Origin of the sequence: Lysinibacillus sp. NPDC097279 (genome assembly GCF_044761745.1) — a bacterium.
In the GTDB taxonomy this organism is placed as follows: Bacteria; Bacillota; Bacilli; order Bacillales_A; family Planococcaceae; genus Lysinibacillus.
Genome location: NZ_JBIWDA010000011.1, coordinates 1 through 56,810 on the forward strand (window position 1 = coordinate 1; position 56,810 = coordinate 56,810).

Below are 56,810 nucleotides of genomic sequence, written 5' to 3' on the forward strand. Positions count from 1 at the left end.
TTCGTCCTGAGCCAGGATCAAACTCTCCATAAAAGAAATTTGATTAGCTCAAATTGTTTTGCTGGCATCAATTTTGATGTCCAAAATTTTGTTTTATTCACTAACAAAGTTAGCTACTAAAAACTATATTGATTACGTTTTGCTTGTTCAGTTTTCAAGGTTCATTTCGTTACCGCTAATTTCAGTAACTTTTATATAATAACATTTTCGATTTTCTTTGTCAACAACTTTTTGAAATATTTTATTTCCTTAAGAAGTGACAACTTTTAAATCTTACCACTTTGAAATGTTGATGTCAACACTTTTTTGTGATGTTATTAATAATTGGTAGTGCTTAATGTTACGTCGTCTTAGCGACAAGTAATAATTTATCACGATTTTATAATCTCTGCAAGTGTTTTTCTATAAAAATATCATTTTATGAAAAAAAGGTCATTAGTAAGCTATTAATAGCTTATTCTAGCTTTCATATTTTTGCATTTATTGTTACTCTACAACATTGTTTTTACTATACCGCTGTTTTTGTAATTTCACAATAAAATAAGGAGACCCTTTTATATAAAGGATCTCCTTATTTTAATTTTATTTAGCAGTGTGGCGCATTGTTGGGAATAATAGTACATCACGAATTGATGGCGAGTTTGTAAGAAGCATAATTAGACGGTCGATACCGATACCTAAACCACCCGTTGGCGGCATACCGTATTCTAAAGCTTCAATAAAGTCATTATCCATTTCGTGTGCTTCGTCATTACCTGCTTCTTTTTCAGCTAATTGCGCCTCAAAGCGTTCGCGTTGATCGATTGGGTCATTTAGTTCTGTAAAGGCATTTGCATGCTCACGACGCACGATAAACAACTCAAAACGATCTGTAAAACGCTCGTCCTCTGGATTTTTCTTCGCTAAAGGAGAGATTTCTACTGGGTGACCAAAAACAAATGTTGGTTGTACAAGAGTTTCTTCTACTTTTTGCTCGAAGAATTCGTTAATAATATGGCCAACTTCATGCGCAGCCTTCACTTCCACTCCGTGCTCTTGAGCAAGTGCTTGTGCTTGTTCTTTCGTCATTGGTTGCCAGAAGTCTACACCTGTAGCTTCTTTAACAGCATCTACCATGTGAACACGTCTCCAACCCACTGCTAGGTTGATCTCATCTTCACCGTATTGTACTAATGTTGTGCCAAGTACTTCTTGTGCTACATGTGCAATTAAGTTCTCTGTTAATGACATGATATCTTTGTAGTCTGCATAAGCTTCGTACAACTCAATCATTGTGAACTCTGGATTGTGACGAGTTGAAATTCCTTCATTACGGAATACACGACCAATTTCATAGACTTTTTCTAGTCCACCAACGATTAAACGTTTTAAGTGCAACTCGATAGCGATACGCATATATAGTTCCATATCTAGTGCATTGTGGTGAGTGATGAATGGACGAGCCGCCGCACCACCTGCAATAGTATGAAGCATTGGTGTTTCCACCTCTAAATAACCTGTGTTATCTAAATAATTGCGAATAGCACGTATAATTTTAGAACGTGTAATAAATGTTTTTTTGCTATCTTCATTTGTCATTAAATCTAAGTAACGTTGACGGTAACGTTGTTCTACATCCTGTAAGCCGTGGAATTTTTCTGGCATTGGACGTAGCGCTTTTGTTAGGAATGTAAATCCTTCAGCCTTAACTGAAAGTTCTCCCACTTGCGTACGGAATACGTTACCACGTACACCTACGATATCGCCTAGGTCAGCTTGCTTAAATAAATCATAAGCTTCTTCACCTACGTGGTCTTGACGAACGTAGATTTGAATTTGGCCACCTAAATCTTGAATATGTGCAAATCCAGCTTTCCCTTTACCGCGCTTTGTCATAATACGACCTGCGATAATAACTTCTTGTAAGTTTTCTTCTAACTGTTCTTTTGTTTGATCTGCGAATTGTTCACGTACTTCTGTAGATAAGTGTGTACGTTCAAATCGACTACCAAATGGATCTTGTCCATTCTCTTGAATAGCAGTCATCTTTTGACGTCTCACCAAAAGCTGATCATTTAACTCTTCTATATTTGACACTTGTTTCACTCCTTATTAAATTGTCCGCGTTTACGTCCATAATATTTCTATTGTACACAATTTTAAAGCTGTATTCATCTGTTTCGGTTTAATTTCCAAAAGAGTTGAAATTATTAATAATTCTAAAAATTAAAGTTAGCTGCATTAGAAATAACTTCTATACCCGCGTGAGTTCTATTCATTCTTGGCAGACAAACATATAAAAAAGAGGCATCTCACGTTAAAATGGAGAGGCCTCTTTTCTATTTATATAACTATTTCTTTATGCTCGGGTGCAAAAATGCCAGACTCCAGTTCTTCATACTCTTGCACTATTCCATTTAAAATCGCACGTAGCTCAACTGCTGTTTCGGTTTGATTAATAGCGCTACGAGCTTTACCGTTACCACGAATGCCTTTTAAATACCACGATGCGTGCTTACGCATCTCGCGTACAGCCACACTCTCACCTTTTAATTGCAGCAAACGTTCAAAGTGCAGTAAGCATACATCCATTTTTTCGCGAACTCCAGGCTCGTCTTTTAGCTCACCTGTTTCTAAATACTGAACTGTACGATAAATCATCCACGGATTACCTAATGCCGCACGTCCTATCATGACCGCATCTACACCTGTTGTATCAAGCATACGTTTTGCATCTTGCGGTGTTTCAACATCACCATTGCCAAGCACAGGAATATTAACATTTTCCTTTACTTGACGAATAATATCCCAGTTTGCTCTACCTTCGTACATTTGCACACGAGTACGGCCATGAACAGCTAGAGCAGAGGCGCCAGCACGTTCTGCAGCCTGCGCGTTTTCCACAGCAAAGATATGTTCATCATCCCAGCCAATACGCATTTTTACGCTGACTGGCTTTTTCACAGCATCTACAACCGCTGCGACCATTTCATAAATTTTGTTAGGATCTAGCAGTAACCGAGCGCCTGCTTCACACTTAATAATTTTATTAACTGGACAGCCCATATTAATATCAATAATATCAGCATTTGTATTTTCATCTACATACTTTGCCGCTTCTACTAATGTCGTTTTATCTCCACCAAAAATTTGCAATGAAAGGGGATTTTCACGTTCATCGATATAAAGCATACCTAACGTTTTTTCGTTTTTATTAACGATTCCTTTATCACTAATCATTTCGGCATAGACAAGCCCCGCTCCGAATTCTTTTACCGTTAATCGGAAAGCAGAGTTACAAATCCCAGCCATTGGTGCTAAGACAACACGGTTGTCCATGACAATATCGCCAATTTGAAACGGCTTCTCAGATGTCTGACTCAACGTCGATTTCCTCCTTCTATGGGCTTTTACCCTACATTCCTAAAGATCTATTGTTAGTGCTTAGACCATGATCGTTAAGCTAAGCACAAATATTAAAGTATTACCGACTTATGCACATTATTTCATAGACGGCATAAATCTCGTATCCGATGAGTCTTTCCATAGCATTACGCCCTCTGCTTGGCAATTTAGCTGTTTCAACGTGTCATGAGCTCGTTGTAATTGCTCACCCACGGGTGTAGGCGTAATTTCTATTAGAGGTACTAACACGAAAGCTCGTTCATACATTCTTGGATGTGGAACAAGCAAACTCTCTGTTTCAATATTCTCGTGATTGTAGAGTAAAATGTCAAGGTCAATGATTCGAGGTCCCCACCGAAACTCTCGCACACGACCTAGCTCATTCTCTACCGACTGACAAATCTTCAGCATTTCCGAAGAAGAGCAGCTCGTTCTAATAGCAACCGCAATATTTAAAAAATCCGCTTGATCAGTGTAACCTACAGCCGCGGTTTCATATATAGAAGATATACGAATAACCTCTACACCTTCTTTTTCCATCAAAAGCTCGATCGCTCGCTGAAGGTTTTCATAGCGCTCACCAATATTGGTACCAATAGATAGATACACATCATTCATCAGAAATCACCTCGAGTAATCTCAACCGAAACTTCTTTATAATAACCATGTATCGGTGGATCTGGTTTAATAAGCTCAACTCGAACACCTTTTACTTTGTCAGGGTAAGCAGAAAGTATACTGTTTGCCATTTTCGATACGAGTGCTTCGATTAACTTAAATGGCTCACCCTCAACAATGTCACGACAGAGTTCATATACTTCCGCATAATTAACAGTGTATGCTAAATCATCTGTTAGTCCCGCTTCTGTCATATCCACCGCCAACGAAACATTCGCACGGAAGCGTTGACCTAGTGTTGTTTCTGCCGCTAAAACACCGTGGTAACCATAAAACTGCATGTCCTTTAAATGAATATAGTCCATTATGCTTCCTCCTCATATATACGTTTGCCGACTAACACATCCGTCATTTGTGAAGCACGGGCCATTTCCTTTACATCATGTACACGAATCATATGGCAGCCTTTTTCTATACCATAAACAACAGTTGCACTTGTACCTTCTATTCGCTCTTCTACAGGAAGCTTCAATACATTGCCGATCATTGATTTACGTGAAGTTGCTAATAATACTGGATAACCCATGTCCACTAAATCAGCAAGATGCTGCATCATTGCAATGTTATGAGACGTTGTTTTAGCAAACCCTATACCTGGATCCAATATAATATGCTTATCTGGCACACCTGCCTTTTTAGCGATGGCAATACTTTCTTCAAGGTCGGCTTTTGCTGTTGCCCAAAAATCATTTCCGTAGTCCATGTTATCGCGATTATGCATTAAAATTATCGGGACATTGAGTTCTGAAGCAACCTGTGCAATTGCAGGTTCTGATTTTGCACCCCAAATATCATTAATAATATGCGCACCCGCTTCAACTGCAGCACGCGCTACGTTCGCTTTATACGTATCAACCGAAATAATTGCTGGTACTTCTGCTATTAACGCCTGAATTACTGGTACAATGCGAGCAATTTCATCTTCATCAGAAATACGCTCATAGCCAGGGCGTGTCGATTCGCCGCCCACATCAATAATTTTCGCCCCATCAGCGATCATTTTTTTAGCTTGTTCTACCGCTGCCTCGACGTTATTGTATTTTCCTCCGTCAGAAAAAGAATCTGGCGTGACATTTAAAATACCCATCACGAAAGTTTCGCTCGTATAATCTAATGTAATCCCGTTAATCGTTAACGGTGTGATATATTTTTCTAGCATTTTGACGCTCCTTCTATTCTTGTTCCACTTCTTTGACAAACGCTTCATGTAAACGCAAATAAATAGGTCCATTATTGCCTAACAACTGTATATCTTCTAATCTACAAATTGGAACAAGCTCTTGCACAGAGTTTGTAATAAAACATTCGCACCCTTGCTCCACATCATTTTTAGTAAAAAGACCTTCTTGTATTTCAATACCTAGTGATTGTGCACGCTCAATCACCCATGCTCGCGTTATCCCAGGTAAAATACCAGCTTCTAAAGAAGGCGTATATAGTATATCATTTTTCACCCAGAAAATATTTGATGTGACACCTTCCGCGACATAACCAGTCTCTGTTAAAAAGAAACCTTCCTGTTCAGCCAATGAGGGCATTTCAAATCTTCCTAAAACGTTATTGCCATAATGATGTGACTTTACACGCAACTCACCTTCAGGGGTATTCCGTCTTGTCTCCAACCATTGTGCTGTTTTTTCTTTGCCACGCGGTGCATCAAGTAATTCTTTACGAAAGATAATAACATTAGGTTGGGTATATTCCCTCGGCTGCAAACCTATACCATGCTCACCAGCAGATACATTTACACGAAAATAACCATCTTGTCCACCCGCTACTGCATTTAATCGTTCACAAACAGCAAGCAATTCCTGTTCTGTATATGGCATTTGAATACGGAATTGTAAGAGTGCCGTTTGCAACCTTTCCATATGGGCATCCCAAAACAGCACGTTCCCGTTATAAGTACGAAACGTCTCAAAAAAACCTAACCCATACAAAAAGCCGTGGTCAAATGGTGAAATTCGTAATTCATCCGCCGCTACGTAGTTTCCATTAATCCAGCACTGCATTTTGCTTCGCTCCTTGTACATACAATTCAATAAAATGTCGCAGAAGCTTTTTCCCCTGTTCGGTCATAATAGATTCTGGATGATACTGCACACCTTCTATTGGATAGTCTCTATGACGAATACCCATAATTTCTCCTTCTTCCGTCCACGCTGTTACATCAAAGCATTCTGGTAATGATTCTTTCTCCACAATAAGAGAATGATAACGCGTTGCTTTAAATGGATTGGGCATACCTGCATGTAGCCCTAGTTCCGCATGTAACACTGGAGACGTTTTACCGTGCATTAAACGCTCAGCACGAATAACATGTCCGCCAAATACTTGGGCAATCGCTTGATGTCCTAGACAGACACCTAAAATAGGGATATTTCCCGCGAAATAACGAATAATGTTTAAACTTTCACCTGCTTCGTTCGGACTACAAGGCCCTGGAGAAATAACAATCATATCAGGCGCAAGTTTTTCAATATCGTCAATCGTTAACGAATCGTTTCTTTTTACTATTAACTCATGTCCAAATTCTCCAAAATACTGCACAAGATTATATGTAAAAGAATCATAGTTATCAATCATTAAAATCATTTTGCTCGCTCCTCCGCCATCGCCTTAGCCTGCCACATCGCTTTTGCTTTATTTAGAGACTCTTGGTATTCTCTTTCTGGGACAGAGTCTATCACAATACCTGCACCAGCTTGTATATGAGCCATGCCATCTTTAACAAATGCCGTTCGTATCACAATATTTAATTCCATATCTCCTGTATAGCCTAGCCAACCAATAGAGCCTGTATATAATCCTCGACGAACAGGTTCCAGTTCTTCTATTATTTCCATCGTACGGATTTTAGGTGCGCCCGTAATCGTTCCGCCTGGGAACATCGCTCGCACAACATCTGCATTGGTCTTTCCTTCAGCTATTTCACCACGAACATTTGACACAATATGCATCACGTGTGAATAGCGTTCAATCACCATAAATTCGTCTACTTCAACAGTTCCGTAAGCTGAAACTCTCCCTAAATCATTACGCTCTAAATCTACAAGCATTACATGCTCAGCTCGCTCTTTCTCGTTATCAATCAATTCATGCGCCAATGCAATGTCTTCCTCTTCCGACTTCCCTCTTGGACGCGTACCTGCTATTGGTCGTGTTGATAACTCATTACCATGGCGCTTTACTAGCAACTCAGGTGATCCTGACACAACAGCGAACTCAGGCGCTTCAATATATGCCATATACGGCGACGGGTTAAATGCACGTAATGCCTCATAAACATCCATCGCGGTAGCATTTAGCGTTTTAGATTGACGTACAGATAAATTCACTTGGAACACGTCACCTTGTGCTATATATGTTTGAATTTTTCTCACTGCCGCTTCAAAATCCGTTCCTGCGAACGATACAAGTAATTCACTTTCATCATTAACCACTTCAACAGCACTTGTCTTTTCAAATTTTCGTAATTGTAAACCTTCCTGTGCCGCCACTTGCCAGGCTTGCGCGCGCTCTTCTAGATTTACATCGCTGTTTGCTAACTTCATAAGCGTCACTGCATTTGTCTTAACATCATGTACTGCCCAACAGTCAAATAAATAAAAATAAAGATCTGGCACCATTAAATCATCTGTTGCCACTATTGGTAGCTCTTCAATTTTTCGAGCGTAATCGTATGACACAAAGCCAATTGCACCCCCCTGAAAAACGGGTAGCTCAGGGTCATAAGCTAATTGATAGGTAGCTACTAATTGTTCTAGTAAATCAAGCGGCTCACCTAATAATATTTCACTACTCCCATTTCTCCATTTTACTAATAGACCACCTTCAATTGATTGGGCTGTTGCAAGAGGTTGCCAAGCCGCAATTGAATAATGCCCTCCACGTCCACTCTCTAAAAAAACATGGGCTTGTTCATGTTCTGTTTGCTTCTTATAACTATAAAAAAACGCGTCTGCGTCCATCTCCATTGTTATGGTAAATAATGTGTTCACGTTACTCTTCCCCTTTGAATCATATGATGTGATTCCATCTTAACTAGAAAAATGAAAAGATGCGAATGTTTTTGCTAACAATTAAATAACTATAACCATTCCTCATATTGCAACAGATTGTATGCACAATGCCAGTACACTTCAGTACCAATTGCATTGGCTCCCTGTCAAAACGCAAAAAGAAAGTTGATGGTAGTGGACGACTGGTGACTCCTGCGCAAGACGCGGCCATTCCAGCGCATTTTCAGGGTTTCGGCTTACATACATGCCCGCAAAAAGTGCACGTATGGCATAAAGCATGTCGCCATCACTATTCTAAAAAGAAAAAACTGCAGGCAAACTCAATTAAATGAGTTTGCCTACAGTTTGCGAGACTCGTAGGAGAGCCTTTTTTATTTTTATTAGTCTTCAAATTGATATAAAGGTGTAGATAGGTAACGCTCACCATTTGAAGGTACGATGGCAAGAACATTTGAGCCTTTGCCTAAACGTTTTGCAGTTTCGATCGCTGCATAAATTGCTGCTCCTGACGAAATACCGCATAGAATACCCTCTTCACGCGCAACTTTACGAGCTACATCGAACGCAATTTCATTTTCTACAGGGAATACTGATGAGTAAACATCTGTATCTAATACTGCAGGCACAAATCCAGCACCAATACCTTGGATTTTATGTGGACCTGGTTGACCACCTGAAAGTACTGGAGAGTCTTTTGGCTCAACAGCAATAATTTCGATTTCTGGGTACTTCTCTTTTAATACGCTACCAGCACCTGTAATTGTACCACCTGTACCAACACCCGCAATAAACGCATCTAATTTTAAGCCATCAAATGCTTCTACGATTTCTGGACCTGTAGTTAAACGGTGTACAACCGCATTAGCTGGGTTTGTGAATTGTTGAGGTAAAAAGTATCCGTGCTCTGCTGATAATTCTTCTGCCTTTGCGATAGCGCCTTTCATACCTGCTGGTCCAGGAGTTAACACTAAATCAGCACCGTATGCACGCAATAGATTGCGGCGCTCTAAACTCATTGTTTCTGGCATTACTAAGATTGCTTTATATCCTTTAGCTGCAGCGATCATTGCTAATCCAATCCCAGTATTACCTGAAGTAGGTTCAATAATAGTGCCACCTGGTTTTAGCGTGCCGTCTTGTTCAGCAGCTTCGATCATTGCTAACGCTAAACGGTCTTTTACAGAGCTTCCTGGGTTAAAATACTCTAATTTAACATAAACAGTACCTTCGTTCTCACCTGTTGCATGATTTAATTTTACAATTGGTGTTTTACCAACTAATTCAGCTACCGAGTTTGCTAATCTACTCATTTATCAATCCACTCCTAATCCCTACTATTTTTATAGGTTTTACTTATTTTGTATTTTATCAATTTTTCAGTTGAATTGTCAATCAATAAAACTTATATTTTCAGAATATTTATTAGAAGCCAGAAAGTATACTACTCCCTGGCTTCCTTTTATTATTTCTTTTCCTCACCATAATACCAAGTTGCCTTAAACTCAGACCAAAATGCTTCAGGTGTTATCGATTGTTGTAGTTGCTCCAACGCAAGCTCTCGTTCGATATGTTCTTTCACATCGTCATATGTAAAGGATTGACCTTCTATTACTTCTTGAACTTGCACAATTCCGTAATGTCCGTTGTCTAACTTAAATGCCTTACTAACCTCATTTGCTGATAAAGCTTTCGCTGCCTTCAAAATAGCTGGGTCAATATTGCCCTGCTTTTCAGTTAGGAAACCGATATCTCCACCTAAGCTTGCTGAAGCACTATCAATTGAAATTTCACGTGCAAGCACAGAAAAATCTGAGCCATTTTTCAGTTCACTTAACGCTTCTTCAGCAGCTTTCTTTGAATCCACCTCAATGAAATTCGTACGATAGCTTGTTTCAGTGTTGTATAGCGTTTTGTTTTCTTCATAGTATTTTTGAATACTATCTTCTTTTATAACTACATCTTTAGTCAGTACTTTATCTAAAATTAGACCTGAGCGAATTTTTTGTTTTAGCTGCTCAGCTGATAAATTTTGCAATGCCGTATCGAATTTATCTTGAGCTGAACGCATTAACGCAAGCTCTAAATTAATTTCTTTATCAGACACTTTTATTTTATATTTATCAGCTGCCTTTTCCATAACCGATTCATTGACTAAATTTTGGAGTGTTTCTTTACCATAGCGTTCTTCCATAGCAATCATCCACTCTTGGCGAGTTATCACATCACCATCAACGGCAGCGACCTGTTCGTCGCTACCGATTTCCTTACCGTTATTCGGAATTAACCAAGCAATTAACCATAAAAGATTTCCTAATAATAATATGGAGAAAACTATTAAAGCCGGTTTTGTTTTTAAACGGCGTTGCAATAAAGGCGTTTGGTTTGTTGAAGATGGTTGTGGTCTACGATTACGCGTTGAGCTCATCAATAAATCCTTCTAGTTCATCTTTTGAGAAATGGTACGTTTCTAAGCAGAAGTGACATTGTGCTTCAGCCTCTCCATCTTCATCAATCATTTCTTGGATTTCTTGTGAACCTAAGCCTAAAATTGCTGCTCCAAATCGCTCTTTTGAACATTGACATTTAAATTCAACCGGCATTGAATCTAAAATTTGGACTTTCCCTTCTCCTAATACAGCTTCTAAAATTTGCTCTGGTGTATAACCTTTTTCAATCATTTTTGAAACAGGTTCAATTGTTGCTAAATGCTGCTCGATTGCATCAATCGTTTCTTCTTCACAGCCTGGCATAAGCTGAAGAATAAAGCCACCCGCTGCAAGAATTGAATTATCTGGATTTACCAATACGCCAAGGCCTACAGATGAAGGCACCTGTTCAGATGTAGCAAAATAGTAAGTAAAGTCTTCTGCAATTTCTCCTGATACAATCGGTGTTTGTCCAGAGAACATATCACGTAAGCCAAGATCTTTTACTATCGTTAATGCACCTTCTGTTCCAACACCAGCTCGTACATCTAATTTGCCTTGCTCGTTTAAATCAAAATGCACATGAGGGTTTGTCACAAATCCACGCACTTCACCACGGGCGTTACTGTCAATCACCATAGGGCCGATTGGACCATTACCTTCCACTTTAATCGTAATTTTTTCTTCACCTTTTAACATTGCGCCCATCATTACACCAGCAGTCATTGAACGACCAAGAGCTGCCGATACAACTGGCCATGTATTATGTCGACGTTGTGCTTCCCCTACTGTTGCTGTTGTACATGCGGCAAAAACACGCACTTGCCCATTAAAACCTAACCCACGAACTAAATAATCTTTCATAAATGAAAAGTCCCTCTTTTCTTATTGGTTGCGTTTATATAATTTATATAAACCCTTTAATGTTAAAAATGGATCGACTACATCAATAGCTTGCGTCTCTCCAGCAATTAAATTTGCTAGCCCACCTGTTGCAATAACAAGCGGCTCTTCCTTACTTTGTGCTTTCATGCGATTAACAATGCCCTCAACTTGTCCAACAAAACCATAAAAAATGCCCGCCTGCATTGCAGAAACGGTAGTTTTTCCAACAATATGTGGAGGACGTAGTATTTCAATACGCGGTAACCTAGCTGCCTGCGTATAAAGTGCCTCAGTTGAAATAGAAATTCCTGGTGCAATAGCGCCACCCATGTAATCGCCTTTTTCATTCAAATAACAATATGTTGTCGCTGTACCAAAATCCACAATAATTAACGGTGCTTTATAAGCATCTAATGCTGCAATTGCGTTTACAATACGATCTGAACCAACTTCGCGAGGATTTTCATATTTAATATTCAATCCTGTTTTCACACCTGGTCCAACTACTAGTGGTTTTTTGCGAAAATACTTTTGACACATAGATTCTAATGAAAACATAATTGGTGGTACAACCGAGGATATAATAATGCCAGTAATTTGTTCAAATGAAATGCCTGCATGATTAAAAAAAGCTAATACTTGCATTGCATATTCGTCTTCTGTTTTGTGAAGATCTGTTACCATTCGCCAATGGAAAGCTAGCTGGTCATTGGTATCATAGACTCCCAATACTATATTTGAATTTCCTGCATCCAAAACTAAAATCATGGACGATGCCTCCATATCAAATTCACCTTTATGCCATATGCTAATTTGCATTATTTGTGCAAACCTACCTACAATGACTAGTCGCCCCTACTTTATATTAAAAAGGCTCAATAATGAACACTAAATAAAGTTTGAACACTTGAGAAAATGATACCACACTTTTAAGACAATGAAACAGCATTCCTACTCACGATAAAAGGAGCTACTCAACATTTTAGCAAGTAGCTCCTTAAACATTATTTAAAATTAAATTTTTCAGGATCTGGGCCGCAACGCAAGCCGTCGTTCATAGCATCTAACTGTGCCATTTCCTCATCTGTTAAAGCAAAATCAAAAACATGTAAGTTCTCTGTCATACGTGCTGGAGTCATTGTTTTTGGTATTGTGACAACATCATGCTGAACATCATATCGCAAAACGATTTGCGCTGGTGTTTTACTGTATTTACTTGCTAACTGTTGAATCAACTCTTCCTCTAACAAAGAACCATTCATTAACGGAGACCATGCTTCCACTTGAATACCGTGCTCTTTACAGAAGTGACGCACTTCTTCTTGCGTTAAATGAGGATGGAACTCAATTTGATTAATAACTGGAATAACCGTCGTTTCTTTTAACAAAAGTTCTAAGTGATGCACATGGAAATTACTTACGCCTATTGAACGAACTCGTCCATCCTGATAGATTTTTTCAAGCGCTTTATATGAATCGATATAATTCGTATCTAAACCTGGCCAATGAATTAAATATAAATCTAAATAATCTAAACCTAATTTTTCTAAACTACTATCATATGCAGCAAGTGTCTCTTCATATGAAAGTCCGTCATTCCAAACTTTAGAAGTGATGAAAAGCTCATCGCGGGAAACTAGCCCTTCTTCAATTGCGGCACGGATTCCTCGCCCGACACTTTCCTCATTACGGTACACTTGCGCAGTATCTATACTACGATAGCCTTTTGCAATAGCTGTTTTAACAGCCTCAGCTAGATCATCTCCATCTGGCACACGGAATACGCCATAACCTACTAAAGGCATTTTTAGACCATTGTTCAATGTTACATTACCCATATCCAACACTCCTATCCATTACGCAAATGCATAATATACTATTTATATCCTAATGCTTCAGGCCAAAAAAAGGCAAAGAAAAAGACTGCTTATGAAATTCATAAGCAGTCTTTAACGTGATTACTCACGCTTTTCGTCGATTCCTTTTGGCGCATCATTTTGTTCCGAACCTTCTTTTGGTAGATCCGCTGTTGTTGGTGTTGGCGCATCACTTAACAATTCTTTTTCAAGAACTGGCTTCCCGACTTTTTCTAATGACGGTTGTGCTTCAGCTTTTGGCGCTTCGTCTTCAACATTTTCCACCGCTTCTGGTTCTGGTAGGACACCATGATCACGTAAATGCTCAATTTCTTGCGCATTTAATGTTTCTTTCTCCATTAATGTATTCGCAATTAAATCAAGTAAATGACGTTTTTCTGTAAGGATTCGTTTAGTACGTTCGTATTGCGTATCGATAATTTTTTGCATTTCTTTATCGATTTCATAAGCAACTGAATCAGAGTAGTTCTGATCTGAATTGAAGTCACGACCAAGGAATACATTACCGCCTTGACTTGACCCAAATTGCATTGCTCCAAGATTTTCACTCATGCCATATTCTGTAACCATAGCACGTGCAATACTTGTTACCTTTTGGAAGTCATTATGAGCTCCAGTCGATACTTCGCCTAACACAATTTCCTCTGCCACACGACCACCAAGTAGTCCTGCGATACGGTCTAAAAGCTCTTGTTTCGTAGTGAAGAAACGTTCTTCCTTCGGCAACATAATTGCATAACCGCCCGCTTGACCGCGTGGGACAATCGTTACTTTATGAACTGTATCCGCTTCATCAAGTTCAAGACCTACTACAACGTGACCAGCTTCATGGAAGGATACAAGCTTTTTCTCTTTTGCTGAGTAAATACGGCTAGCTTTTGCTGGACCTGCGATTACACGGTCAGACGCCTCATCGATATCTGCCATATTAATCGAACGTTTACTTTTACGAGCTGCTACAAGTGCTGCCTCGTTTAATAAGTTTTCTAAATCGGCACCAGAGAAGCCTGGTGTACGTTGTGCTACAGCTGCTAAATCGACTGAATCCGATAAAGGCTTATTGCGTGCATGCACTTTTAGAATTGCTTCACGTCCTTTTACATCAGGATGCCCTACTGTAATTTGACGGTCAAAACGACCTGGACGTAATAACGCTTTATCTAAGATGTCTGGACGGTTTGTTGCAGCGATAATAATAATACCTTCGTTTGCACCGAAGCCATCCATTTCAACTAATAATTGGTTCAATGTTTGCTCACGTTCATCGTGACCACCGCCAAGACCAGCACCACGTTGACGACCAACAGCATCGATTTCATCAATGAAAATGATACATGGAGCATTTTTCTTCGCATTTTCAAATAAATCACGTACACGTGAAGCCCCTACGCCGACAAACATTTCTACGAAGTCAGAACCTGAAATCGAGAAGAATGGTACGCCAGCTTCACCAGCAACTGCACGAGCAAGCAATGTTTTACCTGTACCTGGAGGACCTACAAGTAAGATACCTTTTGGAATACGAGCGCCAATTTCAGTGAATTTACGGTGATCTTTTAAGAAATCTACGACCTCTACAAGCTCAGCCTTCTCTTCATCTGCACCCGCTACATCAGTAAAACGGACTTTTTTCTTTTGGTCATCATAAAGCTTAGCTTTACTTTTACCAAAGCTCATTACTTTATTGCCGCCACCTTGAGATTGACTCATTAGGAAGAAGAATAAGAAGATGATAATGATGAATGGAATAATACCTGTGAAGAACTGTACCCATCCACTCGTTTCTGGTGCTTTCAAGAAATCTATATTGCTATTCTTATCCTTAGCAGCTGCATCGATTCGATCCATCAATGATTGGTTATCGCGGGGAAGGTTTACTGTGAAACTTTCGCCTTTTTCATAACCTTTCATCGTACCTTCAACAATATATACTGATTTATCAGGTTGAATTTTTGCTTCTGTAATTTCATTCTTATCAAGAGCTTCTAAAAACTCTGGGTAAGTAATTTCTTTCGTCGGCGAATTACCACCGTTGAAAGTACCAAATATACCAATGATCACTAGGAAAATCAGTAAATAGAATATGGTATATCGAAATATTCGATTCATCTCCAGCCTCCTCATTACAAACAGAAAAATTATAAGTAAAATCTTAACATATCATGATTTCATCATACAACGAAAAGCCTTACTTAAAAAAAGTTTCGTTAGAATTTTGTCGAAATCTAAACATATTTATTCCTACTAATTACAATCCCAGCGTATTTTCACTTGGTGATTCCTTTTGGGCACAGCCTTTTATGTGTCCAAATTGAATAGTATTTTAACAATTCATCACCTGTGCATCCGCTGGAGGCTTAAAGCTGTTTCCACTCGGAAAACCAAGTGGATATTTAAGCATTAAAACGAATAAACTTCCGGTTTTAAAATACCGATGTATGGTAAGTTGCGGTATTTTTCCGCGTAGTCTAAACCATATCCAACTACAAAGCCATCTGGAACTTTGAAGCCAACATAATCAGCAGCAAGATTTACTTTTCGTCCTGACGGTTTGTCTAAAAGCGTAACAATTTTAATTGATTTTGCTTTACGATACTTAAATAAATCTACTAGGTAGCTAAGCGTTAATCCGCTATCGATGATGTCCTCGATAATTAATACGTCACGCCCTTCCACACTTGTATTTAAATCCTTTAAAATCTTTACTTCCCCAGATGAAACAGTAGCATTACCATAGCTAGAAACGTCCATAAAATCTAGCTCAATGAAAGAATCGAAACGTTTCATCAAGTCTGTCATGAATGGCATCGCACCTTTAAGTACGCCAACAGCCAATGGGAATGAATCTTTATATTCCTCTGTTAATTGGGCACCTAGCACGGCGATTCTTTCTTGCAGTTGTTCTTCTGTAATCATAATTTTTTCGATGTCATTTTGTAACATATCGATTCCTCCTCGTGTTGTTTCAAAAATTTTCAACCTGTATGTAGGTGAAATATTTTACAAAGACCATTAGTCTACGATGAGCACTGTATCATCGCTTGGCTGCGGGGTTGTTGAAAAGTAAATCCCCATACGCACACCAATTACCGCTACGACCTCGTCAGATTGAGAAATCAGTAACGGCCAGCTATTTCGCTCATTTAAAGGAATCTTTTCATCTATAAAAAGGCGAGATAAACGTTTCGGCTTATCCATTCCTTTTAACAGCATTCGGTCTCCTTCCTTACGTGCCCTAATATAGAGTGGAAGTGTAAGTTTATTAGCGTTAAAGTAAAAAAGTTGTGCAGACTCCGTAAGCAAATCAGGTGCCAATTCAGACAGACGAACGACAGATAGACGAATACCATTTATCATTATCGCCTCTCCATTAGCAGTTAAAACAAATCCTTTTTCTGGATAAATCTCACTTTCTAATGAATTGCTTTTTTGAATCGTCAATTTGCCATAACGGCGAACTGCTATAAAACCTTCTGGCAAGTGAATTTCAGCATACCCAGATGTTGTTTCACAAAGCTTTGAAAGCGAAGTTAAAATAGCATAACTTTGTATCGTATTTGAATCTTTGTAAAGATAGTTTAATAGTATTAAAATGAGCCTCCTTTGTAAAGCAGGTGCTACCATTTCAAACGCTTCTATCTCCATACTATACATATTTCCATTGTATATTTTTACTGTTTTTGAAAATATGTCTTGCGCAAGGGTCATTAAGTACGCATCATCCTCTTGCAAATGCTTTGTAAAACGACTCGTCTGCTCAGCTACACGTGGGTTTTCCGCTTCCAATAGTGGTACTACGTGGTGTCTAAAGCGATTTCTTACGTAGGAATCTTTCGTATTGCTCGCGTCTTCACGATAATTCAAGCCTTGCTTCTGTAAATATTCCCTTATTTCAGACTTTGTAACCGTTAAAAACGGACGAATTAATGATTTTCCTTCAAAAAAACGCTGTGAGCGAATACCTTGCATACTATTCATCGTGGCATTTTTCGTCAAGGCCATTAATACTGACTCCAGTTGGTCGTCCGCATGATGTGCAGTTACAAGCTTGGTTGCCATCGTTGTATGTATGATTTCACCAAAATAACGATAACGTTCTCTACGGCAAATTAGCTGCGAGTTGCCATTTTCTGACGCTAAAATTTCTGGAATTGGAATCGCTGTTGAATGCAATGTAATGCCGTATTTATCACAATAACTTTGCACAAAAGCTCGATCCTCTGCTGAAGCCTCACCTCTTAACATATGATCGACATGCACTGCCTCGATTTCAATCCCCCATTGTTCTTTTGTTTTAACAAAGTAATGGAGTAGCGCCATTGAATCTACACCACCCGAAACGGCGATGAGAAGATGATCGTCTTGCTGTAGTAGTTGCTCTTCATCAATAAATTGTTTGACCTTTAATTCAAATGACAAACGCTTCTCCTCCCCTTTTCGTTTTCTTTTATGAAGACTGACTCATGGAATATTGGACTGGTTTAAATACCGCCCATGTTGGTACGACGTGGGTAACTTCTAACATTAACACTGTACAGTCATCTTCTATTTCATAATACGACTGGAAGGACTGCATAATCGTTGTTAATTTATCTTGAATTGTTTTATTTGTGCTTGCTACCTGTTGTGCGAACGCTAAAAACGCTTCTTCCTGTTCATCCCAGTCGGCGACACTTGAAAACAGACCGTCTGAATGCATAAGAATGACATCGCCTGCCTTAAGCTTTCTTTTTTCAGCTTCTACTGCTGAGATCGACAAAAAGCCAACTGGTGCTGCGTTACTTTCTACTTTCAATACCTCTTTACCACGTAAAATATAGGTGGACATGCCTCCCGCCTTCCACGACCATAAGTCACCATGTTGTAAATCCACAAGAGCAAAATCAAGCGTTGCGTACATATCGTCTTGTTGCTTTAATGACATCACGTAATGCAAAGTATGCATAGCCGTCTCAGGATTCATATTGAAATTCAAGCATTCACGCATTAAATGAATCAATTTTCTACTCTCATGCTGTGCTTCTTTACTCTGTCCCATACCATCGGACAATAATATCGCAAATAGCCCTGGATGCAATTGGAACAGTGCGTGTGAGTCACCAGAATACAATGTTGCATCTTTTGACATGCTATATATATCATACTCTACTTCAAAGCTAATAGCTGACCTAAAGCTTACTTGTATGTGACGAAATGGTACATCACACTCGACTACCTTTTCAATTTCGAATGGCTCATCAAAAGTATCATATAAAATTGGTAAAATCATACGCTCCGCCAGTGTCGTGTCCTCTTCCCAGTCGACACGTGCAGGTGCTAATGCACATACGATTTTTCGTGCTCCCGCCTTATTGCTTAGCACATCAAGTTGAAAACATTCTATATGGGCATCTTTTAATCGTTGAACAATATCCTTCTCCACACTAACAAATGAAATTGTTTCTTCTTTCATCTCAGCGATAAGCTGATTAAGATGATTACTCATATCACGTAGTTGTAATGCAATCATTTTTTTACCGTGAAAATACTGGCCATTTATTCGTTCTCTATAAAGCTCCGTATCCAGCTCCTCAAATATTTTCGTTGATTTAACGCATTTATAACGTATTTGTTCTTCCACTCGATGAATAGCAGACTCCTTCCCTACGCCTTTCATATGAAACCAATCCGTCATTAGCTTGTCCATGCCGTTATTTTGTGCTCCCCAGCATCGATCATGACGGAAACAGCTTAAACAAGTATTCATAGGGGAAACTTCTTCCTTCACCGCTACAGGAGCCGTCATAAAGCGTTCAAAGACTAATTCTTTCATGAAATGAACGAAGTGTTGAAAGTGCTCTAGCTTAAATGTAACATGCTCTGTCAACCAATGCTGCCTTGCTAATAAAACTTCTTCTCGTTGTGGAAAAAGCTTATGCCGTACTTTATCTGAATAGCTTTTAGGAATAACTAAAAAAGCAATACTGCCTAAAGCTATGGAAGTGAAATACACACTATCTAAAGGTAATGTTGCATCATAAAATAGAAAAAACACACTTGGCAAGATACTACCAATCGCCACGCCAAATCTCCCTGCACGTGCTGCCATACCTGCACAAAGACCTGTTAAGGTAATGACCGATAGCATGCCTGTAAATGATAGCTTAGCCACTCCGATAAGCGTTCCAAGTATCGCTCCTATAACTGTTGCTAGTGGCACACTTCCTACAAATGCACCGAAGCAAATTAGAGCTTGCAATAAAAAAATCGGCAACGAGAAATAGCTAATGACGACCGCTTGCATCCCCGTTAGCATGGCAGCAAATACAACTAATGCCGAACCTAGCCGCTCATATGTCCAATTACTTGTAAACCACTCATAAGAGTTGATGAAGAGCACTTGCATAAATAACGTCATAATAAGCGCTAAAGCTACCTCACAACCTACATAAAATTGTACAAGCACTGGCGGAAGACCTTGATACATTATGCCCTGCCACAGCACTTGTACGCTTAGTACAGCAAGGGATACGGCAATGCTTTGGGGGAGTCGCCAATATCGGAAACGCATTATACACTCGTACATGCCTATTTGTAATGCTAGAATGAGGACTTGTCCAAAACCTAGGAAATAGCAGCCTATTAAACCGCCAAATAATACGAATTTCGCATACTCTTTATATTTACTGCGAATAATCGCCCAAAAAGGGACAGAGAAAGGTACAGCTGCTTCAAACACAACAGATTGAGCTAAAAAAAAGGCTGTTAAAAAAAATAGGGAACCTATAAACAATTGCCTTTTTCTCGCCCCCGATTTTTGGTCGTCTACATTCACTGTTTCATACCATTCAACACTCGTCATTTCATAATCCCCTTTCTACACTTTTTCGTTATTATAAGAAATTATGTGTGGAAAGATTGTCTGACGATGGCAAAAAAAAATATAAACATTTCGACGAATACATATGCATAAATACGATAATTGTCAGTAACTACTAAAAAAATGGGTAGCTGCGCATATTTGCAGTAAATATTTTTCGCAATATTCCAACATTAACTGTATTTATGGTACTAATGTCAATATTCGCGTACAAATAATTCCTTTCTTTGTCTATTCATTAAGCTAATACACGTTTTTTCAACTTTAGTAGATTTTTATTAAACTTTTTTAATAAAGATGTTGACACTTTGTTTAATGGATTGTATTATTTAACTTGTCCTTTAAAAAGACATGCGGAAGTAGTTCAGTGGTAGAACACCACCTTGCCAAGGTGGGGGTCGCGAGTTCGAACCTCGTCTTCCGCTCCAATAAAGTTTGGCGGCCTAGCTCAGCTGGCTAGAGCGTACGGTTCATACCCGTAAGGTCGGGGGTTCGATCCCCTCGGCCGCCACCATATTTGGCCCCTTGGTCAAGCGGTTAAGACACCGCCCTTTCACGGCGGTAACACGGGTTCGAATCCCGTAGGGGTCATACATATAAAAACGTCTCAGAAGCACTTCTGAGACGTTTTTTCTTGTTTTAAACCTAATACGTCAGCATTTTAGTATGCCTACCTTCTCATCTTATGGCATACTAATTATAAAATGCACGTGTTACTAGGAGGTTCACTTTCTTTGGGTTCATTAACTAAAGCTGCTTTAACATGCGGGAGTGGCTCAATGATCATTCTCGTATCAATACTTATTAACTTACCCTTCGTCATTCAAATTTTCTTACTTTTTGCAGGCCTCATCATAAGCGTATATGGTGTGTACTTACTCGTTAAAATGGTCACTAATCCTGTGGAGAAGACGCCTGAAACACCACCAGAGAAGCCTGTATCAGCTCCGAAAAAGAAAAAAGGGCCCACTTCAACTTTATAGGTATACTCTATCCATTCTCGTACTTTGTAGAGTGTAAACACCCCGTCGATTAGCATTCCATTCGCTCCCTTTGTACAGGTACGGCACTTTTCTGGTGACTGCTAGACAAAGCCATTTGCTGCTTGCGCTAATCTCGCAGAAATGTCGCACCTTCCCAAAGTAAGAGAAATGACATATTTGGCGTCGCGCGTCGCCAATTAAATACTTTAGGTCAATCACACGTAATTTCTACAACATGAAATTACGTTTTTTAATGTCAAAATACGAATGCCCTCAGCAACTGTATACCATTGTTGCTTCCAAATAAAAAAAGATTAGCCTTTGTCATAAACAAAAGCTAATCCCCGTTCTATTTAATACACTTTTTCTACGATTAAAACAGTCAGCAAACTACCCTCTTCTAGCCCCGCGACCACCACGTTTTGACTCTGTAGCACGTTTTAATGTTGCTAGACGTTCATCACTATCTTTTAAGAAACGTGCCATTTTTTGCTCAAAGTTTTCCTTCGGCTGATGGCGTTCGTTACGATCATTAGAACGATTGTCACGACGCGGACGTTGAGGACGCTCTGGTCTCTCAGCTTGAGGCTTTGCTTTACGAATCGAAAGACCAATCTTTCCATCCGCTTCAACATTCATCACTTTTACTTCAACTTCATCTCCAACTTTTAGATGCTCATTGATATCTTTTACATAATTGTCAGCAACTTCACTGATGTGTACTAAGCCTGTTTTGCCGTCTGGCAGCTCAACGAATGCTCCAAAATTTGTGATTCCTGTTACTTTACCTTGTACCTTGCTGCCTACTTCAATTGACATAAAAAAAATGCTCCTCCTTAAAAATTAAGCGACTCTTTTGAGCCATGTAATCAATTTAATCAAACTTTTTACTTCAATAAGTTTCTCTTTTCATTATATATAACTAAAAAAGAGTGTCAACAATACATAGCTTATCAGTCGTCTTTTTTATCTTCCTTATCAGGAATAATGAAAATAATTTCACCTTCCTCAGATAAGAAGTACTCTTTGCGTAATAACTTTGCAATATACTCATCATCTTCTAATTGTTTGATTTTAAGATTTAGTGAATCCTGCTCATCTTTTACCTTTACCAAATGCTGAGTTGCCTCTTGTTTTTTCTGTTCTTTTTCAGCTAACGTCTCCGATTGATGGACTAGAACATTTATGAGGAAGGCGATAATGACGACCGGCACAACCGCAAAAAAGACAATTCGGCGCAATTTTCGTTTACGCGATTGCATTTTACGATTCATAGCTTTATCCGTGTTACGGACATAGTCATTATCAAGCTTGGTGTAGTTTTGTTGTTCATTTTTTGATGAATGACGTTTAGTCATGCCCGCACCTCCGAAATTATTGTTGTCTTTTATTATACTTGATATATCGAAATTTTTTTAATAAAGTGTAGGACAAATACGAATAAATTTTGACAAAAGGTCTTAAGACGAATGCACCAATTTTCATAAATATGTGTAGGATTTGTCGAATAATAGCGATTATTAAACGTACGATAAACCAAAATGGTTTCCATGTTATATTCACTATTATACGCGCAACGAAACGTAAAAAGCTTTGAAAAAAGGTCTGATATAAAAATATACCTGCAATCTGCGCAAGCGGGTCGTATGCCCGCCATGCGCCATCTTTTAGCCAAAACAATAAATAATACGTTAACCCTCCTAGTAGAATCCAAGTCAATAATTCTAAAACCATCATCCACTTTCGGAGGCTTGACCTTTTGGGAGTTGAAAAAACAATGAGCCTTACACTATCAATAATAAATCCAACTGCGATACCGCTCACAACCATGACTAATAGCTGAACGAATTGCTGGCTAACAATCATCCAAACAATTTATGAAGGAAACCTTTCGAGAAGCCACTTTCCTCCTCGTCATACTGCAAGGTTTTTACAGTTCCTTCAAGTGTCAATAACCCTTTGTCAACATCTAAGTGAACGATATGCAGTTCCTCTCCACGAATCAATAAATGCCCTTGGGACGTCTTAATAAAAAACTCTTCCTGATCAAAGCGTTCAATTGATTTTACAGAAGTCATGTCCATTCTTTTACGATTACGAATCGTTAAAATATGTTCTCCAGATGGAATTGTGTAACGATTACTTTCTTGATGTAGCGTCATTTTTTTCCTCCTTTAGTCGTCCTAGCTTCTGTTCACTTTATGCGGACAACCTTAAAAGCATGACAAACTTTATGAAAGTTGCCTTACTTTTATTAGGAAAAATTTATAACGTTACTATCGAGCACACTTAAATTCAGAGACCTCTAAATTAATCTTCGTCATCAATAAATTCAGGCTCAACCTTTTCAAGACGCTCTTCTTTTAAAATTGTGAACATCTTTGCTGCATCTTCTTTTTTAACAGTGTCACGTAATTCTTCTACACGAGCTGTTACAATTTTTTGGCCAAAACGAATAGCTAGCTCGTCACCAGCCTTTACACTACTACTAGCCTTTGCTACTTTGCTATTAATTGTGATACGTCCTTGGTCAGCGACTTCTTTTGCTAACGTACGTCGTTTTATTAATCTTGAAACTTTTAAATATTTATCTAATCGCATTTTATTACTCCTTCTCAAGTTGCTTTGCTTCAAGCCAAAAAGCATCTAATTGTTCTAGTGTATAATCTGAAAATGGCTTACCGCTAGCCTTTACTTTCGCTTCTACATAGCCAAAGCGTCTTGCAAATTTCTCATTTGCATGTAACATGGCCTCTTCGGGTGATAGCTTATAAAAACGAGCTAAATTCACGAGTGTAAATAACACATCTCCAAATTCATCGAGGCGCGTCATATTAGACCCTTTCGCCACTTCATGTCGGAATTCCTGCCACTCTTCTGCAAACTTATCCCATGCACCATCTACATCAGGCCAATCAAAACCAACTTTAGCAGCCCTTTTTTGATAATTGTACGCTGTTTGCAATGCAGATGAAGCACGGTATTCCTCTTTTAATAACGGCTTGTCACTAATACCTTTTTCTTCAGCCTTTATCGCTTCCCAATTAGCAACAACACCGTCTGCATCTTCAACTGACACATCTCCAAATACATGTGGATGACGACGAATCATCTTTTCACTAACGGCAGCCAACACGTCCTCTAACGTGAAATAGCCTTGATCTTCTCCGATTTGCGCATGTAGAAATACTTGTAATAACACATCCCCAAGCTCTTCAATCATTGCAAAATCATCCTCTGCATCTACAGCGGCTAAATATTCATGTGCTTCCTCTAGTAAATATTTCTTTAACGATTCATGCGTTTGCTTTTGATCCCAAGGACAGCCATTTGGTCCACGCAAAGTAGCAATAATTTGACGGAAAGTTGTCCAATCACGTAACGCTTCCTCCTGTGAAGTCACTGGTGGCACATATACTGTTGTTAAATTATTTACTTCAACGCTTTGGTCAAGCTCATATAGCGGAACTGTCACTAGCTTCTCTTGTGAGGAGCCCGCTGCTGTAACGACCGTTACTGGATATTCATCATCATATTTCTCCATTAATGTCAGCTTCACTTCCGACGCACTGAATGTATCATATACTTGCGCAATTAAAATGTGCTGGCGCATATTAATGTCATGCATAGAAAAGCTCGTACCATCCAGAAATTGAAAGCCCTCAATTGGATCAATTTTTAATGCACCAAAAATCGGGTCTAAGAAGCTCTGACCACCTTCTATTACTACATTGACCTGACCTTCTTCCGCCGCTTGAATAAGTAGCTGCACAGTTTGCTCTGCAACTAGCGGATGACCAGGTACAGCATACATTACATCGCCCATTGAAGTGGCCTCGATTAATCTTTGTGCAATTTCTTCATATACTGGCTGGAATGTACCATGCTTCTCATATACAGCGTCAAAGCTTTCAAATTGTAAGCCTTCGTTCGCTAACTCCTCTAGTACAGGGTGATCGACCGTCCGAACAAACAATTTATTTGCCGCTTTTAATTTTTTATAAACACCCATTTGCAGTTGATTGAAATCACCCGCACCAAGGCCAATTATCGTTAATGTATTCAATAACTCCACCTACTTCTTTCTATTTAACCATAGTTGATAAACAGCCATTCTACGACCAAAAGGCAGTAGATACCATTCCTTTTCAGCAAGTACTCGTAGCTTTGCAATGCAAGTAATCATCACAACGGCGCCAATACAAACCGCACTAAAGCCAGCTCCCACTGCGACAAGGCGTTCAGATAAAAAGCCTTGTAACAAAGTAGGGACAAATCGTAGCCACACTATTACGACCACTGTCATACATAATGAGGCAACACTAATTTTTTGATAAAAGCTTGCTGGTGCCAATTGAATACCTGTTATTTTCTTTAAATACAGTACGAGCGCTAATGCTGTCAACAAAAGTCCCACATTATTAGCAACAGCAGCTCCGAGAACACCCAACGGTCCAATTGTAAACACATTTAGCACTACTTTTAATAAAAAGCCTATTAATAAAAATACAGCTGGTATTTTTAATTTTCCATACCCTTGCAATATCGCTGTAAATGTCAAAATAATTGACAATGGTACAATTTGTAGGACATATAGCATGAGTACTTCTGATAGTGCATCTGTTTTAAATAGCATGGCATTAATATAAGGCATAACAAGTATTAGCCCTAGGGAAGCTGCCCAGCCAAACAATACCGATGCTCTATACGTAAGCTGTATAAACGGCATTGCACTTCGGCCATTTTGCTTGTTAGACATATGTGCAACAAGGGGCACAATGGCAAGCGATAACGAGGAAGCAATAACAACCCCTAGCTGTACCAATGGTTGTCCACGATCATAAATACCTTTTGTTTCCTTTGCTATTGTCTCGTCCATCCCACTATCTAATAGTAGTGAAAAAATAGTAAATGAATCGACAAGCTGATAGCCTAGCAATAATAAACTACTCATACTTACACTTAAACTAAGTAATGTTACTTCTTTTAACACAGGCAAGCTTGCAAGTCGTTGTTGTTTTTTGCCAATAAAAGAACCAAAGCGTTTTCTAAAAAGAAACGCAATTAATAATAAGCCAACTACTTCTCCGACGACCGTTCCAATAATAGCCATTTGCCCTGCCCCATAAAGGGATTTTGTTGTTGACATTATGATAAATGTTCCAGCTAAAATGACAGAAACTCTTACCGTTTGCTCCAATACTTGTGCATAAGCAATAGGCTCCATAATTCCTCTCGATTGGAAGCCCCCCTTAAAAACAGCAAGTGCTGGCATTACTAATACAATGAAAGATCCTGTTCGTAGTAATGGTGCAAGGCTGGTATCACCCATCATTGTTGCTAAAACATCTGCTCCAGCAAATAAAATACCAAAAAATATAAAAGATAAAACTGTTAAATAGCGGAAAATAATCCGCATTATACTTCGTCTTTTCTGTGTACGTTCTTCCTCATTTACTATACAATCATTATCTGCAAGCATTTTTGAAATGGCTACAGCAAAACCACTTGACGTCCATACTACAAAGATAGATATGACAGGATACACTTGTTGGTAAATGTAAAATCCCTCGTCACCAACTAGATTTTGAAAAGGTACACGATAAATTGCGCTTAACACTTTCACAATAAGGGCAGCAATGGTTAATAATGCCGCTCCCTTCATGTAACTTTTCATACCAAATCGTTCCGACATAAATTGTCCTCTTTCCTTCATTTAACAATGCCCATAGTATAGCATACCTCAAAAGTATGACGCTCACGTTAACACTGTTTCCGCTTTCGGCACAGTATTATGTATACAAAAAAAGTTATTGTTCACCCTAAAAGAGTCATGACAATAACTTTCGATGTTCATCAATTATTCATTTGTTTAGATAAGAAATTAGCAGCTGTTTCCACTACTTTTACTTCTACTTCGCCTACAAAATGGACTTTAGATAAAACAATGATACAACCAATTGGATCACCATTTACCATGATTGGTGTTGCACAATATGATTTTACTTGCTCATATTGTCCAGGAACAATCTCAATAGTTGTTTCCATTTTCTCAATTTTTGTTGAACGCTCGTCCATAAAACCTTCTGCAAAAGAGGTAATACGGCGATTAATATATTCTTTCTTGCCAATCCCTGCAACAGCGATTACTTCGTCTCGGTCTGTTACAAACGCTGGAGTGCCTAGCGTTTCATACAATGTTTCTACATACTCACGTGCGAATTCTCCTAAATCATTAATTGGAGAATACTTTTTCAAAATGATTTCACCTTCACGGTCCGTATAAATTTCTAACGGGTCACCTTCACGAATACGTAGCGTTCTACGAATTTCCTTTGGTATTACCACACGTCCTAAATCATCTATACGACGAACAATTCCTGTTGCTTTCATGCTAAACTGCCTCGCTTTCGTATTCATTAAAATTTTTCTACAACAATAGTATGGTTTTTCTTAAGACAATCTATGCAAAAAATGAACGAAAAGGATTTTGAATCCAACATTATTTTTTTTAATAAAAATTTGTCTTTTCATACAATAAGGCTGAACTTGCCAATTTGTCAACAAGTTCAGCCTTTTTTCACATATTTTTTTTCGAATTTGCAATAATCTGCATTATTTCTTCTAATATATCAAAATGATGGCATTTATTGCATTTACGCTCATCAATTGTCAATATCAATTGCATACTATCCATTCCGAAGCCAACAGCTCGCTCAAATTTCATCGTTTCCGTTACAATTTTACTGCCATCTATTTTTGCAGAGCCTTCTTCAGAGATCAAAATGGAAATAATCTTTTGCTTTTCTTTAATAGAAGTAACGCCCATTTCTAGTCCCCAAATTTTCATGCGAGCAATACGAAGTAACCGTTCTGTCTCAATCGGTAAATCACCGAAACGGTCTTGTAATTCTTCAACAATCTCTTCGTATTCATCGACCTGGTCCATCGCTTTAATGCGCTTATACATTTGAATTTTTTGATAACCATCTGGAATATACGCATCTGGAATATACGCATCAATATTGAGTAAAATTTCTATCTCTGGCTTCTCCTCTTTTTTCACGCCAGTTTGTCGCTCCGCAATGGCCTCTTCAAGCATTTGTGAATACAAGTCAAAGCCGACAGAATCAATAAAGCCATGTTGCTGAGCACCCAATAAATTACCAGCTCCACGAATAGATAAATCTCGCATTGCGATTTTAAAACCAGATCCGAGCTCCGTAAACTCTTTAATAGCCTGTAGTCGTTGCTCTGCCACATCTGTAAGTACTTTATCACGCTGATACATAAAATAGGCATATGCTACACGGTTTGATCGACCTACGCGACCTCGTAACTGATACAATTGTGCTAAACCCATTCGATCTGCGTCATGAACAATAAGTGTGTTGACATTAGGAATATCAACACCAGTCTCGATAATGGTAGTCGTTACTAGGACATCATAATCCCCTTCAATAAAGGCTAAGATGACAGATTCTAATTGGGATTCAGTCATTTTACCGTGTGCATGTCCGATACGTGCCTCAGGGACAAGCATCTGAATCTCGTCCACCTTCCGTGCCATATCCTCTACTCGATTGTATAAGTAAAATACTTGGCCACCACGTGCCATCTCTCGCTCAATGGCTTCTCGTACAAGTGCGCCACTATGCTCCATTACATAAGTTTGCACTGGGAAACGGTTAGCAGGGGGCGTTTCAATAACCGATAAATCTCGCACACCTACCATAGACATATGCAATGTTCTTGGAATAGGCGTTGCAGTTAAAGTTAATACGTCCACATTCGTCTTCAGTTGTTTAATTTTTTCCTTATGTGTAACACCAAAGCGTTGTTCCTCATCTACAATGAGTAGGCCAAGATCTTGGAATGTTAAATCTTTAGATAATATTCGATGAGTTCCTATTACAATATCAACTTGCCCATCTTTTAATCCCTTTAATGTCGCTGCTTGCTCCTTTTTCGTACGGAAACGAGATAAGAGTCCAACATTAATGGCAAAGTCCTGGAATCGATCACGGATTGTCTCGTAGTGCTGCTGCGCTAAAATCGTCGTAGGCACTAGGAAAGCAACTTGTTTTCCGTCTTGAATGGCTTTAAATGCCGCACGAATGGCTACCTCTGTTTTGCCATACCCCACATCACCACATACAAGTCGATCCATTGGACGTTCACGTTCCATATCACGTTTTACTTCGATAATTGAACGCAGTTGGTCTTCTGTTTCTTCATAAGGGAATGATGTCTCAAAATTTCGCTGATCATCGTTATCAGGCGCAAAAGCATGCCCTTTTTCTGCTTCTCGCTTAGCGTAGAGCTTAATTAAATCATCTGCAATATCTTGAACAGCAGAGGAAACCTTCGCTTTGGCTTTTTTCCACTCCGCTCCACCTAATTTATGTAGCTTCGGCTCTCGATCTTCGGATGCCACATATTTTTGAATTAAATCGATTTGCTCCACAGGCACATATAACTTATCATCTGCGCGATATCGTATATGCAAATAATCTTTATGTGTCCCATTGACTACTAGCGTTTCTACACCGATATATTTCCCTATCCCATGATGGACGTGCACAACATAGTCACCAGGCTTAATTTCTGTATAGCTTTTAATACGTTCTGCATTGGTCATTTTTTGAGGTCGTGATTTTTTCTTCGCTTGCTGTTTAAATAATTCATCCTCTGTTACAACAGCTAAACGCTGCAAAGGCAGTTCAAATCCGCTTGATAATCCACCTTCTATAATATACAGGCCAGCATCAGTCGGCTCCCCAATTGTTGCATGAATGTCATATTCCTCAAGCATTTGCTGTACACGTTTCACACGGCTTTTATCCCTAGCTACGATAAGCACCGCGAATTTACCGAGCTGCCATCGCTCAATTTCACTTTGTAATAATGCCATTTGTCCGTGGAATTGCTGCATCGGCTTGCATGAAAAATTAGTTGTCTTATTGAACGTAATGCCAGCAAACGTACGTGAAAATAATGAGAAATATAGCTTCTGCTGTGTTAGCATTGCTAAAATCTCCTTTAAAGAAAAGGCTGGCTTTACATCATGTACCATTTTCCCTTCTTCAATCAGTGATAAAAACCACTCTTCTTCTTCACGCTCCCACGCATCCATTACTTCTTGAATACGACCAAGCTCGTCAAATAATACGATGCCATCCTGTGCAAAATAATCACCTAAATAAGCCGTTTTATCATATAACAAGGAGCCGTATTTATTAACGAAATCTGGTAGGTTTCCTTGTTGCAACAGTTCAATATCGTATTGAATATGTTGATAAAGAAGCTCTTTCGTCTCCTGTTTTTTCACCTTTTTCAAGCTTGTCGCCAACGCACTTTCTAAGCGCCCTGCTAAAGCTATTCGCTCTTCCTTTGTCAAAATGACTTCTGACGCAGGTAAAATACGAACTTTTTGTAATTTATCTATTGAACGCTGATCATCTGCAGAAAATGTACGAATCGAGTCTACTTCCGTATCAAATAACTCTATTCGAATAGGCGCTTCTAAATATGGAGGATAAATATCTAAAATGCCTCCACGCAAAGCAAATTCACCAGGCGTAGTTACCATTGAATTACGGACGTACCCCATCGCCACAAGCGTTTGGAGCCATTCCTCAATTTGTACTTCCTCGCCTACCGTCGTCTGTAAAAAATAATGTATCCAATGCTCTTTCGGAGGCAACATTTTTCGCAAGCCAGCAATAGGTATAATGTAAATGGCTTTTTCACCTCTCGCTAGACAATCAAGCGTTGCGATACGCTCTGCTCGAAGCTCTGGAGAGGCTACTGATAAGTCTGCAGCAATAAACTCATCTGCTGGATAATAGTGGACATACTCCTCCCCTAATAAACCAACAAGCTCATCCGCCATTTTTTGTGCCTGCAATAAATTTGGCGACACTATATAAATAGGTTTTTGTACATGGTCAAATAACGCATCGACCATAATTGGTCGTGCGCTTCCTGTTAAACCTGTGATGAGCTGAGATGCTGTATTGCCGCTCTGAATCTCCTGTAAAAATGATGTGATATGTTTGTCCTGCGACACAATCTGTCGTAAAACTTCCACAGTCAAAAGCCCCTTTCAGCGCGAAAATTCTAATTATTTAATGTGTTTCATACTACCAATCTAGTACAATATTACACATTTCATTTGTCTAATTATCAAGTTCACCTTTGTGTAATTGTCCTAGCATTAAACTCTCGGTTTAGAATACATGATGTATTGATATTCATCATGTGAATTATCATCACTTTACTATTGACAGTAATGTCATATGCTACTTCAAAAATAAAAACGGAAAAAGCTTTGAACGCACGCAATGTGCGCCAAAGCATCCTTCCATTATTGAATCCATTTATTGAGTGCGTGATAATCTGGATATTGTCTAAGCGAATCCTCACATTGCTCACAAATGCAGTGTACAGTCGTTTGTCCATGTTGATCTTTCTCAACATAATCGTCTGCCTCACCTAATTCAAAAATATGCAACTTTCGAATTGTATCATCTGCATCAAATGGTAGTGTTCCTATTTCTACTTCACAATGCCTACAACGGTAGCGAATTGCCATCTCCAAATCATCCTCCTTTAAGCAACTTACTACTTAAAGTATAGACATTTTGGAAAAGGATTATGCACCGTTAAATTGGCTCATCACATCAAGAAATGGTTTTGAAAGAGACGCTTCTATTGCATTCACACTATTATTAATAGCATCTGCCATAACTATATTGTCTTCTTTAGAAAACTTCGATAGCACATAATCCGCTACCTTCATGCCAGTCGGTGGACGACTCACACCAATGCGAATTCGGTTAAATTCCTGTGTTCCTAAATGTTGAATCAAAGATTTAATGCCATTATGTCCACCCGCACTACCTTTTTGACGCAAACGCAATTTTCCTGTTTCTAAATCTAAATCATCATAGATGACAATTAAATCTTTTACATCAATATCAAAATAGTCCATAAGAGGTCTAACACATTCACCTGATAAGTTCATATATGTTAACGGCTTAACAAGTAGAACCTTTCCTTCAGGACGATGTACTGTTGCATACATGCCATTGAACTTTGAAGTAGCTAATGGCGCATCCCACTTTTTAGCTAATGCATCAATTACATCAAACCCAATATTATGTCTTGTATGCTCATACGGTTTACCTGGATTCCCTAAACCAACGATAATTTTCATAAGTACCTCACTTCTTTCAATCTAATAGTCATTATTTTACCATACTGAGCTATAAGAAAACATTTCGTTCAACCCAGTTATGAACAAATATACGAATGATAAAATTTTATTCCTAGCTTATAAAATTTCATTTTTATTACAATAAAAAAAGCTATCAAGTCCGTCTTTTACGACTTCCTCGATAGCCTTCCCTTTAAGTAAACATTTAACCTTCTGACTCAACGCTTTCTTCAACTTCAGTTTCGTCGTCTGTAGAAGCTGTTGGCGCCATAACAGTTACTAAAATATGATCATCTTCATTCACAATTTCAAAATCCACATGATCGCGAATATCCGCTACCATAATCGTTTCACCAATTGCTAGTTTTGTAATATCAAGCTCTAATGTTTCTGGAATATCAGTAGGTTTTACTTTTATTTTAACTTCTAAGTTAGGCTGCATTAAAATGCCACCTTCACTTACACCAACTGATTCTCCAACAAGTGTTACCGCTACGTCTACTTCTAATTCTTCAGACATATTAATTGCTAAAAAATCAACATGATTCACTTCATCCTTCAGAGTACATTTTTGTACTTCTGATACAACGACATTTACCCTTTCACCATCTAACTCCACCGGAATAACACCATTACGTCCATTTTTTTGAACGAACTGTCTAAATTCTTTCGCTGAAATAGAAATTGGGGTTGAATCTAGTTTGTAGCCATAAATAACTGCAGGAATGGCTCCCCCTTTTCTAAGTTGGGTTAATGTTGAACGATGCCCAGCTTCGCGTTTATTTACACTTAAGACTGTACTCATACTTTACCTTCCCCTTCCAAGAAAATTATTCATGCCTTATCACGGATGCCACATACTAATTACAGAATTCAATATGAAAATTGCTTTCTTCTGTTAAATGTCTATGACAATCACGAAAGGCTTTATAATATTTACATCTTTTTTTCAAGAACGTAAATATTACACCGTAACAATTACTATTATACCCTTTAATTTGCACATTCACACATAACAGCTATGCAAAAAGGACAAATCTACTCATAAATGTAGATTTGTCCTTTTTTTGTCACACAATATGCTGTATCAATTATTTCTTTATTCTATATAAAATTAATCGAATAAAGTACTTACTGATTTATTTTCATATACACGAGAAATTGCATCTGCCATCAATTTAGCTACTGAAAGCTCTGTAATTTTTGGTGATTTTTTCTCTTCAGAAAGTTGAATTGTATTTGTTACGACTAATTCTTTAATTGCAGAATTTTCAATACGCTCGATTGCTGGGCCAGATAGTACTGGGTGTGAGCAGCAAGCATACACTTCTTTTGCACCAGCAGCACGTAATGCGTCAGCGCCAATTGTAATTGTACCTGCAGTATCGATAATATCATCAATCAAGATTGCCACTTTACCATCAACATTACCAACGATATTCATTACTTCTGCAACATTTGGTTTTGGACGACGTTTGTCAATAATTGCAATCGGTGCTTTTAAACGTTCTGCCATTTTACGCGCACGAGTTACTCCACCGTGGTCAGGTGAAACAATTACGATTTCCTCAGAAGGAATACCTTTAGATTTGAAGTAATCAGAAAGTAAAGGTACTGCCATTAAGTGGTCAATTAAAATATCGAAGAAACCTTGGATTTGCGGTGCGTGTAAGTCTAATACGATAACACGTGTTGCCCCAGCCGTTTCAAGTAAGTTTGCCACTAATTTAGCTGTAATTGGCTCACGCGCTTTTGCTTTACGGTCTTGACGAGCATAACCATAATAAGGCATTACAACGTTAACTGTACGAGCAGATGCGCGTTTCACAGCATCTACCATAATTAAAAGCTCCATTAAATGTTCGTTTACAGGTGCAGAAGTCGACTGCACGATAAACACATCACAACCACGAATACTTTCTTCAATACTAATTTGAATCTCTCCATCGCTAAAGTGCTTAACTGAAGATTTCCCTAATTCAACTCCCATTTCTTGCGCAATTTCTTGGGCTAGTGGGTTATTAGAATTGAGTGAAAATATTTTTAATTGTGAGTTTGCATATTGATACGGCATGATGGCCTCCTGTTTATTTGATAATTATTTTGAATTTAATTTGCTTACATAATTCGGTTTGTTTTCTTGTCTTGCACGAGCAATTGCTAGTGCATCCTCAGGAACTTCTTTTGTAATTGTAGATCCTGCTGCAATAAATGAACCTTTTCCAACTTTCACTGGCGCTACCAAGTTAGTATTACATCCTACAAATACATCATCTTCAATAATTGTTTGGAACTTGTTTTTCCCATCATAGTTTACTGTAATTGAACCACAGCCAACATTGACGTTATTGCCTATTTCAGCATCTCCAATATAGCTTAAATGGGATACTTTCGTGTCGTTACCTAGTTTACTTTTCTTCACTTCTACAAAGTTACCGATTTTAACATGGCTACCGATATCAGAAAGTGGACGAATATGTGCAAACGGTCCAATTGCTGTATCTTCCGCGACAGTGCTTTCGCGCACAACTGATGAATGCACAGAAGTACGGTCATCAATACGGCTATCGATAATTTGCGTATTTGGACCAATAATACAGTCTTCACCAATTACAGTTGCTCCTTCAATCATAGAGCCAGGTTGAATCACTGTATCACGACCAATTACTGCATCTGAGCTAATGTACGTAGCATTTGGATTAATGATCGTTACGCCATTACGCATATGACGTTCATTAATACGCGCACGCATTAACTCTTCTGCCTGTGACAATGCCACACGGTCATTCACACCAAGAGTTTCTTCAAAATCATCCGTTACATACGCTTCAACGATATCGCCTTGTTTTTGTAAAATTTCAATGACATCAGGTAAATAATACTCACCCTGTGCATTATCATTTTTTACAAGTTTTAACGTTTCAAATAAAGCTTTGTTATCGAAGCAATATGTCCCAGTATTAATTTCTTTTACTCGTTGCTGCTCTTCGTTTGCATCTTTTTGCTCAACAATTTGCTCCACCTGTCCACCATCGCCACGTAAAATACGACCATAGCCAGTTGGATTTTCAGCAACTGCTGTTAAAATTGTTGCTTTTGCACCTTTTGCTTGATGATGCTCAAATAAAGCTTTCATCGTTTCAGGGCGAATAAGAGGCGTATCACCGCAAACAACTAGTGTTGTTCCTTCTTCACTACCTAAAATTGACTCTGCTTGTTGTACTGCATGTGCTGTACCTAATTGTTCAGCTTGTAAAACATACTCGCTCTTATCTCCAAGTTGTTGTTTTACTTTTTCTGCGCCATGTCCTACAACCGTTACGATGCGATTGACATCTAACGTTTGAATGTGATCCACTACATGTTGTACCATGGGTTTCCCACATACTGGATGGAGCACTTTATATAATTTGGACTTCATACGTGTACCTTGACCTGCAGCCAAAATGACAGCAAAAATATTGCTCATCAGTAAGTCCTCCAATACGCTCATTTTCTCTTATGACTATATAGCAAAATTCATCTATTTTCAAGGCATGTAGAATTGACTAAACGGTGAATTCCTAAATCAAACACACCTTATGCTCGAATGGTATGAGCTATACACTACAATTTGCTGTTTTTCTCTTTTTTGAAAAATAAAAAGAACTCCTCAATAAATAGAAGAGTTCTTTTTATTTTCTCCCGCCAAAAGGATACTTATTTGTAAATAACCTTTAAACGAGCATTTATTTCCATAAAACTATACGCCAATTCCTTCTAGTTCAGCTGCTTGCTCTGACTCTGGCACTTCGCTAGAGTTATGGTAAGCATTTAAAATAATTTCTTGAATTTTGTTACGTGTCGTTGAGTTGATAGGATGTGCAATATCTCTAAATTCGCCATCTGGTGTACGTTTACTCGGCATAGCGACGAATAAGCCTGTATTCCCATCAATAACGCGGATATCATGTACCACAAACTCATTGTCGAGTGTAATGGAAGCAATCGCACGCATGCGACCATCCGTTTGTACATGACGTAATCTTACATCAGTAACTTCCATTTTCTCACCACCTCTCATCATAGATGCCTAAATGAAAATATTATATTTATATTGCCGAATATTTCCCTTTTTACAGTCTACCAAATTTTCTAAAAAATTTGAATACTTCATTTTTAATTCGTACTAATATTTTCTCTAGTTTACGGTAAATTTGACAATTGTTTGTCAAATTTTCAAAAACGATTTTATGACGCTGCCAAATTGCATGGTTCATCCTTTTAAAAAAGCCACTCTTTAAATTTTTATAGACAGTAGCTTAAGACCGTTAAAGCAAATTGATAGAGCTCTTTAAAAGAACTTTCAGACGGTTCCTAAAGCTATTTAGAATTCTACTAACGCTTCCGTTGATGGCGTGAGCGAGGCGGCCTACGCTCCGAATATAACGTAACAATCTTTGCCTCAGCGAGGATTTGTTGCCCGTGTAAGGCAATCGCCCGCAACGACAAAGCCAGCTATATGTATCTATAATAAAAGCCCTTTAAAAGAGCTTCCGTTCTTTTAAAGGGCTACTAATTTTTATTTTACGATTGCGATAACTTCTATTTCTACTTTCACATCTTTTGGTAAACGTGCTACTTCCACTGCTGAACGAGCTGGTTTATGTTCTCCAAAATGACTAGCATAAACATCATTCATTGCAACAAAGTCATTCATATCCTTCATAAAGACTGTTGTTTTGACTACATTGTCTAGTGATGAACCTGCTGCTTCTAACACTGCTTTTAAATTAGCAAATACTTGGTGTGTTTGAGCGACAATATCGCCCTCTACTAATTCGCCTGCTGCTGTTAAAGGAATTTGACCTGAACTATAAAACATCCCATTTACGATCATTCCTTGTGCATATGGTCCAATTGCTGCTGGTGCATTCGTTGTAGATACTACATTCATTTGTCATTTCTCCCTTTTTGTAAAATAATTGCCTTCACTTAATGCAATCGTACGATCTTTTTCATTGACCTCATGAAGCTTTACAAGTGAATAGTAATCATCTACTAAAGTTTCGTCTGCATGCTCTGCCTCAACTAGCACAGCGATGCCTGCTAATTGACAGTCGAACTCTTCTAATAGATTTTTCATGCCGTTCATCGTACCACCGACCTTCATAAAGTCATCGGTAATTAGTACACGCTGTCCACTCTTCATGCTTCTTTTAGATAATACCATTGTCTGAATTCTTCGAGAAGAACCAGATACATAGTTTATGCTGACTGTAGAGCCTTCTGTTACTTTACTATCTCTACGCACGACAACAACTGGAACATTTAAATGTCTTGCAATGGCATGGGCAATAGATATTCCCTTTGTTGCTACTGTCATAATAACATCAATTTGCTGGTCAGCAAATGCAGATGCAAAAACCTTTCCAACTCGATTAATTAAATCTGGATTGCCCAATAAATCCGTCATAAATAAATAGCCACCAGGTAACAAACGATCTGAATGTTCGAGCTCTGCTTTTAAATCCTGTATGACTAAACGAACTTCCTCTTGAGACATTTTAGGAATATACTTCACACCACCTGCAGCTCCTGGCACTGTTATCAATAACCCGATTCCTTTTTCTTCGAAAGTTTCTTTAACAATCGTTAAATCTTCACTAATCGAAGACTTTGCGGATTGATATAATTCTGAAAAATAAGTTAGCGGGATCAGCTGATGTGGATGTTCTAGTAAATAGTACGTCATATCAACTAGTCGTTCACTACGCTTCCATTTCATGCGACCCTCTCCTAAACACGAATATTTATAGGTAAAATTAACACAATTATGCGTTTTTAAGCAAGCGTATTTCGCTCCCCTAGTATGCGCACAGCATATACTTCCTCACAAAAACCTCGTAAGCCATTGTAAATTCGGCTCACACGGGCCTCACTATCCACAAGGCCAAAGACTGTTGGACCGCTCCCACTCATTAAAGTAGCATCAGCTCCAAAACGTTTCATCTGCTCTTTTAACATAATTACTTCTGGATGCAACTTAAATGTTACAGTTTCCAAAACATTACCTAAAGATGCACATAGTAGCTCATAGTTATCCGTTTCAATTGCCTTAATCATTTGCTTTGTATTAGGATGCTCAAGTCCATCAACCTTTAAGCCACCATATACTTCTGCTGTTGACACCCCAATTTTAGGCTTAGCTAACACGACCCAACAGCTTGGCGGTGCAGGTAATTCCTGAATTTTCTCCCCTCGCCCTGTTGCTAGTGCAGTACCTCCGTATACACAAAAAGAAACATCTGAACCGATTTTAGCACCAAGCTCCGCTAGCTCGTCTATTGAAAGCTTTAAATCCCATAGTTCATTTAAACCTTTGAGCGTCGCTGCAGCATCGCTACTGCCTCCTGCAAGCCCTGCTGCAATCGGTATTTCTTTTTCAATTGTAATGGATACACCTTGTCTAATGCCGTATGTATCTTTTATAAGACGCGCTGCTTGATAAGCAAAATTGCGGTGATCATTTGGTACGAAATTATCCGTTGAAATAATTTCAATTACTCCATCTTCACGAGATTCTAAGCTTATGCGATCTGCCAAATCGACAGTCGTCATGACCATCTCCACTTCGTGATAATTATCTGGTCGTTTATAAAGAACATCTAATGTTAAATTAATTTTTGCAGGCGCCTTTACATAAAGCATCTTACTTCCTCCCTCATAACTACACGCATAAACAGCCGTTCATTTTTCGCGCAAGATAATTCATTTTATTTTACCATAATGAGAAAGCAAACTGAAAAAAGAACCGTTTTAAAAACGGTTCTCTCTCGTCAGTTGTTTTGTTGTGTTCAGCATCGGTTCATTCCCTAACTGATTGAAGTAAAAATGTCAGCAAGCTATTTTGTGCGAAGTATACTACTTACGCTCTTGCTCGCTGAGTTCTCTTTCCGCCATTTCAATGGCACGTTTCACCATATTACCAGCATCTCGAGCTTTAATTCCGCCCCATCCTTCTTTTTGCACAACATCATAAAATCCAAGCTCTTTGGCGATCTCTTCTTTTAAACGAGGTGACATGATTCCCTTTCTAGGCATGCAAACTCCTCCTTTAACAACTGACGAAATTAGTATGTGCGATAAAACGAAAAACACTCATGTAGTTTTTAACATACATGAGTGCTTCAAAATATAGAAATAAGTACTAGAAACTATTTCGCGACAGCAGCCTGTGCTTCGTCTAAAAATGTAATCTCTACTGCCTCAGTTAAAATATCTGTGTAGCTATACGATACGCGCTTGCACGTATTGTCTTCTTGATCAAGTTCAACTACAAAAATTGCACGATATGTTTCACGCAATATCCCTGCACACTCGACCGTTTTCTTGCGACCGCCGTTTGCTTTTAACTGCAAACGTTTACCCAAATGACAATCCAACGACTTTTTAATGTCCGCTAAAGTTTTTGGCATTTTCGCTTACACCTCACTAATAACTAGTATAAGGGATACGCCCAAAAATGTCAACAAAATATAATATTTTATCAGCCCTCTATAAATGTTGTCAACTTATTTTTTTTAAAAAAATACGTTTTTTTTTCATTTCGAATGAAAATGTAACATATTTTTTACTTTGCAAAGGTTGGATATAAGGCATCCGCTAACTTTCCAAACTCTTGAATGGAAAGTGTCTCACCTCGACGAGTTGGTTCTATATTTGCCGATTGTAAAGCTTCGATTATTTTTTCTTTGTTCGCCTTACCATTTGGTAGACCTGATTGTAAATTATTTAAAATTGTTTTACGACGCTGTACAAACGAAGCGCGCGTTACGACGAAAAGGAAATCCTCGTCTATAACTTTCACTGGCGGCTCATCATGTTTAATAAGGCGTATAACTGCTGAATCTACGTTTGGTTGTGGCATAAAAACAGTTTTCGGCACGGTCATAGCAATTTCAGCCTTCACATAATACTGAATGGCAATAGATAGAGAGCCATATTCTTTTGTTCCTGGTTTTGCTGTAATACGATCAGCAACCTCTTTTTGCATCATGACAACGAATCCGCGAATTGGTAAACGATCATTTAACAATTTCATCAAAATAGGCGTCGTAACATAATAAGGCAAATTAGCAACAACCATAATATCTTCAATGCCTGGCATTTCTTCTTCAATTACCTTCTCCACATCTGCCTTTAAAATATCAGAATGTACGATAGACACATTATTATATGGACTTAGTGTATCAGCTAGTACTGGTAATAAGCGCTGATCAATTTCAAACGATACGACCTTTTTCGCGCTGCGTGCTAAATGCTCTGTTAATGCACCAATTCCTGGACCTACTTCAATCGCGCCACTATTTTCGGTTAAATTCGCATGACTAACAATATTTCTTAAAATATTAGGATCAATTAAAAAATTTTGGCCTAAACTTTTTTTAAACGAAAAGCCATATTTCTTTAAAATTTCTTGTGTTCGAATCGGTGTTGCAATATCCTTATGCATTATTTTCCTCCTGATCTACCTGTGCGACAGCTGCACCAAATTGCAGTTCTGTTATTTGAAACATTTTCAATCTTTTATGAAGTTGTTTACCATTTGTTGCACCAATATTTAAAATTTCTCCTAGACGATCTCTGCGTCTTTTCGCCGCTGGATGCCCAATTAAGCGAGCAGTCATTAAATCTTCTAGCGTAATATCATCAGCAATAGGCTCCGTACTATTTGGCGTATACACAAGACTCAATGCCTCACGAATATCCTCATCTGCCGCATGCTCAATACCTAAACCTTTACCATTTTTCGCAATCGTTTTGGATTTTGGTAAAAAGGCATGTTTCACACCTTGCACGCGCTGTTCAATAATTGCTCGAATTCGTCGTCCTGGATAATCGGGATCTGTAAACACGATGACACCTCGTTTATCCTGTGCATGCTGAATACGTTTAAGCGTCTCTTCCGAAATAGCCGATCCATTTGTTTCTATAGTATCTGCCTGAACAGCTCGCTTAATTGCGGTTGTATCATCTTTTCCTTCAACGACAATCACTTCTTGTATTTGCAAAAAGGCTCCTCTTTTCTACCATATCTTCAGACCATTTTACAACTGCCCTGTATGATTGTACAGAAATACAAAGCTTATGTGTTGTTTACGTGAAAAAAGCTTTCCTGCCAGTCAATACAGGAAAGCCAATGCTTAGTGAAAACATTTTGTTATATTTTACAATTTTTTTAATTTAATACTTTAATGCGCACTTTCTTGCGTCCCCAATTACGAGCTTGTGCATCTGATTGTACTAGTATGTCGATCTTATTACCCTTAATTGAACCACCAGTATCCCCAGCAATCGCTGTTCCATAGCCTTCAACCCAAACTTTCGAGCCAAGTTTAATAACAGATGGATCTACTGCGATTACTTTTAAGCCTGAATCTGAACGTAAGTTAATGCCAGTAGCTGATGTTCCTGAACAACCTTTACAGTAAGGTGTGTACGCTGTTGCAGTAACATAAAACTCTTTTCCACTAGATGGCTCCGCTGAACCACGAGACACAGTTGTAGTGCTGGCTACTAAATTTTTAGTACCAACAGCCACTACTTGTTTCTTTGGCTCATTTATGACTTTTTCAGATTGTAAATTTTTCGCGACAATTTTGCCGTTTTCTTTAACGACTTCATACGTTCGAGAAATTTTGCCCTTCTCGCCCGTAGTTACTACTTTTTGTTTTCCCTTTAGCAAAGAAGCATCCTGCTTCTTTTCAATTGCGAAATCTAATGAGTCTTCCACTACATCGATAACCTTTTCTACGCGAACTACTGCGATTTTACTCTCTGGAGTGATAACGTCCTCCAGGTTATTCTCGACACGATCGAATTCATTTAGCTGAATTCCCTGTTGTTTTAAAAAGTTAGCGACCGTAGTCGAAGTGGACCAAACTTGTCTATTTTCTAAGCCATCGACAAGCGTCACCTGAAACGCTTTTTGAATATCGATTTTGTTATCTGCTCCTACTTCTGTATCCAAGCTTTGCTTTAATGTATCATGCTCTGATACTTCAATATTTGCTTCCTTCAAAATGTTCTTCACTAGTTTTTCAGTTGTCCAAACTTTTGACTGATTTCCATCAACTGAAATTGTTACTTCTTTTGCCTGTTCCCAAGTAATTGCTAATCCATTAACAATTTTGGCATTCAGAGAGGGTGATATTTTATCATGCGCTGCTACGTCTATATTTTCATTTTGTAATAGTTCTTCTACAGTTTTTGCATGGGTTGCTACTTCATTTGCTTCCCCGTTAGCGCTAAGCGTTACGGTTTTTTTAGTACCTTGGTAAAGTACGAAAGAAATTACTGATACAAACAGGACAATTGAAACAATTCTTATCACTGTTTGCTTACTCCTCAATGATCCTAAGAACAAGTTTTTCATGGAATTATTTGACATGAAAAAAACGCCTCCTTAATACAAAGTTGGATTATACGGACTAGAATTAGCACTGTCAACCCGATTGTATTTCAAAAAAATTTGACCATGCTATATTAGCCAACCGTAAACACTGTATTGGAGGCACTTTAGCTAGTTAAACGTCAATCCCAAAAAATTTTTTTGCATTCGCAGTCGTTACTTGTGCAACTTCTTCAATTGGTTTTTCTTTTAAACGTGCTATTTCCTCTGCAACTAATGGTACCCATGCTGGTTCGTTACGTTTACCGCGATATGGATGTGGCGCTAAATATGGGGCATCTGTTTCAATCATCAAGTGCTCTAAAGGTATCTCCGTCGCCACTTCTTTCGGCATACGGGCATTTTTAAACGTCACTGGTCCACCAAGACTAATCATGAAATTCATCCCAATACATTGGCGGGCAGTTTCTACACTTCCGCTATAACAATGCATTACGCCTCCAACAGAAGCTGCGTTTTCTTCACGCAAAATGTTGACAACATCTGCGGTTGCCTCTCTGTTATGAATAATAATTGGTAAATTTACTTTTTGTGCTAAATGAATTTGCTTGCGAAATAGGGCTTGTTGAACATCTTTTGGAGATTTATCCCAATAGTAGTCTAAACCTGTTTCACCAATTCCAACAATTTTAGGATGTGCTGCCAATTCTTCAATCCAGTGTAAATCCTCTTCTGTACAATCAATGGCATCTACTGGATGCCAACCAATAACACCATAAATAAAATCATATTGCTCTACTAATTCCATTGTTTTTTCAATCGTTTTACGATCAAATCCTACAACTACCATAGTTTCAACTTTTGCTTCAAGAGCTCGATCTATGACTTCTTGTAAGTCTTCTTGATACTGCTCCGCATTCAAATGTACATGTGTATCGATAAACATTGTCATTCTCCTAACATTGATTTTATTAAAAATTATTATTTCATATTTTGCATCTGTATTACAAATTTGTTACAAACAATTTAGTATTGTGACAATACACTTATATATATTCGCCATAACTATTACCATATACCTAAAATTCGTCAATTTATGCATTGCATAAATTATCTCAAAATAATGAAATAGCCATTTTAAGGCTAAATTTACAATGGCCCGCTGAATATTTTCTACTCAGCAGGCCATTCTTAGTTTTTTATTTTACCTTTGCACCATTTTCCAATTTTGGATCAACAGTTGCAAGCTTTAAAATTCCATCTTTTTCACCTGCTAAAATCATTCCTTGTGATAATTCACCGCGTAACTTAACAGGTTTTAGGTTCGCAACTACGATTACTTTTTGTCCGACTAATTCTTCTGCAGAATAGTACTTAGCAATTCCCGAAACTACTTGTCGTTGCTCGTAACCAAGGTCTACCTGAAGCTTTAATAATTTATCCGCCTTCGGTACTTGCTCACATGCTGTAACCGTTGCCACACGCAAGTCAACTTTCATAAAATCATCAATTGAAATTTCCGGAATTTCTGGAACTTCCACAGCTTTTGATTCTACGCTTGCTTCTTCTTCCTGAGAAGTTTTAACTGAGCCACGCATTTCCTCACGAATATAAGTAATTTCAATTTCGCTATCTAAACGAGGGAAAATCGGTGTTCCTTTTTCTACCACTTTAATGTTTACTGGAATAGTATTGCCGAATGTTTCAATTGTTTCCCATGTTAAGAATTTGTCATCTAGACCTAATTGGTTGATAATACGTGTCGGAGTAGATGTCATAAATGGTTGTAACATGACAGCAATATGATGTAAGCTTTCTGCCAAATTTCGCATAACAGAACCTAATTTTGGTTTATCCGCATCGTCTTTTGCAAGAACCCAAGGTTGTGTTTCATCAATGTATTTATTTGTGCGTGAAACAAGCGTCCATAGGTCGGCTAATACGACACTAAATTGCATTTTTTCCATACTTTCTTCATATTTAATACGTACTGCTTCTGCATGCACTTTCAATGCCTCGTCAAATTCAGTAGATTGAAGATTTTCTGTAGGGATATTACCATCAAAATATTTGTTAATCATGGAAATCGTACGGTTTAATAAATTGCCTAAATCATTTGCTAAGTCAAAATTTGTTCGCTCAACAAACGACTCTGGAGAAAATACACCATCAGAGCCAAATGGAAGCTCTCTTAATAGGAAGTAACGCGTTGCATCTAATCCATAACGCTCGATAAGCATTTCTGGATACACAACATTTCCTTTTGATTTAGACATTTTACCGTCCTTCATCATAATAAATCCGTGTGCAAAAACTTTTTTAGGTAATGGTAAATCAAGAGCCATTAAGAATATTGGCCAATAGATTGTATGGAAACGTACAATATCTTTTCCAACTACATGCACATCCGCTGGCCAATATCTGTTAAATAACGTTTCATCATCCGATAAGTATCCTAAAGAAGTAATATAATTTGTTAACGCATCTACCCAAACATAAATTACGTGTTTTGGGTCTCCAGGTACTTTAATACCCCAGTCGAATGAAGTACGCGATACCGATAAGTCTTCCAGCCCTGGTTTAATAAAGTTGTTAATCATTTCGTTTTTACGTGATTCTGGTTCAATGAAATCAGGGTTCTCTTCATAATAAGCTAATAGGCGATCAGCGTATTTCTTCATATTAAAGAAGTAAGATTCCTCTTTCACTTTGTGTACAGCCCGTCCACAGTCTGGACACTTCCCATCTTCTAGTTGCGTCTCTGTAAAGAATGACTCACAAGGCGTGCAGTACCAGCCTTCATACTCACCTTTATAAATATCGCCGTTATCTAAAAACTTTTGGAAAATCTTTTCGACAGTTTTTGTATGACGTTCCTCTGTTGTTTGAATGAAATCATCATATGAAATGTCCATTAATGTCCAAAGTTTTTTTGCTGCCTCGGCAATCTCATTTACATATTCTTGAGGATGCTTGCCAGCTTCTGCTGCTTTTTCTTGAATTTTTTGTCCATGCTCATCCATTCCTGTTAAGAAACGCACATCATATCCACGTAAACGTTTATAACGTGCTATCGTATCGGACGCCACTGTCGTGTACGCCGTACCAATATGAAATTTTCCACTTGGATAATAAATCGGGGTTGTTATATAGAATGTTTTGTTTTGTTCGCTCACGAGAACTGCCTCCAATGTTTCACAGTATAATATCTATTCTATCGAAGTACGAAATTCGTTTCAATGAAAGTTTATTGAATGCGAAAATTGTCGAATATTATACTAATCCATTTAATGTATTTTATAAGAAGCTTTTTTACTATAAAATAAAATCTATAATAAAAACCTTTTAAAAAATTGAATATAACTGTTTTCTTCTCAAAAATTTTTACAAATAAGAGATTATTACTGTATTAATTAATTGACGTTTATGGCATTACTTGGTATGATAACTATCAGACAAAGAAATAATGTCGAAATTTGACGAAATACAATATAACTTTTACTTTTAGGAGGAAAAATAATTATGAAATCAACAGGAATTGTTCGTAAAGTCGATGAATTAGGTCGTGTGGTAATTCCAATCGAACTTCGCCGTACATTAGGTATCGCTGAAAAAGACGCTTTAGAAATCTACGTAGATGACGACAAAATCATCCTTAAAAAATATATGCCTAATATGACATGTGCTGTTACTGGTGAAGTATCTGATGATAACTTCCGTCTAGTTGGAGGAAAATTAATTTTAAGTCCTGAAGGCGCAGAAATGTTAATGAAAGAAATCCAATCTAGCTTAAAAAAATAATTTCTTTCTAGCACCTAAATCGAAAACAGCGATTTAGGTGTTTTTATTATTTGATAAAAATTTCTTCTTATCACGAAAAGTAATATATATGATTCCCTTATAATGTCCATGTCAGACATCTTTTATTAAGATTACTCTTTTTTACAATTATTATCAATTTTAAATCTTTTATTTTAACAAAGAAAATGACAACATTTTGTAAAATTTTGTATTAATCAATCAAAAAAGGTTGCCTCTTTTGAGACAACCCCGCTGTTATTGACACTTACTCACTATGATAAGCATTATAAATATCTCGTTTGGCTACTTGTCGAAGTTTTGCTACTTCTTTAATAGCTTCTTTAGAAGTTACACCTGTTTCAGCAATGATATAATCGACATGTTCTACCTCGCTCATATCTTTCCAATATGCCTCTTCTTGATTGTCTTGTTCTGCATGTTGATTTCCTTCTAAAACAATGCAAAATTCCCCTCGAATTTCTTCGGTCTGTGCCCATTCAACCGCTTCTGTTATCGTGCCACGAAGAAATTCTTCAAATTTCTTTGTGAGCTCACGCGCTAGCACAATACGTCGATTGCCAAGAACTAATTCCATATCCTTTAACGTTTCCTTTAAGCGGTGTGGCGCCTCATAAAATAAGATTGTTTCTTGTCGATTTTTTAATTGCTCTAATTGTTGGCGTCTCTCTTTTTTTCCACGGTTTAAAAAGCCATAGAAGAAAAATGGCTGAGGCGTTAAACCTGATGCAATTAAAGCAGATATTGCCGCATTGGCACCTGGTATTGGCACTACTGCAATTCCTTCCTCGATTGCCTTCACGACAATATCTGCCCCAGGATCCGAAATACAAGGTAGACCCGCATCACTAACTAATGCCACCGTTTTCCCTTCTCGTAAAAAGGCTAATAGCTTTTCTCCCCCAGCTTCGATATTATGTTCGTGGTAACTAACAAGTGGTGTATCAATTTCAAAATAGTTACAAAGTTTTTTTGTATTACGTGTATCTTCAGCAGCAATCACATCCGCTTCTTTTAATATACGCAGTGCACGCACACTCATGTCCTCTAAATTCCCAATTGGTGTTGCCACAAGATATAAGTATCCTTGCTGATTGTGCACCGTACTTTTTTGTGATTTCACGATTGATCCCTCCCCATATATTTTGTTTTTTGCGTCCGTGTTAACTGCTTAAAAGCATATTCTGCGCGCATCGCTTCTTGTTTTGTGTCGAAAGCTTCGACATAGATACATGTCACAGGTCCTCTTGCCTTAGTATATTTAGCACCTTTACCTGCATTATGTGCGGCAACACGCTTGTCTACATTATTTGTATAGCCTGCATAGTACGACTTGTCTGCACATTCTAATACATAGAAGAAATGACTATTGGTTTTTTCCATAGAGCATTTCTCTCACTTCTGCTGTATATTCATTGTTTTCGTCATAAACATAAAGCGGCGGTAATATTTTTAAATCAGGTTTACCATCCTTTATTCCTTCTATTAATAAGGTATTGGCTTCTTTCCCCGCTTTCGGATAAATCAGTTGCATTCGTTTTGGTTCCAATCGATTTGCCCGCATCGCAGTGACAATATCTAATAAGCGGCCTGGCCGATGAACAAATGCTGCCTTGCCACCTTGTTTTAATAATTTACTTGCAGACTGTACCGCTTCATCAAGTGTTAAATGTAGCTCATGTCGCGCAATCGCGTGATGTTCACTTATATTTTTATCACTCGCTTCATGAGCTAAAAAATACGGCGGGTTACATGTTACCACATCATATTTTTCAATTCCTAATTGAGTTGGAATTTCCTTTACATCACCAAGAACTATTTGAATTTGTTCTTCTAAGTTATTATAACGAATACTTCGCTCAGCCATATCAAATAGACGTGGTTGTATTTCTACACCTGTAATTTGTCCTTTCGTTCTGGCACTTAAAAATAATGGTATGACACCGTTACCAGAACATAAATCAACAATTTTTCCTTTATAATAAGGTACATTGACAAATTTCGAAAGCAACACCGCATCTAATGAAAAAGAAAAGACAGATGGGCTTTGAATAATACGTAGATCCTCTGCCAGCAAATAGTCTAGCCTTTCATCATCCTTTAACCAATTTTCCACGAACCTTCCTCCTACTATACAAAACAAAAGACTGACACCACCGAAGCGGGAATCAGCCTTCTATTACACATTTTGCTTATTTAAAAATGATAGACAAAACAGACAGTCTTCACCTTTACGTGAACTCCCAAAATGAACATGACAAACGTGGAAGCCCTCCTGGTATAGGCGTGCTAAGTTATCATATCCCTCGCCAATATCTAATGGAATCTCTTTCTTCTCATCTGCAGCCTGTACGGTGTTCTCTTTAGAAAGTAGTTCTTCTAGACGTGTACGAAGGTGATGATTTTCTGTTTCGAGTGCCTTATGTTCTTCCATCATTAACGCTACAAATTGCTTCAATGCACCAAATTGCTCCTGCATTGCTTCGAGCTGTTGTTCGAACTCCATAACGGTATCTAAGAAATTACGGTCCTTCACCCAAGCCACCTCGTTAAATTCTCTATCTTATATAAGATTTTTTTCGCATGCTAGCAGTTCTTCTAGTGTATACTCAGCTGTTCGTTCCTGCTCTTGTAAATATACTTGAATAAGTCTTTCCAGCACATTTAAACCTACAACTTTTCCGCGGCCATCTGGTGTCATTGTCATTTCACCAACATCTGGCATGCCTTCTTTTGCTTCTTCATATTCATCGTTTTCATACTTTAAACAGCACATTAAACGACCACATAACCCTGATATTTTTGATGGGTTTAAAGATAAATTCTGATCTTTTGCCATTTTAATAGATACTGGGTCAAAATCACCTAAAAATGTTGAACAGCATAGCATTCGACCACATGGACCGATACCACCTAATAATTTTGCTTCATCTCGAACACCTATTTGGCGTAGCTCGATACGCGTTCTAAAAACAGAGGCTAAATCTTTTACTAAATCCCTAAAATCGACCCGACCTTCTGCTGTAAAATAAAAAATTATTTTATTACGATCAAATGTATATTCAACATCAACAAGTTTCATCTCTAGTTTGTGTTCTATGATTTTGGCACTTGCTAGCTCAAATGCCCGCTTTGACTCAATTGCATTTTCTTCAACTTGAATCCGATCTCGTTCATCTGCTGGTCGTAGTACTTGCTTAAGTGGCAATACGACATCATTTTCCCCTACTACTTTTTGAGGGACAACTACTTTACCGTATTCTACACCACGAGCTGTTTCTACAATGACATATTGACTGTCTTCTAGTAGAAATGATGCTGGATCGAAATAATATATTTTACCCGCTTTTTTAAAGCGAATTCCTACTACATTATACAAATGTATATCCCTCCTGCAGATTAAGCATTAGCTGCTCCATCATTAACGTCCTATTCATGTTACGCTGTAAAGATGCGCGCGCCTGTAAAATGGCTTCCATTTGACTAGATAGGCGTTCGAAAGTCGAATGTAACGCAGCTTCTTTGAAAGGCTGTAACATGTCTGGATAAGTACAAGCTGCTTCGGGATTAGCTTTTATTGACACTATATCACGGTAAGCAAATAGTAGTAAATCCAATGCTTGCTCCATTTCGCTTTTTTCCTTAAATAGTGGCAACCATTCCTCATGCACAACAATCATAGCTTCATGTACATTTTGGCGAATTGCCTCTACTAATTTTAACACTGTTTTTCGAGCCTGTGCAAACTGCTCATCTTTTGCTAAAAAAATAGCTGTTTCGAGCTCGTTCGTCATCATGCTAACAGTAGAAGCCATAGAGTGGGAAATTTCATTTTCTTGCAAATGCTTTAACAACACTTGTCTTGGCATTTTTTGAAACTTAACATGCTGACAGCGCGAGCGAATCGTTGGTAATATCGATTGCATCTGTTCTGTTAACAAAATAGCCGTAACTTCCCCTTCTGGTTCCTCTAAAAACTTCAAGATCATATTAGCAGATGCAATATTAAGGCGGTCTGCATGATGGAGTACGTAAATTTTCCGTCCTTGCTCTACACCCATCATCTTCATCTCTGCAATAAGATCCCGTATTTGATCAATTTTAATAAATTGACCTTCAGGATAAATTTGATGAATATTCGGATGATTTCCCGAATCCACCCGTCTGCAATTTCGACATGTTTCACATGGAACATTTTTAAGTGGTTGTTCACATAGCATTAATTTTACAAAAAAATGCATAATATCCACTTTGCCTGTCCCTTTTTCGCCATCAAAAATGTATGCATGGGCTAATCTATTTTTATCAAATATCGTTTGAAGCTGCTTCATTACGACTGGCTGTAGTGTGAAAAGCTCTTCAACATTCTTCGCCATTTTTTATTAAATTCCTTCCTATATCAATAAAGCCTTTTAGACTTGTACAAGTAAATGTATTTCAGTAGAGATACATTCCTAATTTTACTATTTAAAATCCTACTGAACCAATTTGAAAAAAGCCCGCGCCTACAAGTGAACAAGACACGGGTTTTACATATATAAATTAATTAATAGACCTTTTATCTCTCCAATTTTATCGAGAAGGTCAATCGCTTCTTTTTCTTCATCTAAAATATCTTGTGCTAGTTCCACAAGGCGACTATCAATTGTTTCAATAATCTTTAATCGTCTTCCTTCACCAAAGCGATTCCATGTATGTGATTGCTTTAATTCCATTCCATGCTCTACAGTTTCCTGTAAAAATCGCTTGACGAGCATTTTAAAACGAGCAAGTTCTCGCAAATTACGGGATCTTGCAACACGGTCACCAGCAGTAGAAATATCCCCCAACAATCGTGTTAATTGTTCGGTTTGCAATTTTGAACCTTGCTTTACGACCATATCACCAAATCGGTTGTTTTGATTAGTATTTTGCAGAGGCTCTTTACGATTAGTATTTAACCCGACACGGATATCTTGATTGATCTTCAAGCTTCTTTCGCCCCCAATTGCTTTCTTCTCAAATTCATCTTCGTAAGTGAATTTGTACTGCCATGATTATGTTAAATTTTTATTCAATACCGTTAAAAATGGTGAAATTGTTCAATCGGTAAAACAAATACAGTAGCGCCTCCTACCTCTACCTCCACTGGATATGGTATATAGGAATCAGCATTACCACCTAATGGTGAAACAGGTGCAACTAACTGTTCACGCGCACGACAATTATCACGGATAATATCTAAAACTTTGGGTATGAGAGAGTCTTCTGTTCCAATTAAGAACGTCGTATTACCAGAGCGTAAAAAACCCCCTGTACTCGCTAATTTTGTTGCGCGAAACTGATTTTTCGTTAAAGCATTTGATAAGCGGCTACTATCCTGATCCTGTACCACAGCTACGACTAACTTCATTCGCACTCACCCCTTTTATATAATTGGCCTTGATAGAATTTATTCAAAAACAGCAACATCTACCATCGTTACTAACTACATTTTATACAAAAGCACAAAATTAATTAGGCTTTCGAATGACTACCTCGAAGTAAAGATTGCGCTAAAAAAAGTTCACTTCTTTATTTTATCACGTTTTGCGTAACCAATGATAAATTGCATTCTTCTTAGCACCTATAAGGAAAGTTGTTCTTCTATTCGATGCAGTTCATCTGTCACCGTATGTTACCATTATATCACAATATGGTGGTTGACTTCATGTTTTTACTGTATTGCTTCATTCAATATTGCCCATACATCTTCAACTACACGCTCAATACTTTGGTCTGCATTGATGACATTTATACGTTCTGGATAACGTTTTACTAATTGTAAATATCCTTCACGCACCTTTTGGTGAAAAGCCAGACTTTCCACATCAAGGCGGTTTACTTCGCGGTCTCCATGTGCATGAATACGGGCTAAACCAACCTCTGGAGAAATATCAAATAAGATTGTTAAATCAGGTAGTTTTTTTCCTATAGCAAACTCATTAATGGATAGTACTTCATCTACACCAATGCCACGTGCATATCCTTGGTAAGCTAAAGATGAATCGATAAATCGATCACAAATCACCATTTTTCCAGCATCTAAAGCAGGTCGTACTTTTTCAAAATAATGCTGGCTTCTAGCTGCGGCATATAACAATGCTTCTGTTCGCTCATCCATTGCTGTATGCTCAGGATTTAAAATGATTGTACGGATTTTTTCAGCGATCTCAATGCCGCCAGGTTCTCTTGTTGCTAATATATCTATATTTTCTTGTGCTAACCGTTCAGCAATTTTCTTAATAACGGTTGTTTTGCCAGCACCTTCTGGACCTTCGAATGTAATAAATAAATTGCGCTTCATGCTGTTATTGCCTCCAACTATTTAATGACCTCAATCATTTTTTCTTCTAATCGGTGATTTCCTTGGAAGGTTGCACCTGTTGCAAGTAATTCCTCTAGTTGACTTAGTTTAGCCACTGTAATTTTTTCACCTGGCACAAGTAATGGTATGCCAGGGGGATATGGAATAATCATACTTGCAGCCGTACGTCCCATTGTTCGCATATATGGTAGCCATTCTTTTTCCATACTCCCTATTTCATCGAACGAATACACTGGTTCAGTAATAGCGACAAAATTGTAAGCAGTTTGTGAAACAGCTTGTATATCTGCTTTTTCAGTGTTTAATAATGCTGTTACAGCTTCTTTAATGCGAACACGTATATCTGCAAACGGGTAACTATACCCTTGTTTTAAAAGTGGTAACACAAATAATACTTGATGTGCATCTGCAAGCTCTGCATAAACATGCTTAGCTTCTAATGCTTCTTGTAATTGAAAGCCACTATAACCGTTAACTCGAAGCAATACTTTTATAGGATCATCTACTTCAATAACTTCAAGTGAGCCAATCGCACGTAATGCTTCAACCCATTGATTTTTTTTCTCTATTATATATGCACCATCACTCTCCATATATGTCTGTATATAATAGCGTGCATCATCTAAAGAAGCTAACAATACATACGATGGACTACTGGATTGTAACATGCGTAAATAGTGATGGATGCGATCTACATCCACTAATTGTGAGTTTACATGCATAAATGAAGCCATTGTCATAGCGGGCAACGTTTTGTGAGCTGACTGTACAACAACATCAGCACCAAAGGTTAAAGCAGATGGCTGAAATAAAGCACAGGCACTAAAATGAGCGCCATGAGCCTCATCTACCAAAACGGGTATTTTTTTTTCATGACAATAAGCGACTTGCTGTGACATTTCTTTCGAAGTCATACCGTAATATGTAGGGTATGTTAAGACAACTGCCTTTGCCTCTGGATAACAATCGACTGCCTGTTTTAAATCATGATAAGAGACATGTGTTGCTGTTAATGTTCGATCATCCCACAGTGGAGAAATATATACCGCCTTTGCTCCAACAAGCTCGATTGCGTGAAAAATAGACTTATGCGCATTGCGTTGTACAATAATTGTCTCGCCTCTTTTACATGTAGCATAAATCATAGCTAAATTTCCTACCGTAGAGCCACCTACTAAAAAAAAGCTTTTTCTCGCGCCATATGTATCAGCTAGTAAACTTTCTGCCTCTAAAATCATCTCTTCAGGATAATGTAAGTCATCTAGCCCTGTTAATTCTGTCACATCGTAACGCATGACATCTTTAAAAGCTTGTGGAAGTTGTGACAATTCACCATGTTTATGCCCTGGTACATGGAAGGATATATTTTGTTGTTGTCGAAAACGCTCTAAACCTTCTACAATTGGCTTTTTCTTTTGCAAAACAAGACACCCTTTTCCGTTTATTATCCTTTAATTATACGGGATTATTACAGGATAAAAAAGCTATCCTACTAAATAGGATAGCTTAAGATTTAAAGGGTAGAAAATTACAGCAAATAGCCTACATACTAATACACGAAGAATGTTTACTGTATTGGCATAAAGGCCACTTGCCAAATACCGTTTTCATTCCTTACCATTTGATAGCCCATGTCACTTTCATTTTGTGTAAAAAGGATGACTCCTCCATGATCAGGTAGTTCTTTAAAAGTCCCATTCTCCATTGCTTTCGCCATTTCAAATGCCCACGACCTATTACTTTCTGCTTCTACTTGTGTATGCTGACGCATATGCTCTGCTTCGCTCCACTTCGAATAGTTTTCCCGAGTTGTATACAGTCGATACACCGTTTGTTCATCAGCTAAAAATTTCGCGTATAACTGAACACGGGCTATCGTCAATGGATCTATATCGTGGAATATTTCCATATTATTTTGTTCTCTAAAAGCATCGTATAATGACCTTTCCGTTTTCGTCCATTCATTCGCCATCTCCCCTGCTTCATAACCTAGCACTTTCCCAATAATTTGAGCATCTGTGATTTTCGACAGCATACCGTGTCCCCAATTATCTGCTGCTACAAAATATTCGTCTGCATTAATGGTCAATTCATCCATATTCCAGAAAAAATATTTACGAATTTCATTTTCATCAAAAGTCGCACCATCTTCTTTCAGCTTGTCGATATATACTTCAAACACATCGAAGCCCATTTGTGTGGCAAAACCATAGTATATATCTAGGGGTATTGTATTTACTATGATCGTTCCATCATGAATGGCAACCTTTTCTCCAGGCAATCCTACAATACGTGCTATCGTCTTTGTTCCATCCTCGGCATTTACATAAACAACATCGCCACTATTTAGTTTTTCAATATTTGGCTCAATTACAATCGGATAAGAAGTATATTCGTTGTTACCCCGATCCATTGCATTACCTGTATACTGGACCTTATATTGTTGTCCCGACATATTACCTAGCACAGGGACCCTATCATCAATGTCCGTGTACGACCATTCTATGGAATTCATACGTTGCATTGATCCATCCATATATTCGTAAACAACACGAGCTCCTGGTTGCTTGCTAAAAGCAAACCAAAACATCCCCTCATTGGCTACCTCCAGTAGCTTTGCTTTCTGTTGTCCAACTATAACTTTCTTTAAACTATTGCTTTGTACAGCACCACAATATAAATTAGACGACTGTCTATAATGGACAATTACATCTTCTGTATCAAATCCATTCGTACAATTGTCTTGGAAAACCCATTCGCTATTTTGATAAATTAAATATGTAGCATGGACTAGCAAACCCGAATCCGTCTGTACTTTGTAAATAATAAAGGCATCTTCCTTTTGCAACACGTTCATTTCTTCATAAAGAATTTCATCTGCACCACTTTTTTGCAACCATAATGCCAGTGACTCTTCTTTGGATATATTTGATTCAAACGACACAATCACGGCGAGCAAAACTATAAGAACTATTGAGCCACATATTATAAGAGGATACTGCCACGAACGTTTACGACTAGTATTTTTTCTAGCTGTTATTTCTTGCATAATTCGTGCCTCATTGGCCTCCGAAAATCTAGATTCTTCACTAAATAACTTATCAAATTCATGCTTTATTTTATTCATGACGTAACACCTCCCATTCAACTTCAGCTAGCCTCAGTTTTAGCATTTCCCGCGCGCGTCGCAATCTCGTTTTAATTGTATTCTCAGAAAGATTAAGTAACTCTCCAATCGCCGCAGTGGTCAGTTCTTCATAATAAAACAATATAATTACTTCACGGTACTTTACAGATAATTGTAGAACATTTTTAGCGATATCCAGCTTCTCTAAACGTTGTAACATCTCGCTATCTATCGATGGCTTTTCAGCATGGATTTGTTTTAACAAGTAGTTCGAAATTAATTGTCTTCTACTTTTCCAGCTACGCAAATAATCATGACATCGATTGATTGTTATTTTAGCCAAATATGTTTTTAACGTAGCACGTTCCTCAAATTGGTGTTGCGTTTCAAAAAACTTGATAAAGACGTCCTGTACAATATCTTCAGCCGTAACCCAATCCTTAACATATAAATACGATAATCTCAGCATATAGTCACCATATGTATGCATAATTTCCTTCATATTTTGTGCTTCGTACTGCTCCATAAAATCCCCCCTTCTCTTATGTTTGAATTATTAATATATAATTTTTACTCAATAGACGGATGCAAATTAGGTATAGTTTCATTTTCTTTTATATGTATTCTTCATGAATGGATTATTATTTTAGTAGAAATAAAAAAAGACCGAAGATTTCTCTTCGATCTTTTAAATGTGCCTAGCGACGTCCTACTCTCACAGGGGGAAGCCCCCAACTACCATCGGCGCTAAAGAGCTTAACTTCCGTGTTCGGTATGGGAACGGGTGTGA

General features: G+C 38.1%; 56 protein-coding genes, 3 tRNA genes and 1 rRNA gene. 4 read left to right on the forward strand and 56 right to left on the reverse strand.

The window, feature by feature from the left end; all coding sequences use genetic code 11:
- Nucleotides 1–582: 582 nt before the first annotated feature.
- From lysS to ACIQ1H_RS22185, 17 genes are all read right to left on the reverse strand, one after another.
- Nucleotides 583–2,085, reverse strand: coding sequence for a lysine--tRNA ligase (gene lysS / locus ACIQ1H_RS22105; protein WP_402892080.1), 1,503 nt, complete (start codon nucleotides 2,083–2,085; stop codon nucleotides 583–585).
- A 237-nt stretch (nucleotides 2,086–2,322) separates the two neighbouring features.
- The gene (gene dusB / locus ACIQ1H_RS22110) at nucleotides 2,323–3,363 is read right to left on the reverse strand and encodes a tRNA dihydrouridine synthase DusB (protein ID WP_228134279.1); all 1,041 of its coding nucleotides are present in this window, start codon (nucleotides 3,361–3,363) and stop codon (nucleotides 2,323–2,325) included.
- A gap of 117 nt (nucleotides 3,364–3,480) precedes the next feature.
- Nucleotides 3,481–4,002: a 2-amino-4-hydroxy-6-hydroxymethyldihydropteridine diphosphokinase gene (folK, locus tag ACIQ1H_RS22115; protein WP_402892084.1), complete on the reverse strand. Its 522-nt coding sequence runs from the start codon at nucleotides 4,000–4,002 to the stop codon at nucleotides 3,481–3,483.
- On the reverse strand, nucleotides 4,002–4,367 hold the full coding sequence (gene folB, locus ACIQ1H_RS22120; RefSeq protein WP_228134277.1) for a dihydroneopterin aldolase: 366 nt from the start codon (nucleotides 4,365–4,367) through the stop codon (nucleotides 4,002–4,004). Before folB ends, folK begins: the two co-directional genes overlap by 1 nt.
- Nucleotides 4,367–5,221: a dihydropteroate synthase gene (gene folP, locus ACIQ1H_RS22125; RefSeq protein ID WP_402892087.1), complete on the reverse strand. Its 855-nt coding sequence runs from the start codon at nucleotides 5,219–5,221 to the stop codon at nucleotides 4,367–4,369. Before folP ends, folB begins: the two co-directional genes overlap by 1 nt.
- A gap of 13 nt (nucleotides 5,222–5,234) precedes the next feature.
- Nucleotides 5,235–6,074, reverse strand: a complete 840-nt coding sequence (pabC, locus tag ACIQ1H_RS22130) for an aminodeoxychorismate lyase (RefSeq protein ID WP_402892089.1) — start codon at nucleotides 6,072–6,074, stop codon at nucleotides 5,235–5,237.
- The gene (pabA, locus tag ACIQ1H_RS22135; protein WP_402892091.1) at nucleotides 6,058–6,657 is read right to left on the reverse strand and encodes an aminodeoxychorismate/anthranilate synthase component II; all 600 of its coding nucleotides are present in this window, start codon (nucleotides 6,655–6,657) and stop codon (nucleotides 6,058–6,060) included. Before pabA ends, pabC begins: the two co-directional genes overlap by 17 nt.
- A complete protein-coding gene (locus tag ACIQ1H_RS22140) occupies nucleotides 6,654–8,033 on the reverse strand; it encodes an anthranilate synthase component I family protein (protein ID WP_402892173.1) in 1,380 nt (459 codons plus the stop codon). The genes pabA and ACIQ1H_RS22140 overlap by 4 nt, the downstream gene beginning before the upstream one ends.
- Nucleotides 8,034–8,464: 431 nt before the next feature.
- Nucleotides 8,465–9,394 (reverse strand): cysteine synthase A, encoded by a 930-nt coding sequence (cysK, locus tag ACIQ1H_RS22145; protein ID WP_337980132.1) that lies wholly within the window; start codon nucleotides 9,392–9,394, stop codon nucleotides 8,465–8,467.
- Nucleotides 9,395–9,546: 152 nt separating this feature from the next.
- Entirely contained in the window at nucleotides 9,547–10,509 is a 963-nt protein-coding gene (locus ACIQ1H_RS22150; RefSeq protein WP_402892093.1) for a peptidyl-prolyl cis-trans isomerase, read from the reverse strand.
- Nucleotides 10,493–11,374 (reverse strand): Hsp33 family molecular chaperone HslO, encoded by an 882-nt coding sequence (hslO, locus tag ACIQ1H_RS22155; protein ID WP_402892096.1) that lies wholly within the window; start codon nucleotides 11,372–11,374, stop codon nucleotides 10,493–10,495. The genes ACIQ1H_RS22150 and hslO overlap by 17 nt, the downstream gene beginning before the upstream one ends.
- A 21-nt stretch (nucleotides 11,375–11,395) precedes the next feature.
- The gene (locus ACIQ1H_RS22160; RefSeq protein WP_228134270.1) at nucleotides 11,396–12,163 is read right to left on the reverse strand and encodes a type III pantothenate kinase; all 768 of its coding nucleotides are present in this window, start codon (nucleotides 12,161–12,163) and stop codon (nucleotides 11,396–11,398) included.
- A gap of 236 nt (nucleotides 12,164–12,399) precedes the next feature.
- Complete coding sequence (locus tag ACIQ1H_RS22165; RefSeq protein ID WP_402892101.1) at nucleotides 12,400–13,233, reverse strand: aldo/keto reductase; 834 nt, start codon at nucleotides 13,231–13,233, stop codon at nucleotides 12,400–12,402.
- Between the two features lie 120 nt (nucleotides 13,234–13,353).
- Nucleotides 13,354–15,381, reverse strand: coding sequence for an ATP-dependent zinc metalloprotease FtsH (gene ftsH, locus ACIQ1H_RS22170; RefSeq protein WP_402892104.1), 2,028 nt, complete (start codon nucleotides 15,379–15,381; stop codon nucleotides 13,354–13,356).
- Nucleotides 15,382–15,672: 291 nt separating this feature from the next.
- Nucleotides 15,673–16,215: a hypoxanthine phosphoribosyltransferase gene (gene hpt / locus ACIQ1H_RS22175; protein ID WP_228134267.1), complete on the reverse strand. Its 543-nt coding sequence runs from the start codon at nucleotides 16,213–16,215 to the stop codon at nucleotides 15,673–15,675.
- A gap of 69 nt (nucleotides 16,216–16,284) precedes the next feature.
- Nucleotides 16,285–17,691, reverse strand: coding sequence for a tRNA lysidine(34) synthetase TilS (gene tilS, locus ACIQ1H_RS22180; RefSeq protein ID WP_402892106.1), 1,407 nt, complete (start codon nucleotides 17,689–17,691; stop codon nucleotides 16,285–16,287).
- A 28-nt stretch (nucleotides 17,692–17,719) separates the two neighbouring features.
- Nucleotides 17,720–20,113, reverse strand: coding sequence for a SpoIIE family protein phosphatase (locus ACIQ1H_RS22185; RefSeq protein ID WP_402892109.1), 2,394 nt, complete (start codon nucleotides 20,111–20,113; stop codon nucleotides 17,720–17,722).
- 371 nt (nucleotides 20,114–20,484) lie between these two features.
- Between ACIQ1H_RS22185 and ACIQ1H_RS22190 the strand changes: the two genes are divergently transcribed.
- The 3 genes from ACIQ1H_RS22190 (at nucleotide 20,485) to ACIQ1H_RS22200 (ending at nucleotide 20,722) form a co-directional block, all read left to right on the forward strand.
- Nucleotides 20,485–20,559 (forward strand) — tRNA-Gly (locus tag ACIQ1H_RS22190).
- Nucleotides 20,560–20,568: 9 nt separating this feature from the next.
- Nucleotides 20,569–20,645 (forward strand) — tRNA-Met (locus ACIQ1H_RS22195).
- A 5-nt stretch (nucleotides 20,646–20,650) separates the two neighbouring features.
- A tRNA-Glu gene (locus ACIQ1H_RS22200) sits at nucleotides 20,651–20,722 on the forward strand.
- A 232-nt stretch (nucleotides 20,723–20,954) separates the two neighbouring features.
- On the opposite strand, the gene ACIQ1H_RS22205 is transcribed toward ACIQ1H_RS22200, so the two are convergent.
- The 26 genes from ACIQ1H_RS22205 to metG all read right to left on the reverse strand — a co-directional run bounded on the left by ACIQ1H_RS22205 (nucleotide 20,955) and on the right by metG (nucleotide 45,904).
- A complete protein-coding gene (locus ACIQ1H_RS22205) occupies nucleotides 20,955–21,170 on the reverse strand; it encodes a hypothetical protein (RefSeq protein WP_402892112.1) in 216 nt (71 codons plus the stop codon).
- 334 nt (nucleotides 21,171–21,504) lie between these two features.
- A complete protein-coding gene (locus tag ACIQ1H_RS22210) occupies nucleotides 21,505–21,933 on the reverse strand; it encodes a S1 domain-containing RNA-binding protein (RefSeq protein ID WP_024362602.1) in 429 nt (142 codons plus the stop codon).
- Nucleotides 21,934–22,067: 134 nt separating this feature from the next.
- Nucleotides 22,068–22,472 carry an FtsB family cell division protein gene (locus ACIQ1H_RS22215; protein ID WP_402892115.1) on the reverse strand — a complete coding sequence of 135 codons (405 nt, stop codon included), beginning with the start codon at nucleotides 22,470–22,472 and terminating at the stop codon, nucleotides 22,068–22,070.
- 16 nt (nucleotides 22,473–22,488) lie between these two features.
- Nucleotides 22,489–22,980, reverse strand: a complete 492-nt coding sequence (yabQ, locus tag ACIQ1H_RS22220; RefSeq protein ID WP_402892119.1) for a spore cortex biosynthesis protein YabQ — start codon at nucleotides 22,978–22,980, stop codon at nucleotides 22,489–22,491.
- The gene (gene yabP, locus ACIQ1H_RS22225; RefSeq protein ID WP_004229167.1) at nucleotides 22,977–23,276 is read right to left on the reverse strand and encodes a sporulation protein YabP; all 300 of its coding nucleotides are present in this window, start codon (nucleotides 23,274–23,276) and stop codon (nucleotides 22,977–22,979) included. The genes yabQ and yabP overlap by 4 nt, the downstream gene beginning before the upstream one ends.
- A gap of 148 nt (nucleotides 23,277–23,424) precedes the next feature.
- Nucleotides 23,425–23,715, reverse strand: coding sequence for an RNA-binding S4 domain-containing protein (locus ACIQ1H_RS22230; protein ID WP_228134262.1), 291 nt, complete (start codon nucleotides 23,713–23,715; stop codon nucleotides 23,425–23,427).
- Nucleotides 23,716–23,719: 4 nt separating this feature from the next.
- Nucleotides 23,720–25,180, reverse strand: coding sequence for a bifunctional methyltransferase/pyrophosphohydrolase YabN (gene yabN / locus ACIQ1H_RS22235; RefSeq protein WP_402892124.1), 1,461 nt, complete (start codon nucleotides 25,178–25,180; stop codon nucleotides 23,720–23,722).
- Between the two features lie 9 nt (nucleotides 25,181–25,189).
- Nucleotides 25,190–26,809 (reverse strand): putative polysaccharide biosynthesis protein, encoded by a 1,620-nt coding sequence (locus ACIQ1H_RS22240; RefSeq protein ID WP_402892127.1) that lies wholly within the window; start codon nucleotides 26,807–26,809, stop codon nucleotides 25,190–25,192.
- Between the two features lie 161 nt (nucleotides 26,810–26,970).
- Nucleotides 26,971–27,507, reverse strand: coding sequence for a stage V sporulation protein T (gene spoVT, locus ACIQ1H_RS22245; RefSeq protein WP_024362596.1), 537 nt, complete (start codon nucleotides 27,505–27,507; stop codon nucleotides 26,971–26,973).
- A gap of 187 nt (nucleotides 27,508–27,694) precedes the next feature.
- The gene (mfd, locus tag ACIQ1H_RS22250) at nucleotides 27,695–31,207 is read right to left on the reverse strand and encodes a transcription-repair coupling factor (RefSeq protein ID WP_402892130.1); all 3,513 of its coding nucleotides are present in this window, start codon (nucleotides 31,205–31,207) and stop codon (nucleotides 27,695–27,697) included.
- 276 nt (nucleotides 31,208–31,483) lie between these two features.
- A complete protein-coding gene (locus ACIQ1H_RS22255; protein ID WP_228134495.1) occupies nucleotides 31,484–31,711 on the reverse strand; it encodes an anti-sigma-F factor Fin in 228 nt (75 codons plus the stop codon).
- A 60-nt stretch (nucleotides 31,712–31,771) separates the two neighbouring features.
- Nucleotides 31,772–32,335, reverse strand: a complete 564-nt coding sequence (gene pth, locus ACIQ1H_RS22260) for an aminoacyl-tRNA hydrolase (protein WP_228134258.1) — start codon at nucleotides 32,333–32,335, stop codon at nucleotides 31,772–31,774.
- Nucleotides 32,336–32,540: 205 nt separating this feature from the next.
- Nucleotides 32,541–33,140 carry a 50S ribosomal protein L25/general stress protein Ctc gene (locus ACIQ1H_RS22265; RefSeq protein WP_402892134.1) on the reverse strand — a complete coding sequence of 200 codons (600 nt, stop codon included), beginning with the start codon at nucleotides 33,138–33,140 and terminating at the stop codon, nucleotides 32,541–32,543.
- A gap of 309 nt (nucleotides 33,141–33,449) precedes the next feature.
- On the reverse strand, nucleotides 33,450–34,409 hold the full coding sequence (locus ACIQ1H_RS22270; protein ID WP_340821447.1) for a ribose-phosphate diphosphokinase: 960 nt from the start codon (nucleotides 34,407–34,409) through the stop codon (nucleotides 33,450–33,452).
- Nucleotides 34,410–34,433: 24 nt separating this feature from the next.
- The gene (gene glmU / locus ACIQ1H_RS22275; RefSeq protein WP_402892137.1) at nucleotides 34,434–35,804 is read right to left on the reverse strand and encodes a bifunctional UDP-N-acetylglucosamine diphosphorylase/glucosamine-1-phosphate N-acetyltransferase GlmU; all 1,371 of its coding nucleotides are present in this window, start codon (nucleotides 35,802–35,804) and stop codon (nucleotides 34,434–34,436) included.
- Nucleotides 35,805–36,077: 273 nt separating this feature from the next.
- A complete protein-coding gene (spoVG, locus tag ACIQ1H_RS22280; protein ID WP_228134254.1) occupies nucleotides 36,078–36,380 on the reverse strand; it encodes a septation regulator SpoVG in 303 nt (100 codons plus the stop codon).
- Nucleotides 36,381–36,896: 516 nt separating this feature from the next.
- Nucleotides 36,897–37,271, reverse strand: a complete 375-nt coding sequence (locus tag ACIQ1H_RS22285) for a RidA family protein (RefSeq protein WP_228134253.1) — start codon at nucleotides 37,269–37,271, stop codon at nucleotides 36,897–36,899.
- A gap of 3 nt (nucleotides 37,272–37,274) precedes the next feature.
- Nucleotides 37,275–38,102, reverse strand: coding sequence for a pur operon repressor (purR, locus tag ACIQ1H_RS22290; protein ID WP_228134252.1), 828 nt, complete (start codon nucleotides 38,100–38,102; stop codon nucleotides 37,275–37,277).
- Nucleotides 38,103–38,158: 56 nt separating this feature from the next.
- Nucleotides 38,159–39,025: a 4-(cytidine 5'-diphospho)-2-C-methyl-D-erythritol kinase gene (ispE, locus tag ACIQ1H_RS22295; RefSeq protein ID WP_228134251.1), complete on the reverse strand. Its 867-nt coding sequence runs from the start codon at nucleotides 39,023–39,025 to the stop codon at nucleotides 38,159–38,161.
- A 213-nt stretch (nucleotides 39,026–39,238) separates the two neighbouring features.
- Nucleotides 39,239–39,418, reverse strand: a complete 180-nt coding sequence (locus ACIQ1H_RS22300) for a small, acid-soluble spore protein, alpha/beta type (RefSeq protein ID WP_228134250.1) — start codon at nucleotides 39,416–39,418, stop codon at nucleotides 39,239–39,241.
- Nucleotides 39,419–39,531: 113 nt separating this feature from the next.
- Nucleotides 39,532–39,792: a biofilm formation stimulator Veg gene (veg, locus tag ACIQ1H_RS22305; protein WP_010857021.1), complete on the reverse strand. Its 261-nt coding sequence runs from the start codon at nucleotides 39,790–39,792 to the stop codon at nucleotides 39,532–39,534.
- 155 nt (nucleotides 39,793–39,947) lie between these two features.
- On the reverse strand, nucleotides 39,948–40,829 hold the full coding sequence (rsmA, locus tag ACIQ1H_RS22310) for a 16S rRNA (adenine(1518)-N(6)/adenine(1519)-N(6))-dimethyltransferase RsmA (RefSeq protein ID WP_139860055.1): 882 nt from the start codon (nucleotides 40,827–40,829) through the stop codon (nucleotides 39,948–39,950).
- Nucleotides 40,822–41,388 (reverse strand): ribonuclease M5, encoded by a 567-nt coding sequence (rnmV, locus tag ACIQ1H_RS22315; protein WP_402892145.1) that lies wholly within the window; start codon nucleotides 41,386–41,388, stop codon nucleotides 40,822–40,824. Before rnmV ends, rsmA begins: the two co-directional genes overlap by 8 nt.
- A gap of 167 nt (nucleotides 41,389–41,555) precedes the next feature.
- Nucleotides 41,556–42,767 carry a resuscitation-promoting factor gene (locus ACIQ1H_RS22320; RefSeq protein WP_139860053.1) on the reverse strand — a complete coding sequence of 404 codons (1,212 nt, stop codon included), beginning with the start codon at nucleotides 42,765–42,767 and terminating at the stop codon, nucleotides 41,556–41,558.
- 136 nt (nucleotides 42,768–42,903) lie between these two features.
- Nucleotides 42,904–43,674 carry a TatD family hydrolase gene (locus ACIQ1H_RS22325; RefSeq protein WP_402892148.1) on the reverse strand — a complete coding sequence of 257 codons (771 nt, stop codon included), beginning with the start codon at nucleotides 43,672–43,674 and terminating at the stop codon, nucleotides 42,904–42,906.
- A 253-nt stretch (nucleotides 43,675–43,927) separates the two neighbouring features.
- A complete protein-coding gene (metG, locus tag ACIQ1H_RS22330) occupies nucleotides 43,928–45,904 on the reverse strand; it encodes a methionine--tRNA ligase (protein ID WP_402892151.1) in 1,977 nt (658 codons plus the stop codon).
- Nucleotides 45,905–46,250: 346 nt separating this feature from the next.
- On the opposite strand from metG, the gene ACIQ1H_RS22335 reads away from it, so the two are divergent.
- A complete protein-coding gene (locus ACIQ1H_RS22335; protein ID WP_024362580.1) occupies nucleotides 46,251–46,529 on the forward strand; it encodes a transition state genes transcriptional regulator AbrB in 279 nt (92 codons plus the stop codon).
- A gap of 265 nt (nucleotides 46,530–46,794) precedes the next feature.
- Here ACIQ1H_RS22335 and rsmI read toward each other — a convergent pair whose 3' ends face one another.
- The 13 genes from rsmI to rrf all read right to left on the reverse strand — a co-directional run.
- Nucleotides 46,795–47,670, reverse strand: coding sequence for a 16S rRNA (cytidine(1402)-2'-O)-methyltransferase (gene rsmI / locus ACIQ1H_RS22340; protein WP_402892154.1), 876 nt, complete (start codon nucleotides 47,668–47,670; stop codon nucleotides 46,795–46,797).
- Nucleotides 47,667–47,930 (reverse strand): GIY-YIG nuclease family protein, encoded by a 264-nt coding sequence (locus tag ACIQ1H_RS22345; protein ID WP_228134247.1) that lies wholly within the window; start codon nucleotides 47,928–47,930, stop codon nucleotides 47,667–47,669. Before ACIQ1H_RS22345 ends, rsmI begins: the two co-directional genes overlap by 4 nt.
- Nucleotides 47,914–48,663 (reverse strand): tRNA1(Val) (adenine(37)-N6)-methyltransferase, encoded by a 750-nt coding sequence (locus tag ACIQ1H_RS22350; protein WP_337980141.1) that lies wholly within the window; start codon nucleotides 48,661–48,663, stop codon nucleotides 47,914–47,916. Before ACIQ1H_RS22350 ends, ACIQ1H_RS22345 begins: the two co-directional genes overlap by 17 nt.
- 63 nt (nucleotides 48,664–48,726) lie before the next feature.
- Nucleotides 48,727–49,083 (reverse strand): DNA replication initiation control protein YabA, encoded by a 357-nt coding sequence (gene yabA / locus ACIQ1H_RS22355; protein ID WP_228134245.1) that lies wholly within the window; start codon nucleotides 49,081–49,083, stop codon nucleotides 48,727–48,729.
- A gap of 27 nt (nucleotides 49,084–49,110) precedes the next feature.
- Nucleotides 49,111–49,926, reverse strand: coding sequence for a PSP1 domain-containing protein (locus tag ACIQ1H_RS22360; RefSeq protein WP_402892158.1), 816 nt, complete (start codon nucleotides 49,924–49,926; stop codon nucleotides 49,111–49,113).
- Nucleotides 49,919–50,923 (reverse strand): DNA polymerase III subunit delta', encoded by a 1,005-nt coding sequence (holB, locus tag ACIQ1H_RS22365; protein ID WP_228134243.1) that lies wholly within the window; start codon nucleotides 50,921–50,923, stop codon nucleotides 49,919–49,921. Before holB ends, ACIQ1H_RS22360 begins: the two co-directional genes overlap by 8 nt.
- A gap of 153 nt (nucleotides 50,924–51,076) precedes the next feature.
- The gene (locus ACIQ1H_RS22370; protein WP_228134242.1) at nucleotides 51,077–51,517 is read right to left on the reverse strand and encodes a YaaR family protein; all 441 of its coding nucleotides are present in this window, start codon (nucleotides 51,515–51,517) and stop codon (nucleotides 51,077–51,079) included.
- A 92-nt stretch (nucleotides 51,518–51,609) separates the two neighbouring features.
- Nucleotides 51,610–51,939, reverse strand: a complete 330-nt coding sequence (locus ACIQ1H_RS22375) for a cyclic-di-AMP receptor (protein ID WP_024362572.1) — start codon at nucleotides 51,937–51,939, stop codon at nucleotides 51,610–51,612.
- Nucleotides 51,940–52,242: 303 nt separating this feature from the next.
- Nucleotides 52,243–52,872 (reverse strand): dTMP kinase, encoded by a 630-nt coding sequence (gene tmk / locus ACIQ1H_RS22380; RefSeq protein ID WP_402892163.1) that lies wholly within the window; start codon nucleotides 52,870–52,872, stop codon nucleotides 52,243–52,245.
- 17 nt (nucleotides 52,873–52,889) lie between these two features.
- Entirely contained in the window at nucleotides 52,890–54,314 is a 1,425-nt protein-coding gene (locus tag ACIQ1H_RS22385) for an aminotransferase class I/II-fold pyridoxal phosphate-dependent enzyme (RefSeq protein ID WP_402892166.1), read from the reverse strand.
- 146 nt (nucleotides 54,315–54,460) lie between these two features.
- Complete coding sequence (locus ACIQ1H_RS22390; RefSeq protein ID WP_402892169.1) at nucleotides 54,461–56,020, reverse strand: S26 family signal peptidase; 1,560 nt, start codon at nucleotides 56,018–56,020, stop codon at nucleotides 54,461–54,463.
- Complete coding sequence (locus ACIQ1H_RS22395) at nucleotides 56,013–56,546, reverse strand: sigma-70 family RNA polymerase sigma factor (protein ID WP_402892171.1); 534 nt, start codon at nucleotides 56,544–56,546, stop codon at nucleotides 56,013–56,015. The genes ACIQ1H_RS22390 and ACIQ1H_RS22395 overlap by 8 nt, the downstream gene beginning before the upstream one ends.
- A gap of 170 nt (nucleotides 56,547–56,716) precedes the next feature.
- A 5S ribosomal RNA gene (rrf, locus tag ACIQ1H_RS22400) occupies nucleotides 56,717–56,810 on the reverse strand; the annotation flags it as partial.

Coding starts and splice junctions, on each gene's coding strand:
- folK (WP_402892084.1), bottom strand. CDS start 4,002: ATGAATGATGTGTATCTATCTATTGGTACCAATATTGGTGAGCGCTAT.
- folB (WP_228134277.1), bottom strand. CDS start 4,367: ATGGACTATATTCATTTAAAGGACATGCAGTTTTATGGTTACCACGGT.
- folP (WP_402892087.1), bottom strand. CDS start 5,221: ATGCTAGAAAAATATATCACACCGTTAACGATTAACGGGATTACATTA.
- pabC (WP_402892089.1), bottom strand. CDS start 6,074: ATGCAGTGCTGGATTAATGGAAACTACGTAGCGGCGGATGAATTACGA.
- pabA (WP_402892091.1), bottom strand. CDS start 6,657: ATGATTTTAATGATTGATAACTATGATTCTTTTACATATAATCTTGTG.
- ACIQ1H_RS22140 (WP_402892173.1), bottom strand. CDS start 8,033: ATGGACGCAGACGCGTTTTTTTATAGTTATAAGAAGCAAACAGAACAT.
- cysK (WP_337980132.1), bottom strand. CDS start 9,394: ATGAGTAGATTAGCAAACTCGGTAGCTGAATTAGTTGGTAAAACACCA.
- ACIQ1H_RS22150 (WP_402892093.1), bottom strand. CDS start 10,509: ATGAGCTCAACGCGTAATCGTAGACCACAACCATCTTCAACAAACCAA.
- hslO (WP_402892096.1), bottom strand. CDS start 11,374: ATGAAAGATTATTTAGTTCGTGGGTTAGGTTTTAATGGGCAAGTGCGT.
- ACIQ1H_RS22160 (WP_228134270.1), bottom strand. CDS start 12,163: ATGATTTTAGTTTTGGATGCAGGAAATTCAAATATAGTATTGGGAGTC.
- ACIQ1H_RS22165 (WP_402892101.1), bottom strand. CDS start 13,233: ATGGGTAATGTAACATTGAACAATGGTCTAAAAATGCCTTTAGTAGGT.
- ftsH (WP_402892104.1), bottom strand. CDS start 15,381: ATGAATCGAATATTTCGATATACCATATTCTATTTACTGATTTTCCTA.
- hpt (WP_228134267.1), bottom strand. CDS start 16,215: ATGTTACAAAATGACATCGAAAAAATTATGATTACAGAAGAACAACTG.
- ACIQ1H_RS22185 (WP_402892109.1), bottom strand. CDS start 20,113: ATGACGAGTGTTGAATGGTATGAAACAGTGAATGTAGACGACCAAAAA.
- ACIQ1H_RS22205 (WP_402892112.1), bottom strand. CDS start 21,170: ATGCTAATCGACGGGGTGTTTACACTCTACAAAGTACGAGAATGGATA.
- ACIQ1H_RS22210 (WP_024362602.1), bottom strand. CDS start 21,933: ATGTCAATTGAAGTAGGCAGCAAGGTACAAGGTAAAGTAACAGGAATC.
- ACIQ1H_RS22215 (WP_402892115.1), bottom strand. CDS start 22,472: ATGACTAAACGTCATTCATCAAAAAATGAACAACAAAACTACACCAAG.
- yabQ (WP_402892119.1), bottom strand. CDS start 22,980: ATGATTGTTAGCCAGCAATTCGTTCAGCTATTAGTCATGGTTGTGAGC.
- yabP (WP_004229167.1), bottom strand. CDS start 23,276: ATGACGCTACATCAAGAAAGTAATCGTTACACAATTCCATCTGGAGAA.
- ACIQ1H_RS22230 (WP_228134262.1), bottom strand. CDS start 23,715: ATGCGATTAGATAAATATTTAAAAGTTTCAAGATTAATAAAACGACGT.
- ACIQ1H_RS22240 (WP_402892127.1), bottom strand. CDS start 26,809: ATGTCGGAACGATTTGGTATGAAAAGTTACATGAAGGGAGCGGCATTA.
- spoVT (WP_024362596.1), bottom strand. CDS start 27,507: ATGAAAGCAACAGGAATTGTTCGTCGTATAGATGATTTAGGACGTGTG.
- ACIQ1H_RS22255 (WP_228134495.1), bottom strand. CDS start 31,711: ATGGCAATTCGCTACCGTTGTAGGCATTGTGAAGTAGAAATAGGAACA.
- pth (WP_228134258.1), bottom strand. CDS start 32,335: ATGAAAATTATCGTTGGTTTAGGGAATCCAGGTAAACCGTATGAGCAT.
- ACIQ1H_RS22265 (WP_402892134.1), bottom strand. CDS start 33,140: ATGAGTACAGTCTTAAGTGTAAATAAACGCGAAGCTGGGCATCGTTCA.
- ACIQ1H_RS22270 (WP_340821447.1), bottom strand. CDS start 34,409: ATGCCGTATCAATATGCAAACTCACAATTAAAAATATTTTCACTCAAT.
- glmU (WP_402892137.1), bottom strand. CDS start 35,804: ATGAGCAATATTTTTGCTGTCATTTTGGCTGCAGGTCAAGGTACACGT.
- spoVG (WP_228134254.1), bottom strand. CDS start 36,380: ATGGAAGTTACTGATGTAAGATTACGTCATGTACAAACGGATGGTCGC.
- ACIQ1H_RS22285 (WP_228134253.1), bottom strand. CDS start 37,271: ATGAATGTAGTATCTACAACGAATGCACCAGCAGCAATTGGACCATAT.
- purR (WP_228134252.1), bottom strand. CDS start 38,102: ATGAAATGGAAGCGTAGTGAACGACTAGTTGATATGACGTACTATTTA.
- ispE (WP_228134251.1), bottom strand. CDS start 39,025: ATGCTTTATGTAAAGGCGCCTGCAAAAATTAATTTAACATTAGATGTT.
- ACIQ1H_RS22300 (WP_228134250.1), bottom strand. CDS start 39,418: ATGCCTAGAAAGGGAATCATGTCACCTCGTTTAAAAGAAGAGATCGCC.
- veg (WP_010857021.1), bottom strand. CDS start 39,792: ATGCCAAAAACTTTAGCGGACATTAAAAAGTCGTTGGATTGTCATTTG.
- rsmA (WP_139860055.1), bottom strand. CDS start 40,829: ATGCATAAGGATATTGCAACACCGATTCGAACACAAGAAATTTTAAAG.
- ACIQ1H_RS22320 (WP_139860053.1), bottom strand. CDS start 42,767: ATGTCAAATAATTCCATGAAAAACTTGTTCTTAGGATCATTGAGGAGT.
- ACIQ1H_RS22325 (WP_402892148.1), bottom strand. CDS start 43,674: ATGTTTATCGATACACATGTACATTTGAATGCGGAGCAGTATCAAGAA.
- ACIQ1H_RS22335 (WP_024362580.1), top strand. CDS start 46,251: ATGAAATCAACAGGAATTGTTCGTAAAGTCGATGAATTAGGTCGTGTG.
- ACIQ1H_RS22345 (WP_228134247.1), bottom strand. CDS start 47,930: ATGGAAAAAACCAATAGTCATTTCTTCTATGTATTAGAATGTGCAGAC.
- holB (WP_228134243.1), bottom strand. CDS start 50,923: ATGGCGAAGAATGTTGAAGAGCTTTTCACACTACAGCCAGTCGTAATG.
- ACIQ1H_RS22375 (WP_024362572.1), bottom strand. CDS start 51,939: ATGAAGTTAGTCGTAGCTGTGGTACAGGATCAGGATAGTAGCCGCTTA.
- tmk (WP_402892163.1), bottom strand. CDS start 52,872: ATGAAGCGCAATTTATTTATTACATTCGAAGGTCCAGAAGGTGCTGGC.
- ACIQ1H_RS22390 (WP_402892169.1), bottom strand. CDS start 56,020: ATGAATAAAATAAAGCATGAATTTGATAAGTTATTTAGTGAAGAATCT.
- ACIQ1H_RS22395 (WP_402892171.1), bottom strand. CDS start 56,546: ATGGAGCAGTACGAAGCACAAAATATGAAGGAAATTATGCATACATAT.